Genomic DNA, 56793 nt, shown 5'->3' on the forward strand with positions numbered 1-56793 from the left:
TCTTAACCACCTCGCCAAAACCTACCAAAATATGGTGTTGGTTTATTAGCGCTGATTTAGTGGGGATCCCTCAGCGCCGAGGCGGGATTTTTTTTATGCCAACGTGCGGCGGGCAAAATCTTTGGGTCGGAAGCCGAGCAAGCCCAACATCACAAAGTAGGCGCCGCCACCGATGGCGCACACCGCCGCCAGACGCAGTAAACGCCACCACATCTGCCCCTCTTCCCACGCCGGCATCACATACAGAATGCCGAGCAGTGCAGCGGCCATCACCACCACCGCAATAAACAACCGCACAAGGAAGCTGAGCCAGCCAGGCTGCGGCTGGAAAATATCTTGCTTGCGTAATTGCCAGTAAAGCAGCGCGGCGTTAAGACAGGCCGCCAGACCAATCGATAATGACAGCCCAGCATGCTTAAGCGGGCCAATAAAGGCCAGGTTCATCAGCTGTGTCATGATCAGTGTGACGATAGCAATTTTAACCGGCGTTTTGATGTCCTGACGGGAATAGAAACCGGGTGCCAGTACTTTCACCACAATCAGCCCCATCAAGCCCACCGAATAAGCGACCAACGCGCGTTGCGTCATGGCGGCATCAAACGCCGTGAATTTACCGTACTGGAACAAAGCCACCGTCAACGGCCCGGAAAGAATGCCCAATGCCACCGCGCTGGGCAGCGCCAGCAGGAAGCACAAACGCAAACCCCAATCCATTAAACGGGAATATTCGTCATGATTACCGCTGGCAAAACTCTTCGCCAGTGACGGCAACAAAATGGTGCCTAATGCCACACCCAGCACGCCGGAAGGGAACTCCATCAGTCGGTCAGCATAGTACATCCAGGATACCGAACCGGAGACAAGGAAGGAGGCAAAAATGGTGTTGATGATCAACGAAATCTGACTCACCGACACACCGAGAATGGCTGGCCCCATCTGACGCATCACGCGCCATACGCCCGCATCACGCAGATTAACGCGTGGCAGCACCAGCATGCCAATTTTCTTCAGATGCGGCAGCTGGTAGAAGAGCTGCAGAACGCCCCCCACCACCACGGCCCATGCCAGTGCCATCACCGGCGGATGGAAGTGTGGCGCGGCAAACACGGCAAAACCAATCATGCTGATATTCAGCAGCGTGGGGGCAAACGCGGGTACCGAAAAGCGATTCCAGGTGTTGAGAATCGCCCCTGCCAGGGACGCGAGGGAGATCAGCAGAATATAAGGAAAGGTCACGCGCAACAGCGAACTGGTCAGGGCAAATTTATCCGCTGTATCGGCAAATCCTGGCGCCGTCACGATAATCACCCAAGGTGCGGCAATCATGCCCAGCACCGTCACCACTGCCAACACCAGCGTCAGCAAACCCGAGACATAAGCGACAAACACACGCGTGGCGTCTTCACCCTGTTTACTTTTGTACTCGGCGAGAATGGGCACGAACGCCTGTGAAAATGCACCTTCGGCAAAAATACGGCGCAACAGATTAGGCAGCTTGAAGGCAACGAAGAAAGCATCGGTGGCCATCCCGGCACCGAAAACGCGGGCCACAATGGCATCACGGGCAAAACCCAGCACGCGGGAAAACAGCGTCATCGAACTGACCGCAGCCAGCGATTTCAACAAATTCATAGTGTGTGGCGCATCCTGAAAAGTTTCGGATAAATGAGCAACTTAGCGCGGACATCCTGTGATGTCCGGCGATAGTCTACTGCCACAGCGGGAAATGACCAGCATTGAGTGTTACAAGGGGTTATTCCTGTTCAGCATCTCGCCACAGTTTTTCTATCCAACGCTGCGCTGCCAGCGCCTGTTCACCACTGGTTTCAGGCATCGTCTGATTTTCTACGCATTGAATAAAATGGCGTGCTGCGCCGCTAAAACCACGCTGCGTCAGGTGGTCTTGCCAGGCTGGCGGCGCGCTGCGATACAAACCACTGCTGTTCTCTTGTTGCCAGTCACGCATTTCGTTGATTTCGATATAGTCGCCGTCACAGATAGCACTGACCACTTCACGCTGTGTGCCGGCACGCCGATGCATGCTGGTGGTGATTTGCAGCGCACCTGCCGAGAAGTGATGCTCCGCGTACAGCATCGCACCCTCGTCATTAGTCTCAATGTGGCCTTGCTCGCGCGTCAGTTTGCCTCCCGCCAGCCACAGTGCGGTATCAACCACATGCAGATAATCATCCAGCAAGGTAAAACGCAGATCATGAGGGCCGACGCTATCCGCGCGATGTTTCTCAATGCGTAAAGAGGCTGCACGCGGCATTTCAATTTTCAACTGCTGATAGCGTGGCGCAAAACGGCGATTGAACGCCACCATCAATTTACGTTTCCGCTTCTCGGCCAACGCCACCAGGGTTTCAGCTTGCTGCAAGGTTTCGGCTAAGGGTTTATCGACACAGACATCTTTACCCGCCAGCAGCAGTGCTTGCACCACCTCAAAATGGCTGGCGGTACTGCTGTGCACAAATACCGCGTCACTGGCCGCGGCCAGTGCATCGAGCCGGCTAAAATAAGGCAGACGATAGCTGTCGCAGATCGGCTGCGCTTTTGCCTGATTGGGCGAAAAAGCCCCGGCTAACTGCCAGCCTGTCGCCTGAGACAACACCGGCAACCAGGCTTTCTGCGCGATGCCGCCTAATCCCACCATGCCAATACGCAGCGTCATCTTAATGCTCCTGTTGCAGCAATTGTTCCAGCTGCGCCACCCGGGCTTCTAACTGTGCAACGCGTGTAGCAAGGTCATCGTGGTTAACTGCACTGACGTTTTCGGATGCTTCTTCCAGCACATCACCACCGAAAAGGTGCATGTAGCGGCTTTCGCGTTTGCCCGGCTCACGTGCAAGGCGCACCACCATCGGGCCATCATCCCGCGTAATTAATCCGTTGAGCGTCTGCTCCACTTCGCTCATGTCGCTGAATTCATGCAGGCGGCCACTGCGGGTACGCAGTTCGCCTGGCGTCTGAGCACCGCGCAAAAACAGCAAGGTCAATACCGCCACTTCAGCACTGCTGAGTTGCAGGTTGCCAAACGCCGAGTTGCAGAAGCGCTGCTCATATTTGCTCACGCGCTGACCAAAACCGCTATTGGAGGTCACCAGATGCTTCTTCACCAGCTCATCAAGTTGTGACTGCACCTCCATTTCGCTGAGGGTCATCACCGGTTCGCGGTTCGATTTTTGATTGCAGGCGGTGACCACGCCATTGAGGGAAAGTGGATACTGTTCGGGCGTAGTGACCTGCTTTTCCAGCAGGCAGCCAATAACGCGCAGCGCCTGAGCAGAGAGTGCCATCTTCATTTTCAATTCCTTATTATTGTCCACGACGATCCGGGGTCCAGTCGCGCCAGGTGAGCGCCGTGAGGACATGATCCTGCCAGCGTCCATCAATCAGCAAATAGTCTTTCGCATAACCCTCTTTCTCAAAACCGAGTCGTGCCAGCAGATCGCCACTGCGCTGATTATGCGGCATATAGTTGGCCATGATGCGATGAATACGTTGCTGGCGCTGCATATAGCGAATCGCCGACTGCAACGCTTCAAACATCATGCCCTGCCCTTGCCACTTTTCGCCCAGCGAATAGCCGAGATAACAGGCGTGAAAGGAACCGCGCAGCACATTACTGAAATTCGCGACACCGCGTATTTCATGCTCTTCCTGGTCCATCAACACAAAATAGTAGGCAGATCCCTGTTTGTGCATATCAGCGATCAATCCTAAACGCGCCTGCCAGCCGGAGGGATAGCAGTGGCTTTCATCACGCACCGGCTCCCAGGGTTTGAGAAAAACGCGATTTTCGGCGTAATAATCCGCCAGTCGCCAGGCATCGCGTTCGTGCACTAAACGAACCACCAAACGGTCGGTAGTGAGGCGCACGCGTGGGCCAGCAGAACGATAGCCAAACATCATGACTCCTGAAATCCATAACTTTAAGAAAGATGTACGCCAGCGGCGATACTTCTCACTATAACCGTCACCTTGGCTGCGGTAAAACCCTTGCCATAGGGCAAAGTAATTCTTCCCGATCCAGGATTAATATTCCTGCTCATGCGATTAAAAAATATCATCCTGATAACCCTGTTTTTCCCCTGTTGGCAGGCGGAAAATAGACCAACTGGTCTCTTTCTCTTCTCTCCTGCTCAGGATAAAGCATGTCTCGGGTAGCGCGGGCACGACGCCTCGGTAAAACATTTTTGTTAGTAGATAACATGCTGGTGGTTTTAGGGTTTTTCGTGGTATTCCCCCTGATTTCCATTCACTTTGTTGAGCAGCTCGGCTGGGCGGCATTAATGGTCGGCATCGCGCTGGGTCTGCGTCAATTTGTGCAGCAAGGATTGGGCATTTTTGGCGGTGCTATTGCTGACCGCTTTGGTGCGCGTCCCTTGATTGTGACGGGCATGTTGATGCGCGCCGCCGGGTTTGCCTGCATGGCGCTGGCACACCAACCTTGGCTGCTATGGCTGGCCTGCTTGCTCTCGGGGCTGGGCGGCACGTTGTTTGATCCGCCCCGCAGTGCCATGGTGGTTAAGCTGGTACGTGCTCGTGAGCGCGGGCGCTTTTTCTCCCTTCTGATGATGCAAGACAGCGCCGGTGCGGTATTGGGGGCGCTGGTCGGCAGTTGGCTGCTGGCGTGGGATTTCCGTCTGGTGTGCTGGGTGGGTGCAGCGGTATTTGTCGCGGCGGCCATCTTTAACGCCGTGTGGCTACCGGCATGGCGCATTTCGACCGAACGGATTGCCATGCGCGAAGGCATGCAGCGGGTCTGGCAAGATAAGCGTTTTCGCCTCTATGTGCTGACGCTGACCGGCTATTACATCCTGGCGGTGCAAGTGATGCTGATGCTGCCCGTGATGGTCAACCAGGTGGCGGGCGCGCCTGCGGCGGTGAAATGGATGTATGCCATCGAAGCCATGTTGTCATTGAGCCTGCTCTATCCGCTGGCACGCTGGAGCGAAAAACGTTTTCGTTTGGAAACGCGCCTGATGGCCGGTTTGTTCCTGATGACCTTCAGCCTGCTGCCAGTAGGCATGACCGAGTCATTGCCCTCTCTGTTTATGCTCATTGGCGTGTTTTATCTCGGTTCCATCATTGCCGAACCGGCGCGAGAAACGCTTAGCGCTTCGCTGGCCAGTTCACGCGCTCGCGGAAGTTACATGGGCTTCAGCCGATTAGGGCTCGCCATTGGAGGGTTAATTGGCTACTCCGGCGGCGGCTGGATGTTTGATGTTGGGCAGCAGATGGCACTGCCTGAACTGCCATGGATGTTATTGAGCAGCGTTGGCATGGTCACGCTTATGGCCTTGTGGTGGCAGTTCCAACCACGCCCGGTGGCACCGGCCATCTTCAGCAGCTAGTTTGCCCCTGTTGATAATCTCTTCCATACTTCCCGCACGTCCGGAAAAAGGGTGACGCTTGTCACCCTTATCATCACAGGAGAAGCGGGATGAAACTTTACATCTACGATCACTGCCCTTTCTGCGTCAAAGCGCGCATGATTTTTGGTTTAAAAAATCTGCCTGTCGAGCTGATCGTCATGCTCAATGACGACGAGCAGATGCCAAAGAAACTGATTGGTCAGAAGATGGCCCCGATACTGCAAAAGGCCGATGGCAGTGCGATGCCGGAAAGCATGGATATTGTGCGACTGGTGGATAAGCAAGACCGCGAACCGCTGCTGAACGGCAAAAATAACCCGGCGATCAGTGACTGGCTGCGCCGCGTCAATGGCTACATTAATAAGCTGCTGATCCCTCGTATTGCTGACGCCGCCTTTGCTGAGTTTGCCACGCCTGAAGCGCGCAACTATTTCCGCGATAAAAAGCAGGCCAGCCTCGGTGACTTTGGCGAACTGCGCAAACACGCGCCGGGACTGATTAAAAATATCAGTGATGATTTGCGCCAGCTCGATAAGTTGATCGTCAAACCCAATGCGGTCAATGGCGAACTGTCTGAAGACGACATCAATCTCTTCCCGCTGTTACGCTCCCTGACGCTGGTTGCCGGTATCGACTGGCCCAGCCGCGTCGCCGATTATCGTGACAACATGGCGAAGCAAACGCAGATTAACCTGCTCTCTTCTATCGCTGCATAATCTGTGCTTTACGAGAAACGCATCGGCGTTTCTCGTCCCTCTCCTGGTGACTCCTGGCCCGCTTTCAGGCAGGCTATGCCGGGTTTGCCATATCATTCAGGAAGAGGAACGATGAAAAAGGCGATGTACGGGCTACTGGCCCTGTTTTTAGCCGTGCTATTGAGCGGCTGTAACCAATTGACGCAATACACCATCAGCGAACAAGAAGTGAATCAGGCGCTGCAAAAGCGCAATAACTTCGAGAAAGACGTCGGCGTTTCTGGGCTGGTGAATGCGCATATTGTCCTAAGCGATCTGAATAGCCAGATTGGCCGCGAAGAACCGGGAAAGATCACCCTTTCCGGTAAAGCCAACATCAATGTCAGCTCACTGTTTGGCCCGCAGCAGGCCGAAATGCAGCTGAAAATGAAGGCACAGCCAGTGTTCAATGCTCAGGAAGGGGCGATTTACCTGCATGACATGGAGATCGTCGATGCCCAGGTGCAGCCGGAAAAAATGGCCTCCATTATGAAGACCCTGACGCCCTACCTGAATGAGTCGCTAAAGCGCTATTTCAATGAAAAACCGGCCTATGTGCTGAGTGAAGATCGCAGTAAAGGTGAAGCTTTGGCGAAGAAATTTGCCAAAGGCATTGAGGTAAAACCTGGACAACTGGTGATTCCGTTTACGGATTAACCGACACAACCGCACCATCAGGTGCGGTTTTTCATGACAGCAACAAAATCCCGTGCAAACGGTTGCTCACACCCTTATGATTACTCCCCGGCCTAAACGTGCCCTTTCGTTTTTTTCTTAGCCGGAGCCTTTTGAATGACAGCCCAACCCCAGCAAATCACGATTCGCCGCCCTGACGACTGGCACATCCATCTGCGCGATGGCGCGATGCTCAATGCAGTACTGCCTTATACCAGTGCGGTGAACGGTCGTGCGATTGTCATGCCAAACCTGGTTCCGCCAGTCACCAGCGTTGAAGCCGCTGTTGCTTATCGCGAACGCATTCTTGCCGCGCTGCCAGCAGAACATGCTTTCACCCCACTGATGACCTGCTACCTCACGGATTCATTAGATCCGGATGAAATTGAACGCGGCTTCCGCAACGGCACTTTCACCGCCGCTAAGCTATACCCCGCTCATGCCACCACGAACTCCAGCCATGGCGTTACCAATATTGATTCCATTGCCAAGGTGTTAGAGCGTATGCAGCAGCTCGGTATGCCGATGTTGGTTCATGGCGAAGTCACGGATTCACACATCGATATTTTTGACCGCGAAGCGCGCTTTATTGAAACCGTGCTGGAGCCGCTGCGTCAGCGCTTCCCGGCATTAAAAGTCGTCATGGAACACATTACGACTAAAGAAGCTGCGGAGTACCTCGCGGCAGGTAACGAATTCCTTGGCGCCACCATCACGCCTCAACACCTGATGTTCAACCGTAACCACATGCTGGTGGGCGGCGTGCGCCCGCATCTTTATTGCCTGCCGATTCTAAAACGCAATATCCATCAGGAAGCGTTGCGTAAATTGGTCGCCAGTGGCAACCGTCGCGTGTTCCTTGGCACGGATACCGCACCCCATTTGCGCCATCTGAAAGAAGCCAGCTGCGGCTGCGCGGGTGTATTTAACGCACCGACCTCTCTGCCGGCCTACGCCACGGTGTTTGAAGATTTGAATGCGCTGGAACACTTTGAAGCGTTCTGTTCAGAGAATGGTCCCAACTTCTATGGCTTGCCACTCAACGAAGGCACCTTAACCCTGGTACGTGAAACCTGGACAGTGCAGGAAAGCGTTCAGGTCGCCGACGATACACTGGTCCCCTTCCTGGCCGGTGAGACCCTCAACTGGCGCATAAAAGAATAACGTTGCATCTGTTGCCTTCGGCATAATTATACTGTACAAATAAACAGTATATTATCCCGGAGGCTTTTATGCGTGTTGAAATTACCGTTGCGAAAACTCAGCCCCTTCCCCCAGGCGCACTGGATGCACTCAGTGCAGAACTGACCCGCCGTATTTCTCGTGATTTCCCCGATGACGATCACCATGTCAAAGTCCGCTATGCCGGCGGCAACCAGCTCAGCGTATTCGGCGGCGGCAAAGACACGCGGGAGCGTATTAGCGATATTTTACAAGAAACGTGGGAAAGTGCAGACGACTGGTTTATTACTGATTAACTGCCGCAGTGCCGTTTTACCGGGTTTCGCCACCCGGTTTTTTTGTTTTTATTTCCCCCTCGCCAGATAAACTCGCTGCATCTAGACTCTGATCAAACGATCCCCTATTCTTGCCTCGTCATGCTTACAGGAGGTGTTTTACATGACTACTGAAAAACCAGAAGAGGCGATGACCTTTGGTGAGTTACTGGCTTTAATTGCCGAACAACAGCGCCGATTAACCGTGCTGGAAAACGCATTTGCCAGTTTAACGTTCTGTCTCGACGATCGTGCCAGTCAGTTACTGGTGCACAATCTGTCGCTCGAAGCACAAAACCAGAACCATGACGCACAGTTACAGCAGCATTTTACCCGGTTAGCGGAAGAGATTCAGAAACGCAATGGCCAGTCGCCCACAGAACCTCAGGCCTGAGACCAACACTTTCTCTGGTGTCGAGAGTGCCTAAAGTTTCTGGTTTGGTAAGCCGATAATGCTGTTACTGATACGCGTTAGTTTATCGAATAAATGCCCGTCTCACTGGGCATGCTATTATTCGACGAAAGTCGCATTCTAAACGCAATTATTTTAGTTCAGATTTAGAACACCCCACTTTTTAACTATTGTACCGCCTGTTTCATGTTATAATTGTCCCGCTAGTGCAAGAAAAGCCGCATTGAACCTCAAGAAGCACTTCGTTTAACGAGTAATATGGAGGTTATAATGGACAGAAATAAAGACGTCATTCAGACTCATCCGCTGGTAGGATGGGACATCAGTACTGTAGACAGTTATGACGCCATGATGATCCGCCTGCACTCGCTATCATCGCAGGATCAGAAAGAAGAAGAAGCTGACGTGGGGCCCACCTACTGGCTGACTACCGATGTAGCCAGACAGTTCATCTCGATACTCGAAGCTGGCATTGCAAAGATAGAGTCCACAGAGCAATACCTTCGCGATAATCAAAAGCACTAATTTCTTATCTTCGCGTGAAAGGGCACCCAACAGGGTGCCTTTTTCATGGGCGCTCTCTTTTGGTATGCTGTTGAAAATTTTCGCCGTTTTGCAGGAGTGATGGGGTTATGGTTTATGATCTGATTGTGGTGGGCAGTGGATCGGTCGGGGCAGCCGCCGGTTTTTATGCCACTCAGGCTGGCTTATCCGTACTGATGATTGATAGTGCCCACCCGCCACACAATCAAGGCACGCACCATGGTGAAACTCGCTTGATCCGTCATGCGTATGGTGAAGGTGAACGTTATGTCCCTTTGGTGTTACGTGCGCAAACTCTGTGGGACGAGCTGGAACAGCAGAGCGGTGAACGCATTATGCATCGCAGCGGTATTCTTAACCTTGCGCCCATCACTTCTTCGTTTATCCAGAACGTCATCGACAGCGCGAAAGCGTTTCAACTGGACGTAAAAGTGCTGCAGGCTGATGAGGTGCGCAAGCGCTGGCCGCAGGTTAGCGTACCAGACGGATACATTGGCGTATTTGAACCTCATTCCGGCTTCCTCAAATGTGAACAGGCCGTGCGCAGTTGGGTGCAATTGGCCGAGCAAGCGGGCTGTGCCCAGCTGTTTAACTGTCCAGTTAGTGAAATTGGCCGCGATGGTGATCTTCAGCAGGTCACAACGCGTGACGGCGTGTTTCGCGCACGTAAACTGCTTATCAGCGCCGGAACCTGGGTCAGCCAGTTAGTGAAAGATTTGCCGGTCACGCCGGTGCGTAAAGTCTTCGCCTGGTATCAGGCTGACGGTCGTTACAGTGAGAATAACCAATTCCCTGGTTTCACCGTAGAGATGCCAGACGGTACTCATTTTTATGGCTTCCCAGCAGATAACAACGCCTTAAAAGTGGGCCGCCATGATGGTGGACAGCCGATGCAGAAACCTGAGGATCGCAAGCCCTTTGGTAGCATCGCCGCGGATGGTAATGAAGCCTTTAGTTTCCTGCGCCAGTTCCTGCCCGGTGTGGGAGTTTGTTTACATGGTGAAGCGTGCAGCTATGACAACACGCCAGATGAAGACTTCATTATTGATACGCTGCCGGGCGAACCCAATCGTTTGATCATCACCGGGTTGAGTGGACACGGTTTTAAATTTGCCAGCGTGCTGGGTGAACTGGCTAGCGAGTTTGCGCAGGATAAACCGTTCTCCTTCGATCTTGCTCCGTTTTCATTGGATCGATTCGCATAAAATGTCCTGGTGCTGGCGCACTGACGCGCCAGGCTGATTGACATAAATTGACGTTAATTGTTATTTCATGAAACTTTGCCGTAAGCGATGACGCATTTGGTGTAGTAATTGCCCCTTTATTCATTTTTATCCTCATCGATAACACCCTGCCTTCAATAATCCTGGTTAACTTTTAAATAATCACTCATTTATTCCGAATATCATTTCGGAAGTTATAGAAAAGTAAGCCTGATTGCTTTCACATTTCAAAATGTGGATGCTCATTGCTACTTATTTCAATCGCTGGTTCACGAACATGTGGCGTAATTCACCCCAACACTTCGGGCTCGTCTCCATTTTATTACACTGGTTGATGGCGCTGGCTATTTACGGCATGTTTGCATTGGGTTTATGGATGGTCGGCTTGGGGTATTACGATAGCTGGTACCACAACGCTCCGGAAATCCATAAAGGCATCGGCATCCTGTTGTTTGCCGCACTGCTACTGCGCCTGTGCTGGCGTGTGATTTCCCCTACTCCTGTGCCGCTCAAACAGTACTCACCGCAGGTTCGCCGTGCCGCCAGCGCCGCGCACTGGCTGCTGTATGGGCTGTTGCTGGTTCTCTTATTGAGCGGCTATCTCATCTCTACTGCCGATGGCAAACCTATTTCTGTTTTTGGCTGGTTCAATGTACCCGCCCTGTTCAGTGGAGCCGGCGTCCAAGCTGACCTGGCGGGGGATGTGCATTTATGGCTGGCATGGAGTTTGGTGCTGCTTTCCGCGCTGCATGTGCTGGCCGCGTTGAAACACCATTTTATCGATCGAGATGTGACCCTAAAAAGGATGCTGGGTTACCGCATCCCCTTAACCTCTGAAAAGGAAAAGTAACATGTTGAAGAAAACGATATTGGCGTTGAGCGCCGCCGGTTTACTGAGCACCGGTTTTATGGCTAACGCTGCGGAGTATAAGTTTGATAAAGAAGGCCAGCATGCCTTTGTGCAGTTCCGCATTCAGCATCTGGGTTACAGTTGGTTGTACGGCACCTTTAAAGACTTTGACGGTACTTTTACCTTTGACGAAGCGAATCCGGCCGCAGATAAAGTTAACGTCACCCTCAATACTGCCAGCCTTGATACCAATCATGCTGAGCGTGACAAACATATCCGCAGTGCCGACTTCCTGAATACCGCAAAATTCCCGCAGGCCACTTTTACCTCCACAGCGGTGAAAAAAGAGGGGCAGGATTATAAGGTCACCGGCGATCTCACGCTGAATGGCGTGACGAAACCGATCACGCTGGATGCCAAATTAATCGGCGAAGGCAAAGATCCTTGGGGCGGTTATCGCGCAGGGTTTGAAGCCAGCGGCAATATCGTCCTGAAAGAGTTTAATATCAGCAAAGATCTCGGACCCGCATCGCAAACGGCAGAACTGATCATTTCGGTAGAGGGTGTACGTCAATAGCATATATATACCCTAAATACTTCGAGTCCCCTCATGGGGCCTACTCTTGGTGCAGGAAGGCGGCAACTGAACGAATCCCCGGGAGCATACACCAGTATGTGACTGGGGTGAGTGAAGGCAGCCAACGCACCAGCGGCTTGAAGTATGACGGGTATATAGCCTGAAGCCGGGTGACTTCAGGCTATTAAACGATTACTTCTTCTCGGGTACAGGAATAGCCATGGTCATGTTCAGTAATCCGCGAGATTTATTGAACACTTTATTGCCATTTTCCCGACCAGCACGGCGTGCGCGCTGCTCTTCAGGTTCCAGCTTGGACTCTTCCATGCAGATAGGGCTGCAGCAGTTATGGTACTTCTCTGCACAGCTTGGGCACTGAATAAACAGCAGATGGCAGCCGTCATTGACGCAGTTAGTATGGCTATCGCAAGGCGCGCCACACTGGTGGCAACTGGAAAGAATATCGTCGGAAATACGCTCCCCCATACGTTCATCAAAGACAAAGTTTTTGCCTTTGAAACGCACCGGTAAACCCTGCTCACGGGCGCGACGGGTATATTCAATTATGCCGCCCTCAATGTGGGACACATCGTTGAAGCCGTTGTGTTTCATCCACGCGCTGGCTTTTTCACAGCGAATGCCGCCGGTGCAATACATGACAATTTTTTTGTCTTTCTGGTCCTGCAGCATATCCACTGCCATCGGCAGTTGATCGCGGAACGTATCAGCCGGGACTTCAATGGCATTATCGAAATGCCCCACTTCGAATTCGTAGTGATTACGCATATCGACAAAAACCACTTCCGGGTCGTCGAGCAAGGCATTCACGTCCGCGGCTTTTAAATAGGCGCCGACATCACTGGCATCAAAGCTCGTGTCTTCTATCCCGTCCGCGACAATGCGTTCGCGCACTTTAAGACGTAACACCCAGAATGATTTACCGTCATCGTCTAACGCAATGTTCATACGCAGATTGTTGAACGCCGGGTCAAACGCATAGAGCGCAGCCTTCATGGCTTCATACTGGCTGGCGGGCACACTGATTTGCGCGTTAATCCCTTCATGAGCAACGTACACGCGGCCAAACACCTTGAGCCTGGTCATCTCAACATAGAGGGCGTCACGGAATGCTTTAGGGTCGGCAATCTGGAAGTATTTATAAAAAGAGACTGTGGTACGTGGTTCGGTTTCCGCCAACATACGTTCTTTCAGCTCTTTATTGGAAACGAGGTTGTGTAACACTGGCATGGTGTTCTTCCTGTTAGCAATCAGAGAAATTTAGCGCGCACATGATACCTGAATTCCCCCTGAAGCAAAGCCCCTGGACGGATTATCCTGCCAGCCGTGATTATGGGCGCAGTTCTGCGCTGCCATTGCATTTTAATGCGCAAAGCTGCTGCCTTTAGCCAACGTGCAAGCTATGCTTGATTTCAGTCAGCAAGAAAAAATGGCATAATCGCGGCAAATAACAGAAACCGGACTCTCTGGCACAAGACGCAGGATACTGACATTTCAATGACTCAACTTCCCCAATTTACTCGTGAGCTTCTTCATCCACGTTACTGGTTTACCTGGATTGGCATTGGTTTCCTTTACCTGTTGGTATTACTCCCCTACCCGGTTCTGCACGCGTTTGGCTGTGGTCTGGGCCGTGTAGCGATGCGCTTTATGAAGCGTCGTGTTGAAGTAGCGCAACGTAACCTTGAACTGTGTTTCCCTGACATGCCCACCAGCGAACGTGAGGCGATGGTAAAGCATAATTTTGAATCAGTCGGAATGGGGCTGATTGAAACCGGTATGGCGTGGTTCTGGCCTGACTGGCGCATCCAGAAATGGGTAAAAACCACTGGGCTTGAGCATGTGGCTAATGCCTTGGCCGAGAAACGCGGGATTTTACTGATTGGCATGCATTTTCTCACCCTTGAACTGGGCGCGCGCGTATTCGGTATGCACAATCCGGGCATTGGTGTTTACCGCCCCAACGACAACAAGTTGATTGACTGGCTGCAGACGTGGGGAAGAATGCGCTCCAATAAAAGCATGCTTGATCGTAAGGATCTCAAAGGCATGATTCGCGCCATGAAGAACAATGACATCATCTGGTATGCTCCCGACCATGATTATGGTCCACGCAGCAGCGTCTTTGCGCCGTTCTTCGCCGTGCAGGATGCCGCAACTACCACTGGCACGCATATGCTGATTCGTTTGGGCAATCCCAGCGTGGTGCCTTTTCTGGCGCGCCGCCTGCCTAATGGACGCGGCTATGAATTAAAGATGATGCCCGACATTCGTGCGAAGTTCTCACTGGAAAGCGAACTTGATACAGCAACCGTGATGAATAAAGTGGTTGAAGAGTCCGTTCTACTCGCACCAGAACAATACATGTGGTTGCACCGTCGTTTTAAAACTCGCCCCGAAGGTCAACCATCCCTGTATTAATGTGATGTGGAGCACACTCTGTGTTCCACTGTTTTCTGTATGAATTTGGCTTATATCACAATGATATCCGGCTAATTTTGGTAAAACTGGACCAGTCGGAACTCAGGATGATTGTTTCATTGGTACCATCTTTAACTTTATTCAATGTGATAAAACATCAGTGGCGATGCAGAATCTTAATCTTTGTTAACAAAATGTGAACATCATCCCGTGTAACTTATTGAAATTCCCTCTAACAGCATCAACGCCATTTACTGATTGAAATATGGGCGCACGGATCTGATTTTCATCCATTCCAGGCCTATTCCTATTTAATATTGCTGAATGCTTTGGCTCCGCTTATCAATGCAGTAAAATTAACTTACTTAACAAGGTATTGTCTTAGTGCCTGACCACTATATGCCACTTTCATGTTTTTAAAACTATCCTTATTCCATTCTGGAATTTGTCCGCGAAATCGATTCCAGTTAGTTTCAACCGTGACAGTTAGTTCAATAACTGCCCTTCTAAAAATATAAAAAGATTACACACAGCAAATATATCGCAGGTACTTATAATATGAATAAAGGCATCTATTACTACGTAACGATCAGTACCGATCAAGAGGGCTATCACCTTCTGCATCGGAAAGAGTGTAAACGTCTACCCGTAAAGGAGGATATGGTTTTTATCGGTACGCTCTATAATTTAAATCAGGCTTTATCGACTGCGAGAATTAATTTTAAAAAGGTGAAACCCTGTATTAAATGCTGCATCCGTTATTCTGCCCCAATTATTCGCGAGTCTGTACGTCCTGTACTGCATTTCCCGCAAAAGATGATATAAACGGTATGGGTGGTTGAATTTCCCTCAACCACCCACCGTTATTTTCTCGCCGCTCTGCACACTGCCATTTTTTTGTCTATTCTTCTGTGAAATCCTCTTTCTAGCGACAAGGAGTTCACCATGAACCTGTTTAGCACCCTCGAAGAAGCCATTGAAGCTGCACGTGAAGAGTTTCTTGCCAGCCAATCTGATATCACCGCAGACGATGCCAGTGTGAGTCAGTTCGCGCTGCAAAAGTATGTCATGCAAGATGGCGACACTATGTGGCAGGCCGAGTTTTTCGCCGACGAAGATGATCAAGGAGAATGCCTGCCTATCTGCAGCGGCGAAGCCGCACAGGCGGTGTTTGACGGTGATTTTGATGAAGTCGAACTGCGTCAGGAGTGGCAGTCAGAAAATACCCTGCACGAGTGGGATGAAGGTGAATTCCAGCTTGAACCTCCGCGTGACCTCGAAGAAGGCGAGGCTGCAGCGGAAGAGTGGGAAGATGACGATAGCCCCTCAGACAACTGGGCGTAACATTTACTCGTACGGACCGTGATGGGCATCAACCGGTAATAGCAGGGTGTCCATCACCAGCGAGAGCGGCAAATCTAAAATGGTCAGGACGCGCCACGGCCCGTCACGGACATCCCACTGTACGCCAGGATAATATTGGCTACCGTGCCCTTGGCCGGGAATGGTACGACTTATGATACTGCCACAACCGCTCAATAGCAGAATCGCGGCGCTGAGTACGGTTAATTTCAGGAAATCTTTCACAACATTTACTCACAATGAACTGGCGTCAGTTTAACCGCCCGCGTAGTGAAATAACCACACCTCAATACGTAAAGATTACGTTAGTCAGAATCATGGCAAAAAAAAGCGGCATTTCTGCCGCTTTTCGATTTTCCATCTTAACGCTGAGGCAATGCCTCAGGATTGAGTTTCAGCTTTTGATAGCTCTCCACCCATTGATGATATTTATCCGCACTTTCCCACAAACGTGAATGCACACGTGCCAGTACCACCGGGTCACTGATTAACTGCAAGCGTTGCTCGCGGTTCAGTTTTTCCGGTGCATCGCTCAAGGCCTGATCGACGCGACGATCACGCGCATGATCCAGCAAGGTACTTTGCTTGTGACGTGAGGTCGCCATGGCTGTCGCCAGCGCGTTAAACGCCGGGTTGAACAGTGCGTGCATAAAGCCATTCTTCAGCGCGCGCTGGCGGTTCACTTGTAAGTAGTGATCGGTATCGACCAGCTCTTTCGGCGGCTCATACTCTTCCGGAATCAGGAACAGTTTGGCGTTCTTACTTTTCTGCCCCACAGTTGCACGGCTCGACATCACCGAGACAAAAGGTGACAGAATCAGTGAGAACACAATCGGCGCCAACCACCACAGGAAGTTGAGATCCAGCACGCCCATACCCACTGCCCAGACAATACCTAACAGCATTTGCGAACCATGGCGGCGGAAAGCTTCACCCCATGGCGTGGCATCGTCGTCACGCTGCGGTGAGTTCCAGACCACTTCCCAACCAAGGAAGGCGCTGACCACAAACACCGTGTGGAACAGCATACGCACCGGCGCTAACAGCACCGAGAACAGCATTTCCAGTATCAGTGAGCAGAACAAGCGGATGGCGCCACCATAAGGTTTTGCTCCTTTACACCAGATCAGCACGACACTGAGCAGTTTCGGCAGGAACAGCAGCACCAGGGTGGTAGAGAACAGCGCAATCGCCAGATCAGGACGCCACTGCGGCCACACCGGGAACAGCTGGCGCGGTTGCAGGAAGTAGGTCGGCTCCATGAGCGTATGCACCACCTGCAAAGCGGTGGACAAGGCGAGGAACATAAACCACAACGGCGCTGACAGGTAAGACATCACCCCGGTCAGGAACACCGCACGGTGCACCGGGTGCATACCTTTTACCAGGAACAGGCGGAAGTTCATCAGGTTACCGTGACACCAGCGACGGTCACGCTTCAGTTCATCCAGCAAGTTCGGCGGCAGCTCTTCATAAGAGCCAGGCAGATCATAGGCGATCCACACCCCCCAACCGGCACGGCGCATTAAGGCCGCTTCAACGAAGTCATGCGACAGGATCGAGCCCGCGAAGGAACCTTCACCCGGTAGCGGTGCCAGCGCACAGTGTTCGATAAACGGCTGAACACGGATGATGGCGTTATGGCCCCAGTAGTGCGACTCCCCTAACTGCCAGAAGTGCAGACCGGCCGTAAACAGCGGACCATATACGCGCGTGGCAAACTGCTGGCAGCGAGCATACAGGGTATCCATACCGGACGCTTTAGGTGACGACTGGATGATACCAGCGTTCGGGTTCGCTTCCATCATGCGCACCAGACCGCACAAGCACTCACCGCTCATCACGCTATCGGCATCCAGCACCACCATGTAGCTGTAGTTGCTCCCCCAGCGACGGCAGAAGTCATCGATGTTGCCACTTTTACGCTTCACACGGCGACGGCGACGGCGGTAGAAAATCTTCCCTGCCCCACCGACATCACGAACCAGCTCCATCCACGCTTTCTGCTCGGCGATGGCAATATCGGCATCGTAGCTGTCGCTCAGGATATAAACATCGAAGTGCTCGGCATTACCGGTACGCTGCACCGATTCCCAGGTGGCACGCAGTCCGGCGAACACACGCTCAACATCCTCATTACAGATAGGCATGATCAACGCAGTACGGTGTTCAGGATTGAGTGGTTCATCACCGGTGGTGGAATAGGAGATGCTGTACTTATCGCGGCCAATCAGCAGTTGCAGGAACCCCATTAAAGCAGTCCAGAAACCGGCGGAGACCCAGCAGAACAAAATGGCAAACAGGAACAAAATTCCGGTTTGTAATATGTACGGCAGGATCAGCTCAACCGACTGCAACCAGTTCTGGTTAAACAACTCGATCGGATCGAGCAGTGTCCAGCCCTGATAAGGCAGAATGGTCTTCATGTACCAGGTGGCAACCACAGTCTGCAACAGCGTCAGGATCAGCAGCACGTAACGACGCATAGAGCCCACATGGCGCCATTTGTCTTCCGTCTTCTGTTCTTCTGCCGTGGCATAGCGCGGGGTGGATTTCTGACCACGCAGTGAATCCCAGGCGCGGGCAATCGGGTTAGTCCGCCAGATTTCCGGGAACATCAGCGATCGCTTCACTTTTGGCATCGCCTTCAGTGTGGTGCGGTCAAGATAATCCTTGCTGAGCTGTTGGCCATCTGCCAGCGAATCTGGCCACGCCATTTGCACGCGGGATGACACCGATTTGAGCGGCGCATCGTCCGGGCGCTCGCTGGCGGCGTTATCCTGCCCTAGCGACGTATGAATAGCGTGGAACGCCTGAGCATGCTGAAGCGAATCGCTCAGACGAGCCCGCCCTGCCGCATCTAGCGGCAGAGCTTCCACGTAAGATTGAGGTAGAAATATCGATTTATTCATTGGCAGGTAACTGATAGCTCCAGGTTTCCGTCAATGTCTTGTCGCCGCTCACCAGCGCCGCACGCATTTCGGTCGGCTGCTTGTTATCTTTCACGCGCAGACGCAACACTAAACGCCAGCCTTTGGTTACCGGGTTGTAGCGTACGCTTTGCTCAACCACATCGGCGTTATTGCCCACGCTGACCTGCGGCGCGACTTGCGTATTGTCAGGCAGCTTGCTCATCGCTTTACCGACGAAATCGATGGTAAAGGCGATGGAGCCATCTGGCTGACGCACCAGATTAGACTGTTTAACATCACCTGCTGAACGCAGCGTGTTTTTCACCCATGCCACATCATCTTGATGCAACAGGTTTTCATCACGCGTGAAGTGCAGGCGATACTGGAAGTTCATCTCTTTGCCTGGATCAGGCAGTTTTTCCGGCGTCCAGAACGCAACGATGTTGTCGTTGGTTTCATCGGCGGTCGGGATTTCAACCAGCTCAACACGGCCTTTACCCCAGTCACCCATTGGTTCAACCCAGCCACTTGGGCGCAGGTCGTAGCGATCGTCGAGATCCTGATAGTGGCTGAAGTCACGACCACGTTGCAGCAGACCGAAACCTTTCGGGTTTTCGATGGTGAAGGTACTCACCGCCAGATGTTTCGGGTTATTCAGCGGACGCCAAATCCACTCACCGTTGCCCGCGTGAATCGACAGACCATTGGAGTCATGCAATTCATTACGGAAATTGGTGACTGGCGATGGCTGATTAGCGCCAAACAGGAACATACTGGTGAGCGGAGCCACACCCAGTTTGCCGACGTTGTCACGCAGGTAGACTTTCGACTGCACATCAACCGTCGACTCTTTGCCCGGCTTGATGATAAAGCGATAGGCTCCGGCGGCACGCGGTGAATCCAGCAGTGCATAGATCACCAGCTGTTTGTCCTGCGGTTTTGGACGTTCAATCCAGAACTCTTTAAAGCGCGGGAACTCTTCACCTGACGGCAACGCCGTATCAATGGCTAAACCACGCGCTGAAAGACCGTAAACCTGACCTTCACCAATCACGCGGAAGTAGCTGGCGCCGAGGAAACTGGCAATCTCGTCGTCTTTACCCTTTTTGTTCAGCGGGTACAGCACCTTGAAACCGGCAAAGCCGAGATTTTTAACCGAATCAGCATCGTGTTTGACGTTGCCGAAGTTGAAATAGTCGGGGTTGTATTTGATTTCGCGAACTGAAGACGCCGTGACCTCATTAATTTTCACTGGCGTATCGAAATACATGCCCTGATGGTAGAACTCGAGCTTAAACGGCGTGCGCAGTTTGCCCCAGTATGCTTTGTCGTGGTTAAACTGGATTTGCTGATAATCCGCAAATTTCATATCACGAAACTGAGAGGGTAAGTTGCTCTTCGGCGCTTCGTAACCTTTCCCTGCCAACGCCTTAGCTTGTTTTGCCACATCATCAATGTTGAACGCCCAGCTATTGTTGGCGTACAACGCCAGCAGAACTGCCGCGCCTACCCAGCGCATTTTTACCAGTCCTACTTTATTATTCACTTTATTTAGCACATCCCCCCCTTTCGTGCGCTTAAATCAAACCTGTTTATCTTAAAGGATTATTCGGTTTTCCGACAGCATATGCACAAGATTGTTCCGCTGATTTGTAAGCTAAAAGAGTGCTTTTCGGATAATTAAACCCTTCAGGTTAAGATACAGAATCACCTGATAGTATACGCTGTTTACAGGCGGTAGAATTTTCATCCAGCATAATCTGGTTTCAGGGCGAAACCGGCAAGTAAACTGACAAATTGGAAGCTTATGAGTTCAGCAAAACCCGAACGCGAATATTTTCTCGACTCCATCCGAGCATATTTGATGTTATTAGGCGTACCCTTTCACGTCTCTCTGATTTACTCCACTCAGCGCTGGGCAGTTAACAGCCAGGATGCCTCTATGTGGCTAACGGTGTTGAATGATTTTATTCACGCGTTCCGTATGCAGGTCTTCTTCGTTATATCCGGTTATTTTTCCTACATGCTCTATCTGCGCTATAAGCCTCAACGCTGGTTGAAGGTGCGCATGGAGCGTGTTGGCATCCCCCTTTTGACCGCCATTCCGCTGATTACGTTGCCGCAGTTTTTTATGCTAAAAAACCTCACGGATAAGGTAGGGAATTGGGATAGCTTTTCGCTGTATGACAAGTACAACACTCTGGCCTGGGAACTGATTTCTCACCTGTGGTTTTTGCTGGTACTGGTGATCCTGACAGCACTGGGAATGTTGACGTTCCGTTGGTTACGTACCCAGCAACGCCGCATTGATTATCAGCAGATTGGCTGGGGGAAATTGACGCTGGCCTTTTTGGCTTATGCGCTGCTGTGGTGCCTGTTACGCCGCGCCCTGTTTTACACCGTACCCGCGGTTTTCGCCGACGGTTTGTTTAGCGTAGCCGTGATGCAAACTCTGACCTTCCTGCCGTTCTTTATGCTGGGTGCCTTGGCCTGGAAGCATCAGGCATTGAAAGCGCTGTTCGTGCGTTTCAACCCGGTGATGTGCTTTGGTGCCATCGCCGTGTTTATTGCTTACAGCTTGAACCAGCGCTATAGCAGCGGCGACGGTTGGTTATATGAAATTGATGCCATTGTCTCGACCCTGATGGGGTTGTGTATGTTGAATGTCTGTTTTAGCTTTGGTCACAAACTGCTGAACAGCCATTCACCGCGCATTATGTATCTGGTGAATGCCTCGCTGTTTATCTACCTGGTGCACCATCCACTGACCATTCTGTACGGTATTTACGTGGTGCCACACATCAGTAGCAACACACTGGGCTTCTTTGTCGGTTTAGCGATGGTGTTTGGTATCGCCTTTACTCTGTACGAAATCCATCTACGTATCCCGCTACTGCGCTTCCTGTTCTCGGGTAAACCGCAACGGAAATAGTGGCATGGTTTCAGGCAATTTGCCCTTTTTGACAACACGCTCTGAAGCTGATGAGCAGGCTGGGGCTGCTCCGGGGCAGGCATCCGCAGCGCTGAGCTGAGTGAGTATGCCAGGAGAGCCCGCAGGACGCGGGCGAAAGGTGGCGCTGGAACATGGATGTTCCATCGGCACCGGTCCGTTAAGGCAGACGAGTGAAGTGAAGGCACCGCGACAGCGGCGCGAGGACCGCCAGCCCCGGAGCGGCCCCAGACGGCGTTATCGTCAGTCGTTTAAAGGACAAGCTTATGGCGACCGAATGCGCCAGAGCGGCTGGTATTAGCCCGAGAGTCGCTACAGCAACCACTCCACCGGTAAGCGCCACACTAGTCGCACCAACAGTCGTTGCATCAAGGTGCACTGCGGTTCGTGTTTATGCACCACTTCGCCCGACTCCCCTTCGTACTCCACCCAGTTCACGCGCCCCCAGTTATCCAGCCTTAATGTCCAGGCACGATCGCGCATCCCGGCAATAAAGCGTTGATGGGTTTGCTGCGCTAAGGTTTCACTTTCAATCACCAAGCCCATCTCGGTATTTAACACCGCCGATCGCGGATCAAAATTAAACGAGCCGATAAACACCTTGCGGTTATCCACGGTGAAGGTCTTGGCGTGCAAACTCGATCCTGAGTTACCGGTCAAACCGCGGTCGTGTGGCGCTTCGCTGGCATTGTCCTGCGGCTTCATCTCATACAGCGCAATGCCATGGCGCAGTAATTTTTTACGCCAGCGTGCATAACCGGCGTGAACAACTGAGACATCGTTTGCCGCCAGCGAGTTGGTCAGTACCGCGATCTTCACACCGCGGCGCTTAAGCGCCACCAGTTGCGCCACACCCGCGCGCGTCGGCACAAAATAAGCTGAAATAATGTCGAATTGCTGCTGTGGGGTGCCGATCACCTCCAGCATACGCTGCGGTAGCAGGCTTGAGCGCTTGGCCTTGCCTAACCCTTTGCGCGGGTCGTCGCTTAACAACCGCGATTCCGCCCAAGTCATCTGCATAGAGCCCTGCTCCATCTGACTCACAAACGATGAGTGTTCCAGCCTGGCAAGATAGCGCTGCACCGCCTCGCTCTGCCGCCATTCCGCCGGTAAGCGCACGGCTTGATGCGCATCGCCGGAGACATCGACCACACTGCGCAATGGCGAAACCGCTTTACTGTTCCAGTACCGCTCAAAATCGTGCGCTACCTGTTGCACCACAGGTCCAATCGCCAGAACGTCCAGGTCAGTGAACAGCGGCTCATCGCCGGTACCAAAATATTCATCGCCGATATTACGGCCCCCCACCAGCGTCACCGCGCCATCTACCGTCAGACTCTTGTTGTGCATACGGCGATTAAGGCGAGCGAAATCGGTTAAATAACCCAGCGCACGCAAAGTTCGAAAGGAAAAGGGATTGAACAGCCGCACGGCAATATTGGGATGGCGATCAAGCTCGGCCAACGTGTCATCGAGGCCTGGCGTGTTGTTGTCATCCAGCAGTAAACGCACCTGAACGCCGCGTTCGGCGGCATCCAGTAAGGCGCTAAACAGCAATCGGCCTGACATATCGTTGTGCCAGATGTAGTACTGCACATCGATAGTGTGCTGCGCCATGCCCATCACCTGGTATCGCGCAGCAAATGCATCTAACCCATCGTTGAGCGGATGAATACCGCTCATATCCGGATGCAGCGCACAGCGCGCATCAATAATCTCTCGCAACCCCTCACCTGACGGCGATGGATATTGCACCGGTGCTGGTTCACTCATATCGAATCCCTGAATTCGCTGGATCTATTATTGTTGGTATGACCGCGCCTCACGGCAATCAGAGGCTTCTGCATCCACCCGCTAACGCGACATGCATTTAAAGTCTAGACTTAGGTCTGCGTTCTGCATCCGGCGTTTACCGTGAGGAGAGGATTATGACTCAGCAATCCCCGCGCCATCACCCGCAACTTTTCCGCAGTTTCTTCCAGGGCAGCTTCCCCTGCTCCACCGCCCGTCGTAGCGGAGGTCGCCGCATGGATATGGTGATCAGCAGCGGGCATGACATGCTACTGGAAAAAGATTACGCCTCGCTGGCACAGGAAGGTTTGCTCACTGCCCGTGACGGCGCACGCTGGCATCTCATCGAAGCCACGCCCAATGAGTACGACTGGCGCAGCTTCTTGCCCATGCTACATGCTGCAGCGCGCAATGATATACAGGTTATCTGGGAACTGGCCCATTTTGGCTATCCCGAGCATCTGGATATCTGGCGCGCCTCTTTCATCGACCACTTTGAGCGATTTGCGCGGGCGATGGCACAGCTGATGCGCGATGAAGGCGTGCAACAACCCTTCTTCACCCCCATCAATCAGATTTCATTTTGGTCTTGGGCGGGCGCGGATGTCTCCTGGCTCGATCCTTACGCCAGCGAACGCGGGCGTGAACTAAAACGGCAACTGGTGCGCGCCTCGTTAGCGGCCATGCACGCCATTCGAGATGTCTATCCCGATGCACGCTTTGTGTTGACCGATCCGCTGGTACAGATCGCGACCGATCCTGACAACCCTGACAGCAAGCCTTACGCCGATGCACAGCATCAGGCGCAATTTGAAGCCTGGGATTGGATCGCCGGACGGGATGCGCCGGAACTGGGCGGACGCGAGGATTTTCTCGATATCCTTGGACTGAACTACTATCCCGACAATCACTGGTTCTTCTCAGGAGACACCATCCCGGCCGATCACAGCGCGTATCAGCCGCTGCATCGTTTGATGTTGCAATGCTGGCAACGCTACCAGCGCCCGCTGCTGCTGGCAGAAACCGGAGCGGAGGGCGATGCACGCGCATCCTGGCTGCGGCATGTCACAGAGGAGGCACGGTTAGCACTGGATGAAGGGGTCGCGCTGGAAGGGATATCGCTCTATCCGGTGGTGGAGTATCCAGCATGGGCCGACGACCGTCGTTCACCGGGCGCATTGTTTGGCTTGGGGGATCCGAACGGCAATCGCACCCTGCATGAAGCGCTGGCGCTGGAGTTACGCAGTCAGCAGATTAAGTTGCAAAATCGGGAAAAGCAGCCTTAAGAGTGTTGCGTTGGCACGGTTTTGGGCGGGCAGGTTTGCACATCGAGTGTGGGATCGGCGGGATGGCGCACATCGGTCAGCCAGGTCATGGTGAACAGGAATACCACGCCGATTAAACAGGCGGACAGCAGGCCAATTATGGCGATCAGTTTGTCATCTCGGGCTTCCATCGACATCTCCTTGCAGGCTTCCATGAACCGTTGCTGACCTTAGCTCATCCATAACGTCACCATCAGGACGAAGATTATAAGGGTAACAGAGGTCACTGCAAGTACCACAATGGCGAAGTGTGCGTCGTCGAGCGACTGTCTTAACGGTTCATCGTGATCGTCAGGTGGCGCGGGTGAACTCATGTTGACTCAATAACAAGAAGACGTTTTAAGCGCAGGATTGCCGCACTGAGTGTAATGAAATGCAGGATAAGGTACAGGATTATTTCAGCATGAAATGACAACGGGGCGCGATTGCGCCCCGTAAACAGCAGATTAGAAATCGTAGCTCATAGAGACTTTCAGGGTGCGTGGGTCGCCCTGCACCAGATAAGTGCCGGTACCATCGACGTTGGCCCAGTATTTCTCATTCGTCACGTTATCCACACCGACACGCCATACCAAATCGTTCTGGCTCACCTTCATGCGATAGCGTACACCCAAATCCAGGGTAGTGTAGCTGTCCAGCTTCAGCGTATTGGCAGAGTTGGCATACTGTGAACCGGAGTGATTCAACATCGCCGTTGCAGTCAGACCCTCAACAGGTTTGATGTCGTATTCCGCACCCAGCACATAGTTGTAACGCGGCACACCAATAGCCTGTTTGCCATCGTAAGTTCCACCCGAGGTTTTCACCATGACTGGATCGATCCAGGTGGCACTGGCGTTCAAACGCAGGCCCAGTACAGGTTCACCAAAGACGTTCGCTTCCAGACCGCGATGGCGTTGTTCTCCGTCCATCACATACGCGCCGTCGCTATTCAGCAAACCGGATGGTTTCTTGATTTCAAACAGCCCCAGTGAACCGCCAACACGACCAAAGTCGGTCTTCACGCCAATTTCGTTCTGTTTGGAGTGCGCAACGCCCGTCACGCTGCCGTAGTTGGTGGCAGTATTTGGTGCTACATCGCCGGGTTGCAACGCTTCGGTATGGTTTGCGTAGAAGGAAACCTCTTTCCACGGCTTATACACCACGCCGTAGGTTGGCATCCAACGGTCATTGGTGTAACGAGAGCTGACGTCCTCTGCACCTGTGCCATAAGCATAGTTACGTACCACCACTTTCTGATGACGGGCACCTACGGTAAACAGCAGCGTATCGTCAAATACGCCCAGGGTATCACTGAGCAAATAACCCTGAGTACGGGTGCGTGCCGTGGTCAGAGGGTCTGAGAACTTACCGCCTGCGAAGGTCGCAGCGGGTTCAGCAACGTCACCACTGTTGTAAATATTGAACGGCGTGCCCACCAGCGACATGTTATAGGCGTTCTTCGCATTAGTGGTTAATGCTGAATAGCCCACATTCACTTTATGGCTGACAAAGCCCGTATGGAAGTCACCACGCAGCCCCACCATGCCGCTCATGTTGTCCTGAATACGGTTGGAGTAGAAGCTACTGATGGTGCCATCACCGTTGGTGTCAGTGACCGTTGGTGAACCATAGTTACCGGTTTCATGCGCGTGCTGCGCACCCAAACCCGCATAGGCGGTCCAGCTATCGGTGATGTCATATTCGGCTTTCGCCATACCGAATTCCGACTCCATATCGCTGTACACCCATTTCTGGCTGTAATTGTGCGAATTGGAAGGGACTTCTGGAATGAAGCTACCGAATTTCACGCCTTGCAGCGCATCGTGGTAGGTCTTTTTCTGGTAGCCAACATCCAGCGAGGTGCGCAGACGATCGCCGCGATAATCGAGGCCCAGCGAAGCGGCCGTGGTACGTTTTTTCTCACCATCGACACCGGTTTCACCTTCACGATGCACGGCATTAAAACGTACGCCAAATTGATTGTTATCACCGAAACGACGTCCGACATCCAGCGTGCCGCCCACCTGAGAAGAGGACGTATAATCTACACCGACACGCGTAATCGGCGTATCTTCCGCATGTTTAGGTTCAAGGTTAATCATCCCACCGACGCCCGATGATGCCGCGCCGTTCACCAGGCTGTTCGCGCCTTTAAAGATCTCAACACGATCAATCAGTGATGCATCCATGACCTGACGAGGCACCACACCTGGCAAACCGCCAAATGTCATATCGTCGCCATCCAGTTCAAACCCGCGAATGCGATAGGCTTCCGCGAAGTTACCGTAACCCTTCACGTTCTGCACGCCAGCGTCATTCTTCACCACATCAGCAATGGTTTTAGCCTGCTGATCCTGAATCATCTTCGAGGTGAAACCGATGACGTTAAACGGCACGTCCATGGCATTTTGTTCACCCAGCATGCCTAAGCGACCACCGTGGGCAATCTGCCCATCAAGATAGGCAGGCACTAAATCATTGCCGCCCGGCTTGAAATCCGCTTGTGGTGTCGCCGTAACGGTGAGGGTCGGCTGATCTTTTTTCACATCAGCCGTTGAGGTTGTGGTGTTGGTGGTGGCAGCCATCACTGGCAAACAACCGACACTGACCATAACAGCGAGTAGCGTCGGTTTCAGTCCGGGATTGAAAGGCGTCATGCGCATGGAAAACCCCTGATAAGAAGTAAAGTGATAATCATTATTATTGCGGTTTGCGATTATGCGTTCTGCTAAAAGGAAAGCAAGAAAAATCGCTGAACTTTCTTAGTCAGGAGTGGTCTGGCAGGGAGAAGCGTTAAGAAAGGGTAAAGATTGCGGAGATAGCGTATCAATTCAGCCATTTTCACGCATTTTAAGTAGGGATTTAAGGCCGGATAAAAATGAAATAGTCACGGCTTCGGTGAATGAAGCCGTGACGCAAAGACGTGTCAGGCATCGCGCCAGCGTTTAAACACCAATGAGGTATTGATGCCGCCAAACGCGAAATTATTGGACTGGATATAATCGGTTTCAAGATGACGCGGTTCGCCGATGATGTAATCCAGATCGCCGCACTCTGCCGCGGGCTGGGTCAAATTTAGCGTGGGTGCGAACCAGCCTTCACGCATCATCTCGATGCTCATCCAGGCTTCCAGCGCACCACAGGCGCCCAGGGTATGTCCAAAGTAGCTTTTCAATGAAGAAATCGGCGTGCTGTTGCCGAAAATCGCTGCCGTCGCCAGGCTCTCAGCGATATCGCCGCGATCGGTAGCGGTACCGTGCGCGTTAATATAACCAATCTGATCCGCCGTCACGCCGGCGCTCTTTAGTGCCCGCTCGATGCAGATCTGCATGGTTTCACGCTGTGGTTGGGTGATATGTGCCGCATCGCAGTTGGTGTGGAAACCCACCAGCTCGGCATAAATCGTCGCTCCGCGCGCTTGTGCATGCTCCAGCGATTCGAGAATCAAAGTGCCCGCACCTTCACCAATCACTAAACCGTCGCGCTGCTGGTCAAACGGCGCAGGAGAGGTTTGGGGAGCATCGTTGCGTTGGCTGGTAGCAAACAGCGTATCAAACACCGCCGCTTCGGATGGACACAGCTCTTCGGCTCCGCCCGCCACCATCACCGTCTGATAACCGTGACGAATCGCTTCCCATGCATAGCCAATTGCTTGGCTACCGGACGTACAAGCGCTTGATGTGGGGATGACGCGGCCGCGCAGGCCAAAAAACAGTCCGGCATTGACGGCGGTGGTGTGTGGCATCATCTGCACATAGGTGGTGCCGGTAATGTTGTTGGTATGCTTTTCGGTCAACATGGTGGCGAATTCGCTCACGGGTCCGGTACTGCCGGTTGACGAACCATAAGCAATGCCGGTTTCGCCGTTGGTCAGCACTGGATGATCTATCAATCCCGCGTGTTCTAACGCCAGTTCAGTGGCACGTGTGGCCATCAGTGACACACGGCCCATGGCGCGAATGCGTTTTCGCGTGTAGTGCGCAGGCAGCTCGAAGTTATCCACTGGTGCGCCGAGCAGTGTATGTAGCCCGTCATAAATCTGCCATTCAGGCATTTTACGCACTGCATTTTGCCCCTGTTTCAAACGAGCCGCCACGGCTGGCCAGTTTTCGCCAAAGGCGGTCACGCCCCCCATGCCGGTTACCACTACACGCTGAATCACAGCATACCTCCGTTGATTGAAATCACCTGGCGTGTCACGTAGCCCGCGATATCTGACATCAGGTAGCTGGCGAGCCCGGCCACCTCTTCCGCTGCCCCCATCCGCTTCATCGGGATCATTTTCAGCGCTTCATCGATCACCAGCGGTTCAAGATCGGTCATGCCGGTGTCGATCAGACCCGGCGCGATGCAGTTCACGGTGATTTTACGTTTTGCCAACTCGATGGCCAGCGCTTTGGTCGCGCCAATGATGCCCGCTTTCGCCGCACTGTAATTAACCTGACCCCGGTTACCCATCAGGCCAGACACCGATGACAAGGTAATGATGCGGCCGCCTTTGCGCAGGCCAATCATCGGCATCACGCACGGATGAATCACGTTATAGAAGCTGTCGAGGTTGGTGTGAATCACGCTGTCCCACTCATCTTCTGTTAACGCCGGGAAGGCGCCGTCACGCGTGATTCCCGCGTTATTGACCACGCCGTAATACGCACCGTGAGCCTCGATATCCTGTTCGATGGCGGTTCGTGTGGTATCGCGTTGTGCGACATCGAACTGCAGTTTACGCCCGCTGCCGCCTGCTGCGGCCATCGACGCCAGTGTCTGCTCTGCGCCCTGCTCATCACGATGATAATGAACCACCACCTCAAATCCATCCTGCGCCAGACGCAGTGCGATGGCGCGGCCAATCCCTTTACTGGCACCGGTCACTAATACGCTGCGTGTCATGGCTGAGTTCCTTGTTGTGCTAATTGGGTTAATTCTTGTTCATCCGGCTGATAGGTATTCAGACGGCCACTGGCGATCACTACGTCATTACAACGGATTTCGCCTTCAAAACTGCCGAGCTTGTCATCGCGCATCAACAGGTGCATCTCAACACGTAAGGTGCTGTTCGCTGCAAAGCTCGGCGTCGTTGCACGATAACCGCGTCCACCCAGCAGCATGCCTGGACGAATTTCCGTGTCGCCGCGCTGGTGCGCATGAAATCCTGACCAGACGCCTACCGTTTGCGCCATGATTTCAACGCCAAACCACGCGGCTAATTCGCCTTGAGGGTTGAGAAACGGAGCCAGCACACCTGAGTGATTGAGGGTGACTTCACACACTACGCTGTCTTCGCAGACCTCAATCACGCGGTCCAGCAACAGCATCGGTGATCGGTGCGGCAGATAATGGCTCACCGGCAAAAAATCAGTCATGGGGCTTTCCTACAATCAGGCAGGTATTGTTCCCACCAAAAGCAAACGAGTTTGAGGCAATTATCGGACGCACCAGCGGTTGTGGCGAGGTCAGTAATCCACACGCGGGCAAGCTACTATCCAGCGTGGTCGCGCTAAAATCCTGCGCCGGTAACGGCAAGTTGTACTGCAAAATTAGCGCCGCCAGCGCCGCTTCTGTAGCACCCGCTGCGCCCAGAGTATGACCGGTAAGATGTTTGGTCGAACTGCAGGGCACGCGATCGCCAAACAATCGATGTATCACCCCGGCCTCTACCTGATCGTTCAGCGGTGTCGCGGTGCCATGCAGATTAATGTAACCAATATCCTGCGGCTGCAATCCGGCCTGCTGCAACGCCATCTGCATCGCGCGCTCAGCGCCCACCCCTTCCGGATGAGGTGCCGACATATGCCAGGCATCCGATGACTCTCCCGCACCGAGCAGCGCTAGCGGCTGAGGTTCGCGCGTCAGCAACAGCAGCGCAGCGGCTTCGCCAATCGAGATACCGTCACGCTCGGCGCTGAACGGTGCACAGTGATGTTCCGATAACGAATCCAGACTGGCAAAGCCATTGATGGGCATACGGCTCAGTGAATCCGCGCCGCCGACCAGCGCCACATCGGCCAGGCCGGCATCGATCAAACGTTGACCGCTGATCAGCGCACGCGCGCTGGAGGAGCAGGCAGTTGAAATCGTGTAAGCCGGGCCATCCAGGTTGAGATAGTGCGCGAGGAAGCGTGAAGGATCACCCAACTCCTGCATGCGATAGTCGTAACCGGGTAAACCCGCATCTCGCTGGCGATCGCCCTCATCCACACCGGAGGTGCTGGTGCCGAGCACAATGGCAACCCGCTCACGGCCGAATTGCGCAATCGCAACCTCCACCGCCGGGCGCATCTGTTCTAGCGCCGCCAGCAGCAGTTGGTTATTGCGGGTGTTATGCGCCGCCAGTTCAACGGGGATTGCTGGCAACGTGCCCTGCACTTCCCCCAGCCAGCAGCCTTTGCCGTGCTGCAACCACCCTTCTCGCGGCTGCATGCCTGGCGCGCACCCTAAGGTGAGCTGGGTAGCAATTTCCGCGAGGCTGTTGCCCAGCGCATTCACCATGCCGAACGCTGAAATGTACATCATGAAGAAGCATCCAGATGCTGGATTTGGATTTGATAACCGAAGGCGCGTTGATCGATGCTAATCGGCTCGCGCACGTTCCCGCGTTGCAGATAACGAATCAGTGTCACTATCTGACCAGTAGGATCGCGTAGTTCGCGACGATCGCCGCTGTCCACCAGTTGCCAACCCGGCGGCAACTGCGGCTGCCAGGCACTGATCGGCCAGTGGCTTAGCATCACATCCGCCAATACCTGGCTGGCGGGAGGCATTTCTGGCAGCGCCATCATCTGTTGCGTATGAATGCCGGTTTTATCATAGGTCACGCGGAACAGGCGAATACCCAGCGATGACAAACCCGCCAGGCTAATCTGCTGTGCATCCGCATTCAGCAACACCAGCAGAGACTGGGTTTTCCCTTTCGCGTGACCGGTCAACAATTGTTGCTGCTGAAAAGCCGGCGAAATCCCCGGAGCAGGCAAAGTGACACGCACCCCCGGTTTCAACCATGCCGTAGGCCGGTTCGATTGGCTATCCTGCTGGGCACAGCCACTCAACAGCAGGCTAAACACCAGCAATAAGGCACCCGTTTTCATCGTTGCTTCCTTTTCCCCGGAGCCAACGCCATGGGCGCCAGCAAAAATGCACAAAAAATCCCGCTGCACAGCACAGTCCCAAAGCCACTGATCGCCGCCGTGCTACTGAACACCAGCATGCCCAACGTCAGCAGTGTGGTCATCATCGCCAGCGTCACGGCCAGCATCGATGTCAGCGGCGTACCGCGTGGATTACTGAAGAACAGCGTGTAATTAATCCCAATCCCGAGCACCAGGATCAGTGCCAGCAGTGCAAACAAGTTCAGGCTGGCACCGATCCAGCCCAGCGTGGCCAGTGCCGCCGCCAGTGATAACCATGACGGCAAGGCACTGCGCAAACCCGCCTGCAAACCGAGACGCACGGTGTAACTGACCGTGATCAGTAACAGCGCCAGTGCCAGTAACCCACTCAACAACGTGCGCCAGAAACGGAACAGTTCATCGTAGCTGGCCTTACGATCGACCCAACTGACACCGGGCTGCTGTGTTGCCAACTCTTGCAGCGCCAGACTGTTTTTCACCCCGTTCACCGGGACCAGGACGCTGCTGCGACCATCGGGCAACGACAACCACAGTAAACGCCAGCCTTCACTCAGCGGGCTCGCCAGCCAGTCGCTGGCATTTACGGGCATAGCATTAAGATCAGCACTGGCTGCGGTGATCCCTGCCTGCTTTAATCGTTCAAGAATAGTGGGGGCCGCCTGCTGCAACAGTTGCACATCTTGTTTTTGCTGCTTCAGGGAGTTCAGTGGCAAAACACGGTAGCCTGCTAACCAGCCCTGCTGCTGCGCCTGTTGTAATTTGGGCGCCAGCGCACTTAGGCGCTGCAGCGCTTGCTGCTCATTCTCCCCCCAGACGACAAACCAGGTTTGGTCCGCCTGCTGGCCGGTCAGTTGCGCCAGTTGGCGGTCCTGGGCCAGTAAACGCGCGGGCGCACTCTGTAAATGGGCAATATCATCATCGATGCGTAGCTGGACCATGCCACTAATGGCATAAACGGCCACCAGCAGCGGCAAACCAAATTTCAGTAAATTGTTACGACGCCAGGCGGCTAACCAGCGCGCCATCCAAACCATGGCCGGGATCGGACGCACCGGTAGCCCTCGCACCAGCCAAGGGTAGAAACAGATCACCGTCAGGCACGATGCACTCAATCCGCTGGCGGCGAACACCGCCAGTTGGCGCAGACCAGGGAACGGCGCTAACAGCATCAACAACCACGCGATGGCGGTGGTACCTAGCGCCAGTAACAGCGTCGCGCGGACTTTGTGCAAACTTTGCCACGGCGAGGACTGCTCGCCATGCACCATCCGCTCCGTCAGGTAGTACAGCGTATAATCGGCAGAGATACCGACAATACTGAGGCTCATCACCAGCGTAGTGAGATGCAGCTCACCAAAACAGATTAAGGTCAGTACCGTTCCCGCCATGGCACCTATCGCCACCGACAGCGCACACAGCGCCAGCGGTCGCAGCGATCGAAACACCAGCCAAACCAGCACCAGTAAACCGCCCAGCGTGACGCTGCCAAGGGTTTCCACATCGTGCTGGGCGCGTTGGCTGGCGTCATCACTGAACAACACCGTGCCGCGTGTTAACACTTGCGCATCCGGCCAGCGGGCTTTCAACTGCTGCGCTAACTGATTCAACGCCGTCACCAACTGATGACTCTGCTGGATGCTAAATGCGTTGCTGGCCAGCTCACCGTGCAGGAAATACCAGCGGCGTGGCTCGGCGTCATTGACCGTTAACCAGCCGTTATGCAGCACCATCTTGCTGGCGTTCTGTTGCAATGCCAGTTGCGCACCGCGTACCAGCAGCAACGGATCGTTGTGGATCTCTTTGCTGCCAACCCCCGCAAAGGCCGAAAACAGCTGCGCCAGAATCCAGTCAGCTTGCGCACCACCGCCGTTTTGCAAGCGCGCGCGGGTCAGGGGATCAATTAACCCATTGCGATGCTGAAACGCATACGCGCCCCAACGCTGCATCTGGTCATCATCCAGCGCACCACTCACCTGCCTGAGCATCGGCAAAGCCTGCAGCTGGCTTTGCCACCATGCCGCCACTGCATCACCGTCTTGTTCTTTAGTACTGACCAGCCACACCAGCTGGCGGTCGAGGCGCTGCATAAATCCCTGCTGAATCTCAGCCGGAGCCTGCCCGAGATTTTGCTGAGGCAGTAAGGCCAGTACGCTGCTGTTCAACTGGCTACGCGGTAACAGCACCGCCAGTGCCACAGCGAGTGCCAGGCACACGCTCAGCCACAGTAGCGCGGAAATTTTTTCACTGCGCTGGGGCAAAACGCGCTCGCTCTTCATCAGTCAGTTGTTGCGGTTCGGTGCGGGTATCGCTCAGGGTGATGACGGTTTTGTCGCCCTGCTTATCATCCAGCGTGATGCCATTGAGAAACGCCGCGCCCTGCAAATCGATACGGTTGAAGATTTTATTCAGCGGCGCCGCTTTTGGTGTCAGGCTGAGCTGCCAGCTGTTGTTGCCACGGTCATGAAAATCGAGGTCAAAGTTTTCACGCAGCACTTTTTCATCCGCCTGGAACAGCGCGCGTAACAGGTGATTGAACTGGAACATTTGTGGATTGCTGTCCGCCGTAATCACCTGTGGCGGCTGGCCACTCATGCTCTGCACCATACGTTTGTCATCCAGGATCAACGTCATGGCAAAGGGCGTGGCCTGATGCCACCACAATCCCTGTTGCTGGGCAATGATCAACTGACCACGCGATACCAACGGCTGGGACATGCCGGCAATGGTGCGCACCTGCTCAAAGTTGGCGCGGATCACCGGTTGGCTGGCAAACCGCTGCTGTAGCTGATCGAGCGTCACCGCATGGGCACTGGCAGCGGTAAGGAGCAATAACAGGCAAAAGGCTCTGATCACGGCTTCACCCCCAGACGCTCAAACAAAATATCCGGTGAGATAAAACTCATCTCCTGGCTCGCAGCATCCACCGCCACCTGTAAGGTGTGTGCTTTGGTGGTGACCTGCCCTGCGGCATTGCGGATCACATAATCGATGCGCAGGCGATTTTCATATTCCGTGATGCTGGCTTCGACGCGGATAACCTCTTCACAGCGCAGCGGCTGGCGATATTTCACCCGCGTATCCACTACCGGCCAGACGAAACCGCTGGCGGTCATCTCGCCATAGCTGTAGTTGATGCTGCGCAGCAAGGCTTCCCTCGCCACTTCGAAGAAACGAAAATAGTTGCCGTGCCACACCACGCCCATTGGGTCGCAGTCGTGGAACGACACGGTTAATGCCACTTCAGCGCGCCAGGTGTGTTCACTCATCGCGGCTCTCCTCATCTGGTAAGGTCCAGAAATCGTAAAAGTTAAACCAGTCCAGCGGCGCCATCAGCGCATGCTGTTGTAATCGTTCGGCGTAGCGATCCACCGCGGTCTGCAGTGCCTGCTGGCGCTGGGCGCGTGGCAGCGCTAACGGATTGGCAAAGGGTTCACAGTGCACGCGCAAAGTTCCTTGCTCACGCAAGGCGAACATCAGCAATACCGGGCAACGCAGGGCAGCGGCAAGCACAAACGGGCCTTGTGGAAACGGCGCCGGACGGCCCATAAACTCACTCCACACCACACGACGTTCCCCGCCACGCTGGCGATGCACGGCCGTGCGGTCACCAACAATCGCTACCCACTCACCGGCATCCAACTTCTGTTGCAACAGGATCGCCGTGTCCGGGCCAATATCCGTCACCGGCATCAAATTCACCCCCGCCTGAGGGGCAATGCTCTCCAGCACCTCGCGAAAACGCTGGGCGTTGTCGGTAAACACCAGCGCGTTAATCACCAGGCCACTGACTTGCTTCGCCATGGCGCGGCAGGCTTCGATATCACCAAGATGCGAGGCCAGAATCAAATGCCCCTGGCCGTCGGCTGCACGGATCACCGCTTCAGCACCCGGCGCAAAATCAATATCACGTCCCCACTGCACATCACCACGCCAGCTGGCGACTTTATCCAGCATGCTGTAACCAAAGCGCAGAAAGTGATGATAGCTGGTGAGCGGCCCTGGCAAGGCGGTTTGCTGCCTGCTGGCTTCTGCTTGCACCTGTTTCAGCCATTGCTGGGATGCGGCGCGTGCTTTGCGACCGCTCAGCCAGTAAACCGCCACCACCGGCCACAGCAGCAGCACAAAGGGCAGACGCCCGGCACGGCGATACAACCACAGCATAAAGCGCAGCCCATGTTGACCGCGACGTTCCGGCGTGGCAGACCAGTGTTGCGTTTGCTGACGGCGGCGCAGCAGCTGCGGGATGCGCGGTAACATGCCGAAGAACAGGCGAGTGTGCATCCACGAGATGCGCAGATTGTCATGCAACGCGTCAAAGTGAGACAGGCCGCTTTCAGGATAGGTCACGCGCGTGCTGATAAACCGACTTGGCGTGCCTTGCCAGTACAATCGCACCATGATTTCTGTATCAAAATCCATGCGCTGCCCAATTGGATGGCTATCGCACAATTGCAGCGAAGGCTGCAGCGGGTACACGCGAAAGCCACACATGCTGTCCTTTAACGAAAACGACAGTGTCTCGACCCACACCCAAAAATGGGTGATATAGCGGCCATACAAGCGCGATTTGGGGATTGAGGCATCGTAAATCGGCTGACCCGAAATCAGGCTGTCAGGATATTGCTGCGCTTCCGCCAGCATGCGAGGCGTGTCTTCAACCTGATGCTGACCATCCGCATCGAGTTGCAGCGCATGGCTGTATCCTGCCGCTGCCGCTTTGCGCAGGCCGGCAATCACCGCCGCCCCTTTGCCCTGATTGGTCGGCAATGTGAGGATATCCAGTTGCGGTGCATTCAGGGCGGCGATCTGCTGTTTGGTCTGCACATCGCTGCCATCATCCACAATGATCACCGGCAGATTAAAAGGTGCGAGACGAGCCAATACCGATGCCAGCATGGCACCGTGGTTGTAGCAGGGAATCAGCACGCAGGGCATGAACGCAGCACTCAACACAGGCGAATCTTCCCACTGCTGGCGATGTCGGCACCATCCTGGCGAATCAGGCTGTAGCTGAAGCTGAGCAGCGATTTCTCTTCCTGCCAGTTGAGTTGCAATTCCAGTTCGGCATCCGGCGGCACCGGCTGTTGGAACTTGATGTTGTCAATTGAGGCAAAGGCTTTGCCAGGCGCCAATCGGGTTAAACCGTAGTGCAAAACCCAGTCGAGTTGAGCCACACCGGGGAAAATGGGTAACGTGGGAAAGTGGCCACGGAACCAAAACAGATCCGCTTTAGCATGCAGGCGCAACGTCAGCATCGCACCCTGCTGCTGGGCGTTGAGTTCAACCGGCAACATCAAACAACTCCTCAATTTGTGGCCACGCACGTTTGCTTTGTGCCGTCACCGGAATGGTAGTGACGACGCGCCAGTAGCGCGGCATGGCAACCGGCTCCAGCCAGGGTTGCAATTCGCTTCGCCACTGTTTTTTTCGCAGCGATAATGCCGTGGCATCCAGCGTTTCTGACAGTGCCAACACCACGCCAATCGCGTGGCGACCATGGCGATGAATCGCTAGCGCCGCTGCATCAGTGACCCCGGGCAACGCCAGCAAGCGGCGTTCAATTTCGCTCAGTGACACACGCTTATCTTCAATCTTCACCACGCGATCCTGACGTCCCGCCAGCTGAAATTCACCCGATGGCTGCTGCACAATGCGGTCATCCAGCGGCCAGCCTTCATCGGTTTCCAGTAAAGGAGAAAACACTCGCCATTGCCCGGCCTGTTGCTCGCTCAGGGTGACGAGGGGGAAACACTGCCACGCCGCGTGTTCAATATTGGCAGAGCGCCAGCCAATCACACCGGTTTCGGTGCTGCCGTAGATTTCATCCACAGCGCAGTGCAGTGCGGTTTGAGCTTGCTGGGCATCAGGCCAGGGCAACGCCCCACCGGCTGACACCACCAATGCACAATGCGGGGCAGTGAGCGAAGGATCGAGACGGCGCAGAAAAGCCGGGCTGCTGATAAACGCATAGCGGCGATCGCTGCGCTGATCGGCCAACTGCTCACCGTAGAAGATTTGCTGCGCCGCAAGCGGCAAACTTAGCGCCATCGGCAGGACAATACGAAATGTCAGACCATACAGGTGTTGATGGCTGACTGATGCGATCACGTGGCACTGCTGTAAACGCTCGCCCCACAGGTGAGCAAGCCAGTGCGCCTCCAGATCCAACGCACGCAGTGATTTCACTACGCGGCGCGGTGTGCCCGTCGACCCCGACGTGAACAGGACTAAGGTTGCGTCATCCGCTATCGCAGGCAACTCACCCAGCGCCAGCGCACCGTCCCAGCGGAGATGCGGCATTGACAGGGTCAGTGGCATATCGCTGATCACACCGTCAAGGTGCTCGGCCATCTCTTCGAGTTGCGCCGCGCGGCAGTGTCCGGGGATCACCGGCGTCTTACCGGCGTACCACACGGCTAACAGCGCAGCCGTGAAATGGTAGCTATTGTCGAAGCACAACGCCCAGTGTTGGCCGGGTTGGCTGCGTAATTTTTCCGCGAGCGCCTGCACCTGCTGGCGCATCTCTGATAACCAATGCTGTTGCTGGCCTTGCCAGGCCACCACGCGATCAGTCGCAGCCAGCCAGTCGCGGCTACTCAGAACCTTCATGCTTTGTTCCTCAAACGCTGACGCAGCAGCCATTCGCCGCCCATCAACGACCCCATCAGCAGATAACTGATGCACCCATTCCAGAGTGTCCATAGCGTGACATTATTGAGCAGGCAGGGGATCAGCGCCACGCTGCCATTGAAGATAAAAAAAACGCACCACACCTGCGTCACCTGGCGGGTATAACGCACCGCGCGCGGTGGCAATTCGGGTTCGCGTAGCCGCGCTAAGCGCTCTACCAGCGGCATCGGGCTCCACAAGGAGCCCCCGAACAGCAGCAGCATCAAGCCATTCACCACCACCGGATACCAGAGCAGCAAGTGCTGGCTGCGCAGCAGCAGGCTGGCCAGGCACAACAGCGATCCCACCAGCGCCATCAGCAGCATAATCCGGCCCATCGCCCCTTGCGCACGGCGCAAACTCCAGATGCGCCAGCCAAACACCAGCGCCAGCACCACTATCACCCCACGCCATTGTGGATGCGTGATCGCGAGCCATACCAGAAATGGCCAGGCCAGCAGCGCCATTGCATTGAGCAGGCGCAGGAGTACAGGCATCAGGCTTCGTTGTGCATCAGTTGGTCAACCGCGTCCACCACATCCTGCACGGTACGCACGGCGCGAAACGCTTCAGGTTTGATTTTGCGCCCCGTGCGTTTTTGCAGATGAACCACCATGTCGACCGCATCGATGCTATCAAGCTCCAGATCTTCATACAGACGCGCGTCCGGGCGAATATCATCGGCATCAATTTCAAACAGCGAGGTCAGCAGCGAAGCCACTTCCTGGTAAATTTCGTCTTTGTTCATCATTTTGACTGTTCTCAGGCTTGCTGTTGTTCAACAAACGCGGCCAGCGTGGCCACGGAAAAAAAGTGCGCACGTAGCGTTTCGCTCTCGGCTGAAAGCTGTACGCCGAAGCGATTTTTCACCGCCAGTCCTAGCTCCAGCGCATCAATCGAATCGAGGCCCAGCCCTTCACCAAACAGTGGCGCATCGGTTTCTATATCGTCCGGGCTGATATCTTCCAGATTCAGCGTGTCGATAATCATCAGTTTGATATCGTCAATCAGTGCTTGCATAACTTACGTCGTCTCTTCAGGGACCAGCGCCTGTTGCAGGTGACGCGTCAGGCGACGTGCAGCCAGCGGCTGCGCATCTTCATCGGCTTCACAAAAGGCATGGCTATCAATACGCGATTGTACGCGTACAGTAAAAAGGGGTTTAACCAGCGGAATCTGATACCAGCGGCTCTGTTTATCGAGCATACGCTGTGTGCAGCTAATATGTACCACGCGCAGATCGCATCCCGCTCGCACCGCAATATTGGCGGCACCGCGTTGCAACTTCAGCGGCTCGCCGTAGCGCGTGCGCGTGCCTTCAGGGAAAATCAGGATAGTGTCACCCCGCGCCAGGCGCAGTTGGCTGTCTGGCAGTAGCGTGTCGGCTTCGCTATTAATTAAGTAATCTGCGGACTTGATGACGCCGCGAAAAAAGACATTGCGCTGTAACTCAGCTTTGACCAGACAATCCATTTCTGGCAGTACCGAGGCAATCATCACGTAATCGATCAATGAGGGATGATTAGCCACAATCAGGCATCCCTGATCCTTGCGCAGCAACTCCGCCCCAATAATCTGGTAATCGTAAACCCCGACAAAGCGGCAAAAGCGCAGGAAACAGCGGAAACTCCAGGCGATGCTGCTACGGGCAATTTGCCTGCGACGTAAGCCATCACGCTGGAGTAGCAGCAGTAGATTGAACCAGGTGACAGAGAGCAATAAGCCGCCCACACTGAACAGCGTGAAACTGACGGCGGTCATCACCAGCCGCCAATAGTAATTGAAGCCAGCACGACGATGCTGAGACAGAGCGTTATCCGCCATTATCGCGCTCCCAATGCCAGTGATGGCGTTCGCCTGGGATAGTGACGCGATCGCTACCCTGCATCATGGCGTGCAGAAACTGTAAACTTTGCGGTAATGAGAAGGCTGCAGGCTTCGACGCCTGGCTTTCGCAGCGCCAGCCGGTTCCGGCACTCAGCAGCAGCGCCACTGCATAGGGCGCATTGAACGGGTCGATTTCCGGCAGCCAGGGACGATAGTAGTCCGGCACCACACCTTCGAAATCCACCAGCAATACTTGCTGATAACCGGCCTGGTGTAACGCAGTCACTTCGACTAATCCCTGCTGGAAACTGTCGATACCGGCGGAAATTGAGGTCGACACCAGTGGCTGACGAGCAGCAATGGTGAGGCTGCCCACCGCCGAGTTATGCACTGACATGGCGAAATCTGTCGGTGACAGCGCCTGTTGCTCAGCCAGCGCGGTGAGAATCCGCAGATTGCGCTCTAACTCACCGTGGCGGCTGGTGAAGACAATGGCATCAACCGATTGACGTGCCAGCAGTGCCAGGCCGCACTCCACTGCCGCACGGCTGCCCGCGCTGAGGCGGCGCGCCGTCATCATCGGTAAAAATTGCGATTTCGCGATGGGTTGTGTGGCGTCCAGCATCGGTGCATGCCCGGCCCAACGCTGCCAGTCGTCAGCAGTGCTATGTCCCGGCGCTATCGCGTGCCAGTCAACCAAGGTGTAAGCGAGTTTCATACCTGTATTCTTTCTTCAGCCTCGGGGATGTTCAGATTTCGCTGTGCGGCATCCCTTCCCTGCTTGCTTTCTATTCCCGTCATCCGTCTCATGCGGATGTCGCCGATTAACAAGGCGGGCACCTGGCCCGCCTGTTTTCTATTTCGGCAGCATAGCAGCTAACTTTACAACAATGTGTCAGCCGTGATGCATGGTGCTTATTTTACTGCCTGAACGGCGAGACGTGTCTGAATACCCTGGTTCAGGTTTTGAATCCAGCGGTTGTAATTGCGATGAATCTGGCCGCTGCCTGCTTTCAGATTGGTACTGCTGACATAATCAATACGATAGCTGTTGGCGGTGTAGGTGATACGAATATCAGCAGTATGACCACGCTCTGCCAGCTGGCCGTTCATCACGCCAGGTCCCGCTGGGGAAATCACCCAGTGGTTGGCCGCTCCTGCTTCCACAATTGCACGCTGCATCTGGCTATCGGAGTAGCTCTGACCCACGGTCTGGCTCACGTTTTGAATCGGCGCAGTGCGTGGTGCGCAACCGCTCATCAGCGCGGCGGTAATGACTAATGCGAAAACAGCTTTTTTATTCATCATTTCCTTTTTTTCCCTTGTCATAGCAAGTCGCACATGGCGGCGACCGTGCAAGTAAACCTACATGCACAATTCCGTTCAGACTTTGTAAAGCGCGCAAATAATACCACTATATGTAAAGACAAGTAAAAAAAAGCACGAATAACTTAAGAACGGTCTCATACCACGGGAAAAGCTGAATTTGGTCGCTGTACAGCGAAAAAAATGCCGCAAAATGGGGTTGCGGCATGAAATTTAACCTCGCCAACCGCCGCCCAAGGCACGATAAAGATCGATTTGCGCCAGCAGCAGCGTATTTTTCACTGAGACGATGTTCAACTGAGTGCTGAACAGCGTGCGTTGCGCATCCAGTTCATCCAGGTAAGAGGCGTAACCGTTCTGATAACGGTTACGCGCAATACGATACGCTTCTGATACATAGCCTTCCTGCTTCTGCAACTCAACCAGCTGCTCCTGGCTGCGACGAATGGCATCAATGGCGGTATCCACTTCGGAGAAGGCACTTCGCACCACCTTTTCGTAGCCGTAAAGTGCCTGATTACGCGCGGCCATCGCCACATCGACCTGCGCCGTCAGCGCTTCACGGTTGAGCAGCGGCGCCAGAATACTGCCGCCAATGCTCCACAGGCGGAACGGGTTATCCAGTAGCTCATGAAGTTGATAGCTTTGCAGCGTGCCGCTGGCCGTGAGATTCAGCGACGGTAACAAATCGGCCTGTGCTGCGGCCAGAGAGGCATCGGCGGCGATCAGCTGGCGCTTTGCCTGTACGATATCCGGGCGGCGATTAAGGAGCTGAGACGGCAGTAACGACGGCAGCGTCTGTGGTTTGATATGGTCAAACTGGCTGTTACGGGCAATTTCACGTGGGTTCATGCCCACCAGCACGCTCAGCGCATTCTCCTGTTGCTCAATTTGATGCTGTAACTGGGGGATTTGCGCTTTGGCGGTCTGATATTCCGATGCTGCCTGCATCCACTCCAGGCGCGAGGTGTAGCCGGTTTCAAACTGACGCTGCGCCAAATTGAGTGAGTTTTCACGAGTTGCCAGGGTCGCGATGGTTACCCGCAACTGCTCATCCAGCGCACACAGACTCAGATACCCCGATGCCACCGAACTGGCAACAGTGAGTTCCGCGGCTGAGGCTGCGGCACGCTGCGCCTCCAGCGAGGCCTGCGCGGCACGAATGCTGTTGCTGCGGCTGCCCCACAGATCGACCTCATAGTTCGCCTGCAGCAGCCCCTGGAATACGGCGTTTTCATATGGCTGCCCTGTCACCGCTGACAAGGCGCGTTGATGGGTGGCTGCCACACCCGCCGACAGCGTGGGGAAGTTGTCGCCCTGTGCTGCCCTTAGCTGGGCGCGATATTGATCTACTCGCGATCGCGCAGTGAGGATATCGCTATTGTGCTGCAACGCCTGATTGACCAGCCGATTAAGATTCTCGTCCCCAAAGCTTTGCCACCACTGTGCTTCTGGCGCGGCTGACGGCCCCACCTGCTGCCGCCAGCTATCAGGGATCGGTAATGACGTCGGCGCTTTTTCGACTTCAGTGGCACAACCGCTCAGGATCAACGCAATAAATGCCCCCAGCAAGACCTGCTTCATGGGGCGTCCTTATGCGGCTCGGCAGCGGTATCAATATTCACTTCCACCGACATCCCCGGACGCAGTTCATGGGTGTCACCGAGAATGCGGATACGTACCGGAATACGCTGCGCGATTTTGACGAAGTTACCGGTGGCATTATCGGGTGAAATGGCACTGAATTCGGAGCCCGCAGCCGGAGAAATATACTCAACCCGGCCCTCGTAACGCTTGCCTTCTAGCGCATCGACACGCAATGTCACCGGCAAACCAGGGCGCACCCGCGCCAGCTGCGTCTCTTTAAGGTTGGCAATCACCCATTTGTTATCCGGCACCACTGAGGTCAACCGCGTACCGGCCGTCACGTAGGTGCCTTTGCGCACGGATAACTGCCCGAGCTGACCACTGTCTGGGGCAATAATGCGCGTATTGGCAAGATCGATATTGGCTAACTCCAGCGCAGCTTGGGCGCTTGCCACATCCGCCTCCAGCGAGCCTCGGTTCACTACCACGGTCTGCAAACTTTGCTGCGATACCGCCACCTGGGCATCGGCCTGACGCAACTGCGCCTGTGCCTGCGCATTTGCCGCACGTGCTGCATCGCGTTCGCGTACCGACAATGACCCATCCGCCGCCAGATTTTCAACGCGTTTAAGATCGAGACTGCTTTTCAACGCCTGCGCTTTTGCATTTTCCAGAGCGGCTTTATTACTGAGGATGGTGGCTTCGGCGCTGCGACGCTGCTGTTGGTTGTTGTTTTGCGCCGCAATTTTCATATCCAGCTGCGCCTGTGCCTGATGCACCCGCTGGCGATAGATACGATCGTCGATGGTCATCAACAGTTGTCCCTTGGTGACAGGTTGCAAATCCACCACCTGAACATCGGTGAGATAACCGCTGACCTGCGGGCTGATAAAGGTGACCTGGCCGCGTACGTAGGCGTTTTCCGTTGATTGAACGGTACTGGTAAACGGCCACAGCTGCCAGGCATACAAAATCACCAGCACGCCAACAATGACGATGCCGCTGCCGAAAGCGATGGAAAGGATACGTCGGCGGTTGGCGCGTTCGCGTTCCGCAGCCTGAAGATCATCCTGTTGGCTCATGAATTCTCCGTATGATGTAAAGCTTGCTGATTTTGCTCGGTCAAATCACGGCGTGCCTGACGCCAGTTGATAAAGCGCAGCCGTGAGAGTCGCCATAACACCCATATCAGCGTGATCAGCGCCAGGGCGGCGGTCAGTAAATAGGTATCGTTGTACGCCAGTACGTTGGCCTGCAGCGTGGCGACCGTTTGTAACTGGCTGGTGCTTTGCGCGCTGAGCAAAACATTATCTGAGAGTTGGCTGCTGAACAGCGCGCTGTATTGGCTTAGCCGCTCGGTGACATTCGGGGCAAGCTGTGACAGCTGATCGCCCAACAGACTGGAATGATATTTCTCGCGCCACGTCTGGAAGGTGCCCAGAATCGCTGCACCAATCAGCCCGCCTAAGTTTTGGCTCATACCAAACAGCACAACAAAACTCACCAGGTTCTTCGGCTGCGTCACCACGCCACCTATCCCTAACAACATGGCCGGGGCAAGGAAGAATGCGCTACTGAAACCGAGTAAGAACTGACTGATATACAAATTATTGGCGCGCGTCAGCGGGCTGGATTGTGCATCCATGTACGAGGCGATAATCATCACCACCAGCGAAGTGACAATCGGCCAGCTAAGGTGGGTGGGTTTGATTGTCAGCGCACTGGCCACCATGCCACAAATCACCCCGGCAATAATGGCCAGCGCCAGACCGCGCATCTGATCATTCAGCAGACCAAGCTGTTGCAGAAAGCCCACGGCCCCGGTGTTCTGTTCGGCCAGCACAATACGCATCATGATCATGACAATGCCGAGTCGGACGATCATGCCGTTGCTCAACCAGCGGGTATTAATCAGCGGATTGGCGCGGTTGTGCTCGACCACCACGGCGGCGACGATCAACACCAGAGAGATGGCGAGTGAGATGCCTAACCAGGGGGTGGTAAACCACCATTCAATGCGTCCGAGCGACAGCACGCCGCAGAGCAGCGCCATACCGGGAGCCAGCAGGATAAAGGTGACAAAATCCATCTTCTCGAAGGCTTTGATGCGATCGCCCGGCGGCAGTTTAACCACCAGCACGCAGCCCAGCGCAATCAACGCCAGCCCAAGTTCAAACAGATACAGACCGCGCCACTCCTCCAGCTGCAGTAATTCAGTCGAAAACAGGCGAGCCAAAGGGATGGCCAACTGTGAGGCAGTGATACCAATCACCAATGCTTTCAGCCGGTGTTTCGCTGGCCATGCCTGAATTTGGTAATAAATGCCGAGCGAGCTGAGTGCCGCGCCGACCATACCATGTGCGGTTCTAACAATAATCGCCGAGCTAAGATCGTTCGCAAGAATATGGAAGAACGCCACAATGACGTACAGCACCAGAAAAGCTTCGGTGAACAAGCGCAACCCGAATTGCTGGCGGAATTTCACTAACAGCAAGTTGATGGAGATATTACCCATCACATAAACCGCAGGCAGCCAGGCGATTTCATTGGTGTAAGCACCAAATGTGCCCTGCAAATTGGTGAGGTTGGCGGTGACCAGCGCATTACTGAGTGCACCAGTAATGGAAATCAGCAGTCCAATGATGCCAAATGCCACCCGCTTCGAGGGTGAATGGAGTGGCGTGGAAGGCGAGCCGGGCAGCATCGGTTTTTCATGCGGCAGCCACTCTCGCTGGGCATAGGGATTGCGTTTGGCCACGACTAGCTGCTTCCCAATTTAGCCAGCAGCTGTTGCAACACTTTTTCAGTCACGGCCAGTGCTTCAGGGTCGATGTCCGCCAGCAGTTGCGCACGCAGGGCATCCGCCTGTGTTTTGACCTCGGCAAAGGCCACGTTTCCTTGCTCTGTCAGCACCAGCAGACGTTTACGCCGGTCCTCTTTCGGCTGCACGCGCGCCAGCAATTGCTGCTTGACCAATCGATCGACCAAAGGCACCACACTCGCTTCTTCCAGGCCCAGCAGTTGTGCCAGTGCTTTTTGTGTTGGCGGTTCATTGGCGGTGGCGACGGTGGCGATCGCCATCCAGCTGCTCATACTCAGACCGCTCTCTTTCAGGCGGCGATCCACTGCCAAACGCCATGCGTGGGCTGTGAGATGCAATAAACGAGAAAAAGGTTGTGGATAGTCGCTCAAAACGTAGTAGCCTAATGGTTAGGTTTCTAACTAAACGGGTGCGTTATTATAAGCAAAGCCGAGTGCCATTGAAAAGTTTGCTTACATTGCCACCGTCAATGACGCACATCCCCTACGCTCTATTCTTCCTTTTTATTGTACAACATGATGATGATATCGATGCTGTACAATCATTTTGTATAAGTTTTCAGTCTCAGATATCCAGTTAACTTACTGTATTGTAATGATTAGCACGTTATGCACAAAAAATCACTTGTACAAGTTGCATCAAATTGTATAACTTTACCTCCCGTGAGCCAGCTAATGGCTCCGTAACGAATGATGCATATTGCGTCGCCTCTGAAGGTGTATTGGATTTCCACCTTCAGAGGTGTCTTTTTTGCGTTGGTTGATGAGTTTGGGTCATACGTGCCTGTCCGCACGTATTTTTTCATCATGGAGCTGAAGGCATCTCTGCCAACAGACCGATCATAAGGGCTTCACACATGCAAAATACTGCAACCAGCAGCGAAGCCATCGCTGACTACTTTAAACTTGCAGGTAACAGCGACAGCGTTGAGATGGAAGTGTTTGGTCAAATTATTGCGGAAATCCTGCAGGGTGGCATGCAGGTGACGAATAAGACGATTATCGCTTCGTTAATCCAGCGTCTGGAAATGGAAAGTGATGTCATCACCTTAGATGTTTATCGTCATTTACTGGAACTGGTGGTGAATAAAACGCCAGACGATATTCAGGTTTAATATCGATTCCAGGGACGGAATCACGCTTATTTGCCTACCCTTTTTACTAGCACCCTTCAGCTTTGCCAGTTAACATCTTCCTCGTCTGATTTCCATCTGGTTACTGCCATGCCGTGACAGCATGCGCAAAATAATAAAAGAGCCTGCAAAATTTATGAGCCAACCCACTGAACACGCCCCAGCGGTGAACGATATCACGGTGGGCAGCGTGCTACGCTCGCCTGCTTTACTGACACGAGAGTGCCTGGCGGGTGTCATCACCGCGCTGGCACTGATTCCTGAAGTCATCTCATTTTCTGTTATAGCCGGCGTCGACCCCAAAGTGAGTCTGGTCGCTTCGGTCGTACTTTGCCTGACGCTCTCCATTCTTGGCGGACGTCCGGCGATGGTCACCGCAGCAGCCGGTTCGGTAGCGCTGGTCATTGGCCCGATGGTGCACGTTCACGGCGTGGAGTACATCTTACCGGCTGTGATCCTGGGGGGCATTATCCAGATCATCTTCGGCCTGGCAGGATTATCCCGCATGATGCGCTATATTCCGCGCTCAGTGATGATCGGCTTTGTGAATGCGCTAGGAATATTAATTTTCTTTGCACAAGTCCCGCACGTTTGGGGGCAGTCAGGATTGGTTTGGGTGCTGTTTGCTGCCACCCTGGCAATAGTTCTGTTACTGCCAAAAATCCTGAAAAGCGTTCCATCCCCGCTGGTGGCGATTGTGGTGGTCACCGGTGTGGCGCTCCTGATGGGTTATCGGGTACCCAACGTCGGCGATGAGGGGCCAATGAGTGCGGGCCTTCCAGGTTTTACCACGTTGTTAGTCCCTTTTAATCTGCAAACGCTACAAATCGTCTGGCCTACAGCGCTAAGTATTGCCTTTGTTGGTCTGATGGAGTCGCTACTCACGGCGAAACTGGTTGACGATATTACGGATACCCCTTCAGGTAAACGCCGTGAATCCTGGGCTCTTGGCGTGGGCAATATCCTTGCTGGATTCTATGGCGGCATTGCCGGCTGTGCGATGATCGGTCAGACCATCGTCAACGTGGAATTGGGCAAAGCGCGTACCCGAGTATCTACTATTGCAGCGGGTATCGTGCTGCTGTTGCTGGTCACGGGTTTGAGCCACATTATGGCGCAGATCCCGATGGTGGTTCTGGCAGGTATCATGATGGTGGTCGCTGTCAAAACAGTGAACTGGCATAGTCTGCAACCGGCAACGCTCAAACGTATGCCGTGGTCCGAAACCTCAGTTATGGTACTCACCGTGGCCGTCACCGTATGGACAGGCAATCTGGCACTGGGCGTTCTGATTGGTGTCATTCTCGCCATGATGCTGTTTGCACGCCGCATCGCGCACGTTATCCACGCTGAACGTAAGTTGAGTGAAGACGGTGAACAGGTGCATTACGCCGTACGCGGACCGCTGTTCTTCGGCAGCAGTAACGATCTGTTTGAACACTTCGACTACGGTCACGACCCTAAAATCGTCACCATTGACCTGACGCATGCGCAAATCTGGGATGCGTCGAGCGTCGCGGCACTCGATGCGATTGAGCATCGCTATCAGCGTCACGGCGCAGCGGTACAGTTTATTGGATTAGATAACCGCAGCAGCGATTTCCGCGATCGATTGAGTGGCAATCTGGGATAAGTTTTTTAGGGAGGCCTGAGGGCCTCCCCTATTGATATATTGAACACGACAAAAACAAAAAAACCGCCCTTAGGCGGTCACGACATTACTGCATATTGCTTTGATTTTATTTGGTTTTAGGTCTTGCTAAATATGGTGCCCGGGGCGGGACTTGAACCCGCACAGCCATAAGCCGAGGGATTTTAAATCCCTTGTGTCTACCGATTTCACCACCCGGGCAGGGTGTAAATTGGAGGCGCGTCCCGGAGTCGAACCGAGGTAGACGGATTTGCAATCCGTTGCATGGCCACTCTGCCAACGCGCCTTTATTCTGATATGTCACCCGTTAGAAACAGGTCACTAAATTTGGAGCGGGAAACGAGACTCGAACTCGCGACCCCGACCTTGGCAAGGTCGTGCTCTACCAACTGAGCTATTCCCGCATAATCTTCGTCTTTCACTTTGCTGCTGCGTTGGCTGCTTTCGCTCAACCACGTCACTTACTGATGTAAGCTCCATGGTACTCGCTCAATTGCCGCCTTGCTGCAAACTGAAATACTCGATTCTGTACTTCATCTTTCAATTTGCTGCTGCGTTGGCTGCTTTCGCTCAACCACGTCACTTACTGATGTAAGCTCCATGGTACTCGCTCAGTTGCCGCCTTGCTGCAAACTGAAATACTCGATTCTGTACTTCGTGCCTTACCGAACTTACTGATTTCACTCAGCTTCTTGCAGACTCGCTGCCGTTCGATGCGATGCATTCTACTTATCTGACGCAATGAGTCAACAGAATTATCCACGCAGTGCGTCCGTTTGCTGCTTTTTGAATCGTATCGATCAGCTATCGAGCAAATCGCCACGTGCTGCGCTCAAATACTGGAACATTGACCAGAAGGTCAGCACCGCCGCGATGTATAACGCAACCACACCGACGCCGACGACAGTGGCATCTGGGCGCCACAACAGGACAAACAGTGAGAACATCTGCGCAGTGGTTTTGACTTTGCCAATCCACGACACGGCAACGCTGCTGCGTTTGCCGATCTCCGCCATCCACTCACGCAAGGCAGAGATAATGATTTCACGCGCAATCATGGTGGCAGCAGGTAAAGTAATCCACCAGGCGTGAAAATGTTCCGCCACCAGCACCAGCGCAATCGCCACCATCACTTTATCAGCGACCGGGTCCAGGAACGCGCCAAAACGCGTGGTCTGCTTCCAGCGACGGGCAAGGAAGCCATCAAACCAGTCAGTTATCGCAGCAATCACAAATATCAGCGCGGTGACAAAGGGGGCCCAGTGAAATGGCAGATAGAATGCCAGCACGAAGAAAGGAATCAGTACAACTCGAAACAGGGTAAGACACGTCGGAATGTTAAATTGCATATGCCAGTAACTGTCTGGTATGGGTAGGATTTAACGTATGTTCCTACATTGCCCCCCCTGTTTCAACGTTAGTGTTTCAGCGAGTGGTATATTTTTTCCGCCAGTGCAAAGGAAATCCCCGGTACTTTGGCTATCTCATCAACGCTGGCATTCATCAGCGGTTGCAGGCCACCCATGTACTTAAGCAGCTGTTGACGCCGTTTTGGCCCTACGCCTTCTATGCTTTCCAGTGCACTGGTGTTCTTCACTTTTGCGCGTTTTTTCCGGTGCCCTGAAATTGCATGATTGTGAGAGTCATCACGAATGTGCTGAATGACATGCAGTGCTGGCGAGTCCGGCGGCAGGGAGACGCCCTCTCCTTCCGCTTCGAAAAACAGAGTTTCCAGCCCGGCTTTGCGATCGCTACCTTTTGCCACGCCCAGCAAAATGGGTCGATCTTTATCCCATGGCACATCCAGTTCGGCAAACACTTGCTTCGCTTGCGCCAGCTGACCTTTTCCCCCGTCAATGATAATCACATCCGGGATCTTGTCTTGTTCCAGCGCTTTGCCGTAGCGACGGCGTAACACCTGATTCATCGCCGCGTAATCATCCCCCGGCGTGATGCCTTCAATGTTATAGCGGCGATAGTCTGAACGCAGTGGGCCATCACGGTTAAACACCACACAGGAGGCAATAGTCTGCTCACCCATGGTGTGACTGATGTCGAAGCACTCCATGCGTTTGATGCTATCAAGCTCAAGAAATGCCGCCAGCGCCGCGAGCCGTTGTTGAATAGTCGAGTGCTGGGAAAGTTTAGTGGTTAATGCTGTCGCGGCATTGGTGCGTGCCAGCTTGAGATAGCGTGCGCGATCGCCACGCGGTTTACTCTGGATGTTCACTTTACGCCCGGCTAACTCACTCAACGACTCAGCCAGCAATTCACGTTCGGGTAAATTGAAGTCGAGCAAAATATCGGCGGGCAATGTGCGTGCTTCACTCCCCTGCAGATAAAACTGGCCGACAAAGGTTTGCACCACTTCGGTTAATTCGGTATCAGCAGGCACTTTCGGGAAGTAACTGCGGCTGCCCAACACTTTACCCTGGCGAATAAACAGCACGTGCAAGCACGCCATGCCAGCATCGAATGACACGCCCATCACATCCAGATCGTCGCCTTGATTCGAGACAAACTGTTTTTCCGTCACACGGCGTACCGCCTGAATCTGATCGCGCAGACGTGCGGCTTCTTCGAAGCGTAATCCTTGGCTGGCCTCTTCCATGCGTTTGACCAGTTGGTTAATCACCTGATCATCTTTACCCGCAAGAAAAAGACGGACGTAATCGGTCTGCTGTCGATACTCCTCTTCTGTCACCAGACCGGCGACACAGGGGCCAAGGCAGCGTCCAATCTGATATTGCAGACAGGGGCGAGAGCGGTTGCGATACACGCTGTTCTCACACTGACGAATGGGAAAAACTTTTTGCAGCAAGGCCAGGGTTTCGCGCACCGCGTAACCATTGGGGAAGGGTCCAAAGTATTCACCTTTGGCATGCTTAGCACCGCGATGCATGGCCAAGCGTGGATGCGCGTCAGCACTCAGGAAAATATAAGGATAGGATTTATCATCACGCAACAACACGTTGTACCGCGGCTGATAGAGCTTGATGTAATTATGCTCAAGCAGCAACGCCTCGGTTTCGGTGTGGGTGACGGTGACATCAATATTATGAATGTTATTGACCAGTACCTCAGTCTTGCGACTGCCCACTTGGGTACGAAAATAGCTGGTCAGACGCTTTTTGAGGTCTTTGGCTTTGCCAACATAGATCACCGTGCCTGTCGCGTCATACATACGGTAGACGCCGGGCTGACTGGTCACGGTGCTGAGAAAGGCTTTGGAGTTGAAAACGTCACTCACTACTGATTAATGGCTCCGCATTGAACAGGCCATGACGAATGGCCAAATGCGTTAACTCTACGTCGCCACTGATATTCAGTTTGCTGAACATGCGATAACGATAGCTGTTAACGGTTTTCGGGCTAAGATTGAGCTGCTCGGAAATGTCAGTCACCTTCTGCCCTCGGGTGATCATCAGCATAATCTGCAATTCACGTTCCGACAAACAGCTGAACGGAGATTCTGCTTTTTGCGGCTCGATCTGGCTGAGTGCCATTTGCTGAGCGATATCGGACGCGATATAGCGCTGCCCGGAATGCACAGAGCGAATCGCACTCACCACTTCCTGCGGCGCAGCACCTTTACTCAAATACCCCGAAGCACCGGCCTGCATCACTTTCGCGGGCAGCGGATTTTCAGTGTGAATGGTGAGCATGATAATGCGGATGTCAGGATTAAAACGCACGATCTTCCGCGTGGCCTCGAGGCCACCAATACCGGGCATATTCATGTCCATCAACACCACGTCAACCGGGTTACTGCGACACCACTTAACCGCATCTTCGCCACAGGCCACTTCCCCGGCAATCACGAGTCCCTTCATATCTTCAAGAATACGGCGAATACCGGCGCGTACCAGTTCATGGTCATCAACAAGAAGCAGGCTGATCAACGGGACGTACTCCGCAGGTTAGTGAAGGGAAAATATATTACTGGGAGGCCATCTTACCGGGTTTGCGGGGGAAATAACATCTGGTAACGCAGATAAATCCCAATTGAAATGATGTAAATCAATTAGGCCCACTCGGCCCTTGTCATTTGTGAATAACGCATTAACATGCAAGAATTAAAATTCAAAATTGTGATTAATATCATTATGTTATAATTTATAACATTTTCTCACGCCTGTGATATCACGACGAAATAAATAGGGGCTTTTTTTCATTCTTCTCTGGTGATAAATAGCGCGAACAGCAATTAATCACCCGCATGACATTTACCGCTTCGCCTGGCCTAAATTCCTCAAACAACCTTATGATATACTCTGTTTTTTACGCACAGGTAATGTGTCAACATCGAGTAACACCACCAAGGAGTCAATTATGAGTGATGAAGACTTTTCAACTTCGCAGGAAACCCAGGCGCTGGCAGATGAAGTGGCCTGTCTGAAAATGATGGTGACGCTGATCCTGAAAGGTATGGGTCAAGCCGATGCGGGCAAAGTGATTATCAATATGGAGCGCTATGTGCAGAGCGCATTAGTTGATAAACCGCAGGCGGAAGTGTTTAGCAACACCATTCGCCAAATCAAAACCGCTTATCGTCAGTAAGCGGCCAGCCCCGCACATGGTGCGGGGTGATTAGCTATGAGCCTGCCAGTTGACCGACACACCCAGTGTCGGTAACACTTCTTCAGGTCCAAAACGCCGTGTGCCGCGATACTTCTCTGCCAGTGCCGGTTGCTGAACCGGAATCTTGATGGCAAACAAATTATCTTCAGATTGGATCAAACCGGGTGACAGCGGTTCGTACACCACCTGATGCCGTTCAAACATTTTCTCCAGCATCGGCGTGGCTGAACTAATCAGAAAATCCATGCCATTCAATTCTGCCATCTGCACTGAATGCCATAAAATATTGAGTGGCAACTCTGCGTCTACTTCAAGACGGGCCGAAAAGCGCGACATTTCCCACACTTTGTTTTGATCAAACGGCAGCACGATGCCTTCGGGCACTTCAGGCTCATGCCAGGGCAGCAGACGCGCGCACCCGCAGATACCCTGGCGTGCGTTCCAGGCTATCAGCCAGGTGACATCGGAACGATCGAATCGATCGTATTCCTGTCCAGGCGTGCTCAGCCTCGGAGGAATAGACCATCCTTCTCCACGCGCAAAAACGCTATACCGGTAAGTTCCCAATTCGGCCAACAAAGAGGACGGCATATCCTTAAGCTGTGTTTGAATTATTTTCATCATGCGCCTCTGACATCCCCATGTTTGCAATGATTTCTTTGCGCCAGCCTGGCAAAGTTCCGGCGCAGGGTAGACAACTGACCTTTGGCTGGGAACTACTAAAATTAGTAGTTGCCTTTTTGCTATATCAAGCCAATCGCTGCTGCATAACAGGCAATCTGCGTTTTATTGGAAACATTAAAACGCTTTTGCATATTCTTTTGGTGAAAGTTCACCGTATGTTCAGATATCGCTAAAATAAGTGAAATTTCCGCAGAGGTTTTCCCTTCTGCCGTCCATTTCAGGATTTCCAGTTCGCGTTGACTAAAATCATTAGATAAAACTGCCATAGAGCTATCGTTCAACCGCTCCAGCACGCGCAAACTCAGTTCCGCCAGGAAATGAAGTTTCACTTCTAGCTGAACGCGTAAGTGTTGAGTCTGACTATGAATCGATGATGCAATAGATAATATACCAATGGCACGATTTGACGCCATTGCTGAACAGGAAAAGCCGCTATTGAGCCCTGCTGCGTTAGCCTCAGCCCACAAATTGCCTGCGCCAGTAAATAAATCACGCGTCCATTCCACGCCACGTCCCGGCCGCTGGCAAAGTAGCAGCACCGGATCCACGGTATAATAATTTTCGCTTTCATAGCGCTTTACCCAGCTTTCAGGGTAAGTACTAAACAAAAACACACGAGGTCGGGTAAAAGGCACCGGGTGCTGAACCAAAAAAGCGAATGAATCAAAACCCAACGCTTCTATGTGCTTTTGTAATAGCGCTTTCAATTGCAACACTTCCGTCAGCGCCTGAAATTCATTTTCAGTTTCGCCTCGCCAGACGAAATAATTATCGGTAGTCATTATTGCCTCAGCGTTGTTTCACGCTTTTACCTTGTTATTCGTTCTGATTAACATAAAAATTAATTAACATGAGAAAAAATATTGATTGAAATGAAAGCAGCACTTGCGGTAACAATCATAACTATCCAGATGTCAATGCGTTACCGTAATGAGAGTGTGCGAGCAGGTATTTTTTGCCAATAGCTTCACAATTTTAATCGTCTTGGCTGATTAGAATAGGATTTTTCTGAAGATGTTTCAATCACCCGATTCATCGAAAATTATCATTAGATTGATAAATTTTTAGCATCGTCATTAACCGAAATCACTCACTATCAAGGCGGATACTTAAGGTGCGGGGATATTTAAAGAGAGGCGGTGATAAGGTTCATTCTTAATCTTTGTGGCTTCTGCGGTGAACAGTACAGCGTGATTTCCGTCACCCTCTTTTCCAGCTACTCTTAGAGGATAGCGGTGCATCATGCCACGGGATTTAGCAAAGGGGAGACAATGCCGCAGCAAGACTCAGCCGCATTGTCGCGCGTTTTTGGGATAAGAGCGGAACTGACTATGTTGAACCAGTTGGCATTACCTTTCCTTGTATTGGGCGGCTGCACAGCCCTGATGATCTTAAAAGACCTTTTCCGTCATCCGCATCCCGTGGCGGTGATGAATATCATCTGGCCACTCACGGGCTTGTATATGCCCTTCATTGGCTGGCTTGCATGGTGGTATCTGGGTCGTAAACCTTCGCGACAGGTTAAACTTGCGCTGCTGGTTCCGCAAAAAATACAGGGTTACGCTAGCTGGCAAACCATATTTATTTCCACTTCATTATCTGCCGCTGCCTGTATATTCGGCGATATAATGACAATCCCGATAGTCACTTTGCTAAACCAGTTCGCTATTAACCCCACGCTTTGGCTTCAGGGGGTTATTTGCGTGATAGTTTCCTTGCTGGTCGGTTTATTTTTGCAGTTTCTCGCCATTCGCCAACGTGAAAAACGTTCATTTGGCCGGGCCTTATTATTAGCATTAAAAACAGAAACTTTTCCGCTGCTGATTTATCAATTAGGCATTTTTATCTTTATGGCGCTGGCCCTAAAGTTCGTGCTTAACCAGCAGATCAATCCATTCCTGGTAGGATTCTGGTTTATGTTGCAATTAGCGATGATGATTGGCTTCCTGTTCTCCTGGCCTGCTAATCATTTCCTGATAAAACGTGGGCTTAATCCCGCCGTTTAGTCAACGACAGTAACCTGCCCCGCGCATACCAAGGTGGAAATGTGCGGCATGAGCGGCGTTGTAGTCCGGCCCTAGCGCATTACCAAAGGTGGCGCAACCCGTGCGCCACAGTGCATGCAAGGCCGTTGCCGCATCAGCGGGTTGTTGCCAGTTCTTCCCCACCTGTAACCAGCGGCCATTGGCCAGTTGAAATCCGCTGATATCCCAAGCATCCGCCGTCGCATGTTCACTTAAGCGCCCTTGCTGGCGATGATAAATATTGCGGCACGCATAGCTCCCCACATGCGCAATACGGCTAAGTGGGCTGTTGATTCCTGCCTGCTTTAAGGCCAGTTGACTGTTCACCACAAACAGAGTGCTGCTCACGGCCATCGGACAGCTGGCAAGGAAAGTGCTGCTCAACCCCACCTCACCAAACCCACTTACGCGCAGCGGCTGCTCCAGGGGGCAATCGCCCTGGAGAGTAGGCACAATACGGTATTGAATGAAGCCCTGCTGTTTCGCTCTTTCCAGCACCGCAAGGCAGGCCACAGGGTCGCGACTGAGTCGTTGTAGTTTATAGCGCATCATCCAACCCGGTGGGTCGGTCATGGCCAATGGCGTGAAGGGATTCCATTGCGCGGGCAAATGCGTTTTCAGCCAGGGAATGCTCCACCAGCCGCACAACGCCAGAATGGCTATGGCAATGATTGCTCGCACAATACCTCACCCTTTCTTTTTAAACGAACTC

Annotated in this window: 58 protein-coding genes and 3 tRNA genes; 19 read left to right on the top strand and 42 right to left on the bottom strand. The window is 53.4% G+C overall.

Annotation, left to right across the window (positions count from 1 at the left end; translation table 11 throughout):
* Window positions 1–93: 93 nt before the first annotated feature.
* From murJ to rimJ, 4 genes are all read right to left on the bottom strand, one after another.
* Entirely contained in the window at window positions 94–1632 is a 1539-nt protein-coding gene (gene murJ, locus QMZ30_RS24600) for a murein biosynthesis integral membrane protein MurJ (RefSeq protein ID WP_039333626.1), read from the bottom strand.
* Window positions 1633–1753: 121 nt separating this feature from the next.
* Window positions 1754–2674 carry a Gfo/Idh/MocA family protein gene (locus QMZ30_RS24605; protein WP_283229259.1) on the bottom strand — a complete coding sequence of 307 codons (921 nt, stop codon included), beginning with the start codon at window positions 2672–2674 and terminating at the stop codon, window positions 1754–1756.
* 1 nt (window position 2675) lies between these two features.
* Window positions 2676–3305, bottom strand: a complete 630-nt coding sequence (locus QMZ30_RS24610; protein ID WP_283229260.1) for a DUF480 domain-containing protein — start codon at window positions 3303–3305, stop codon at window positions 2676–2678.
* A 13-nt stretch (window positions 3306–3318) separates the two neighbouring features.
* Window positions 3319–3912 carry a ribosomal protein S5-alanine N-acetyltransferase gene (gene rimJ / locus QMZ30_RS24615; RefSeq protein ID WP_039333620.1) on the bottom strand — a complete coding sequence of 198 codons (594 nt, stop codon included), beginning with the start codon at window positions 3910–3912 and terminating at the stop codon, window positions 3319–3321.
* Between the two features lie 245 nt (window positions 3913–4157).
* On the opposite strand from rimJ, the gene mdtH reads away from it, so the two are divergent.
* The 10 genes from mdtH (at window position 4158) to QMZ30_RS24665 (ending at window position 11891) form a co-directional block, all read left to right on the top strand.
* Window positions 4158–5360, top strand: coding sequence for a multidrug efflux MFS transporter MdtH (mdtH, locus tag QMZ30_RS24620; protein ID WP_283229261.1), 1203 nt, complete (start codon window positions 4158–4160; stop codon window positions 5358–5360).
* Between the two features lie 89 nt (window positions 5361–5449).
* Window positions 5450–6097: a glutaredoxin 2 gene (gene grxB, locus QMZ30_RS24625; RefSeq protein WP_039333616.1), complete on the top strand. Its 648-nt coding sequence runs from the start codon at window positions 5450–5452 to the stop codon at window positions 6095–6097.
* Window positions 6098–6208: 111 nt separating this feature from the next.
* Window positions 6209–6772 carry a lipoprotein gene (locus tag QMZ30_RS24630; protein WP_039333614.1) on the top strand — a complete coding sequence of 188 codons (564 nt, stop codon included), beginning with the start codon at window positions 6209–6211 and terminating at the stop codon, window positions 6770–6772.
* Window positions 6773–6907: 135 nt separating this feature from the next.
* The gene (gene pyrC, locus QMZ30_RS24635) at window positions 6908–7954 is read left to right on the top strand and encodes a dihydroorotase (RefSeq protein ID WP_283229262.1); all 1047 of its coding nucleotides are present in this window, start codon (window positions 6908–6910) and stop codon (window positions 7952–7954) included.
* A 68-nt stretch (window positions 7955–8022) separates the two neighbouring features.
* Entirely contained in the window at window positions 8023–8268 is a 246-nt protein-coding gene (dinI, locus tag QMZ30_RS24640; protein ID WP_039337104.1) for a DNA damage-inducible protein I, read from the top strand.
* A gap of 142 nt (window positions 8269–8410) precedes the next feature.
* The gene (locus QMZ30_RS24645) at window positions 8411–8680 is read left to right on the top strand and encodes a hypothetical protein (protein ID WP_282997089.1); all 270 of its coding nucleotides are present in this window, start codon (window positions 8411–8413) and stop codon (window positions 8678–8680) included.
* A 288-nt stretch (window positions 8681–8968) separates the two neighbouring features.
* Window positions 8969–9223, top strand: coding sequence for a biofilm formation regulator BssS (gene bssS, locus QMZ30_RS24650; RefSeq protein WP_013508627.1), 255 nt, complete (start codon window positions 8969–8971; stop codon window positions 9221–9223).
* Between the two features lie 107 nt (window positions 9224–9330).
* A complete protein-coding gene (solA, locus tag QMZ30_RS24655) occupies window positions 9331–10446 on the top strand; it encodes an N-methyl-L-tryptophan oxidase (protein ID WP_282995813.1) in 1116 nt (371 codons plus the stop codon).
* Between the two features lie 295 nt (window positions 10447–10741).
* A complete protein-coding gene (locus QMZ30_RS24660) occupies window positions 10742–11314 on the top strand; it encodes a cytochrome b (RefSeq protein WP_282995812.1) in 573 nt (190 codons plus the stop codon).
* 1 nt (window position 11315) lies between these two features.
* Window positions 11316–11891 (top strand): YceI family protein, encoded by a 576-nt coding sequence (locus QMZ30_RS24665; RefSeq protein WP_502921499.1) that lies wholly within the window; start codon window positions 11316–11318, stop codon window positions 11889–11891.
* Window positions 11892–12083: 192 nt separating this feature from the next.
* Here QMZ30_RS24665 and trhO read toward each other — a convergent pair whose 3' ends face one another.
* Window positions 12084–13139 (bottom strand): oxygen-dependent tRNA uridine(34) hydroxylase TrhO, encoded by a 1056-nt coding sequence (gene trhO, locus QMZ30_RS24670; RefSeq protein WP_039337098.1) that lies wholly within the window; start codon window positions 13137–13139, stop codon window positions 12084–12086.
* A 267-nt stretch (window positions 13140–13406) separates the two neighbouring features.
* Here trhO and QMZ30_RS24675 point away from each other — a divergent pair, with 267 nt between their 5' ends.
* The 3 genes from QMZ30_RS24675 (at window position 13407) to QMZ30_RS24685 (ending at window position 15674) form a co-directional block, all read left to right on the top strand.
* Window positions 13407–14330: a Kdo(2)-lipid IV(A) acyltransferase gene (locus tag QMZ30_RS24675; protein WP_282995811.1), complete on the top strand. Its 924-nt coding sequence runs from the start codon at window positions 13407–13409 to the stop codon at window positions 14328–14330.
* A gap of 558 nt (window positions 14331–14888) precedes the next feature.
* Entirely contained in the window at window positions 14889–15155 is a 267-nt protein-coding gene (locus QMZ30_RS24680) for a hypothetical protein (RefSeq protein ID WP_034820172.1), read from the top strand.
* Between the two features lie 120 nt (window positions 15156–15275).
* Window positions 15276–15674, top strand: coding sequence for a MysB family protein (locus QMZ30_RS24685; RefSeq protein ID WP_283229263.1), 399 nt, complete (start codon window positions 15276–15278; stop codon window positions 15672–15674).
* Window positions 15675–15677: 3 nt separating this feature from the next.
* Here QMZ30_RS24685 and QMZ30_RS24690 read toward each other — a convergent pair whose 3' ends face one another.
* The 3 genes from QMZ30_RS24690 to QMZ30_RS24700 form a co-directional block, all read right to left on the bottom strand.
* Window positions 15678–15917 carry a YceK/YidQ family lipoprotein gene (locus tag QMZ30_RS24690; RefSeq protein WP_283229264.1) on the bottom strand — a complete coding sequence of 80 codons (240 nt, stop codon included), beginning with the start codon at window positions 15915–15917 and terminating at the stop codon, window positions 15678–15680.
* A 137-nt stretch (window positions 15918–16054) separates the two neighbouring features.
* The gene (gene mdoH, locus QMZ30_RS24695; RefSeq protein WP_039337092.1) at window positions 16055–18604 is read right to left on the bottom strand and encodes a glucans biosynthesis glucosyltransferase MdoH; all 2550 of its coding nucleotides are present in this window, start codon (window positions 18602–18604) and stop codon (window positions 16055–16057) included.
* Window positions 18597–20132 carry a glucan biosynthesis protein G gene (locus QMZ30_RS24700; protein ID WP_201023826.1) on the bottom strand — a complete coding sequence of 512 codons (1536 nt, stop codon included), beginning with the start codon at window positions 20130–20132 and terminating at the stop codon, window positions 18597–18599. Before QMZ30_RS24700 ends, mdoH begins: the two co-directional genes overlap by 8 nt.
* Before the next feature lie 279 nt (window positions 20133–20411).
* Here QMZ30_RS24700 and mdoC point away from each other — a divergent pair, with 279 nt between their 5' ends.
* Entirely contained in the window at window positions 20412–21536 is a 1125-nt protein-coding gene (gene mdoC, locus QMZ30_RS24705; protein ID WP_283229265.1) for a glucans biosynthesis protein MdoC, read from the top strand.
* 330 nt (window positions 21537–21866) lie between these two features.
* Here the strand turns inward: mdoC and QMZ30_RS24710 are convergent, their stop codons facing one another.
* A complete protein-coding gene (locus QMZ30_RS24710) occupies window positions 21867–23327 on the bottom strand; it encodes a phospholipase D-like domain-containing protein (protein WP_283229266.1) in 1461 nt (486 codons plus the stop codon).
* Window positions 23328–23482: 155 nt separating this feature from the next.
* Between QMZ30_RS24710 and QMZ30_RS24715 the strand changes: the two genes are divergently transcribed.
* Window positions 23483–24631, top strand: a complete 1149-nt coding sequence (locus tag QMZ30_RS24715; RefSeq protein ID WP_283229267.1) for a glycoside hydrolase family protein — start codon at window positions 23483–23485, stop codon at window positions 24629–24631.
* Here the strand turns inward: QMZ30_RS24715 and QMZ30_RS24720 are convergent.
* The 24 genes from QMZ30_RS24720 to QMZ30_RS24835 form a co-directional block, all read right to left on the bottom strand.
* The gene (locus tag QMZ30_RS24720) at window positions 24628–24801 is read right to left on the bottom strand and encodes a hypothetical protein (RefSeq protein WP_167347682.1); all 174 of its coding nucleotides are present in this window, start codon (window positions 24799–24801) and stop codon (window positions 24628–24630) included. The two genes, QMZ30_RS24715 and QMZ30_RS24720, sit on opposite strands and share 4 nt — an antisense overlap.
* 39 nt (window positions 24802–24840) lie before the next feature.
* Window positions 24841–24984 (bottom strand): hypothetical protein, encoded by a 144-nt coding sequence (locus tag QMZ30_RS24725; RefSeq protein ID WP_166931877.1) that lies wholly within the window; start codon window positions 24982–24984, stop codon window positions 24841–24843.
* A 132-nt stretch (window positions 24985–25116) separates the two neighbouring features.
* Complete coding sequence (locus QMZ30_RS24730; protein WP_283229268.1) at window positions 25117–27315, bottom strand: TonB-dependent receptor; 2199 nt, start codon at window positions 27313–27315, stop codon at window positions 25117–25119.
* 263 nt (window positions 27316–27578) lie between these two features.
* On the bottom strand, window positions 27579–28814 hold the full coding sequence (locus QMZ30_RS24735; RefSeq protein WP_283229269.1) for a beta-ketoacyl-ACP synthase: 1236 nt from the start codon (window positions 28812–28814) through the stop codon (window positions 27579–27581).
* Entirely contained in the window at window positions 28811–29542 is a 732-nt protein-coding gene (locus tag QMZ30_RS24740; RefSeq protein ID WP_283229270.1) for a 3-ketoacyl-ACP reductase FabG2, read from the bottom strand. Before QMZ30_RS24740 ends, QMZ30_RS24735 begins: the two co-directional genes overlap by 4 nt.
* On the bottom strand, window positions 29539–30015 hold the full coding sequence (locus QMZ30_RS24745; protein ID WP_283229271.1) for a hotdog family protein: 477 nt from the start codon (window positions 30013–30015) through the stop codon (window positions 29539–29541). Before QMZ30_RS24745 ends, QMZ30_RS24740 begins: the two co-directional genes overlap by 4 nt.
* Window positions 30008–31165, bottom strand: coding sequence for a beta-ketoacyl-[acyl-carrier-protein] synthase family protein (locus tag QMZ30_RS24750; protein WP_283229272.1), 1158 nt, complete (start codon window positions 31163–31165; stop codon window positions 30008–30010). The genes QMZ30_RS24745 and QMZ30_RS24750 overlap by 8 nt, the downstream gene beginning before the upstream one ends.
* Window positions 31162–31737 (bottom strand): DUF3261 domain-containing protein, encoded by a 576-nt coding sequence (locus QMZ30_RS24755; protein WP_283229273.1) that lies wholly within the window; start codon window positions 31735–31737, stop codon window positions 31162–31164. Before QMZ30_RS24755 ends, QMZ30_RS24750 begins: the two co-directional genes overlap by 4 nt.
* Window positions 31734–34055: an MMPL family transporter gene (locus tag QMZ30_RS24760; RefSeq protein WP_283229274.1), complete on the bottom strand. Its 2322-nt coding sequence runs from the start codon at window positions 34053–34055 to the stop codon at window positions 31734–31736. The genes QMZ30_RS24755 and QMZ30_RS24760 overlap by 4 nt, the downstream gene beginning before the upstream one ends.
* Window positions 34021–34632 (bottom strand): outer membrane lipoprotein carrier protein LolA, encoded by a 612-nt coding sequence (locus tag QMZ30_RS24765; RefSeq protein WP_283229275.1) that lies wholly within the window; start codon window positions 34630–34632, stop codon window positions 34021–34023. Before QMZ30_RS24765 ends, QMZ30_RS24760 begins: the two co-directional genes overlap by 35 nt.
* Window positions 34629–35045, bottom strand: a complete 417-nt coding sequence (locus QMZ30_RS24770; protein ID WP_283229276.1) for an acyl-CoA thioesterase — start codon at window positions 35043–35045, stop codon at window positions 34629–34631. Before QMZ30_RS24770 ends, QMZ30_RS24765 begins: the two co-directional genes overlap by 4 nt.
* Window positions 35038–36732, bottom strand: a complete 1695-nt coding sequence (locus tag QMZ30_RS24775; protein ID WP_283229277.1) for a glycosyltransferase family 2 protein — start codon at window positions 36730–36732, stop codon at window positions 35038–35040. Before QMZ30_RS24775 ends, QMZ30_RS24770 begins: the two co-directional genes overlap by 8 nt.
* Entirely contained in the window at window positions 36726–37073 is a 348-nt protein-coding gene (locus tag QMZ30_RS24780) for a 3-hydroxyacyl-ACP dehydratase FabZ family protein (RefSeq protein ID WP_283229278.1), read from the bottom strand. Before QMZ30_RS24780 ends, QMZ30_RS24775 begins: the two co-directional genes overlap by 7 nt.
* Window positions 37060–38388, bottom strand: a complete 1329-nt coding sequence (locus QMZ30_RS24785) for an AMP-binding protein (protein WP_283229279.1) — start codon at window positions 38386–38388, stop codon at window positions 37060–37062. Before QMZ30_RS24785 ends, QMZ30_RS24780 begins: the two co-directional genes overlap by 14 nt.
* Window positions 38385–38945, bottom strand: a complete 561-nt coding sequence (locus tag QMZ30_RS24790) for a COG4648 family protein (RefSeq protein WP_283229280.1) — start codon at window positions 38943–38945, stop codon at window positions 38385–38387. The genes QMZ30_RS24785 and QMZ30_RS24790 overlap by 4 nt, the downstream gene beginning before the upstream one ends.
* Window positions 38945–39199, bottom strand: a complete 255-nt coding sequence (locus QMZ30_RS24795) for an acyl carrier protein (protein WP_058974197.1) — start codon at window positions 39197–39199, stop codon at window positions 38945–38947. The genes QMZ30_RS24790 and QMZ30_RS24795 overlap by 1 nt, the downstream gene beginning before the upstream one ends.
* 11 nt (window positions 39200–39210) lie before the next feature.
* Window positions 39211–39468 carry a phosphopantetheine-binding protein gene (locus QMZ30_RS24800; protein WP_034820252.1) on the bottom strand — a complete coding sequence of 86 codons (258 nt, stop codon included), beginning with the start codon at window positions 39466–39468 and terminating at the stop codon, window positions 39211–39213.
* A 3-nt stretch (window positions 39469–39471) separates the two neighbouring features.
* Window positions 39472–40272 (bottom strand): lysophospholipid acyltransferase family protein, encoded by an 801-nt coding sequence (locus QMZ30_RS24805; protein WP_283229281.1) that lies wholly within the window; start codon window positions 40270–40272, stop codon window positions 39472–39474.
* A complete protein-coding gene (locus tag QMZ30_RS24810) occupies window positions 40262–40993 on the bottom strand; it encodes a beta-ketoacyl synthase chain length factor (protein WP_283229282.1) in 732 nt (243 codons plus the stop codon). The genes QMZ30_RS24805 and QMZ30_RS24810 overlap by 11 nt, the downstream gene beginning before the upstream one ends.
* A gap of 197 nt (window positions 40994–41190) precedes the next feature.
* A complete protein-coding gene (locus QMZ30_RS24815) occupies window positions 41191–41583 on the bottom strand; it encodes a hypothetical protein (protein ID WP_418903602.1) in 393 nt (130 codons plus the stop codon).
* A 231-nt stretch (window positions 41584–41814) separates the two neighbouring features.
* On the bottom strand, window positions 41815–43185 hold the full coding sequence (locus QMZ30_RS24820) for an efflux transporter outer membrane subunit (RefSeq protein ID WP_283229283.1): 1371 nt from the start codon (window positions 43183–43185) through the stop codon (window positions 41815–41817).
* Complete coding sequence (locus tag QMZ30_RS24825; RefSeq protein ID WP_283229284.1) at window positions 43182–44270, bottom strand: HlyD family secretion protein; 1089 nt, start codon at window positions 44268–44270, stop codon at window positions 43182–43184. The genes QMZ30_RS24820 and QMZ30_RS24825 overlap by 4 nt, the downstream gene beginning before the upstream one ends.
* Complete coding sequence (locus QMZ30_RS24830) at window positions 44267–45946, bottom strand: MFS transporter (RefSeq protein WP_283229285.1); 1680 nt, start codon at window positions 45944–45946, stop codon at window positions 44267–44269. Before QMZ30_RS24830 ends, QMZ30_RS24825 begins: the two co-directional genes overlap by 4 nt.
* A 2-nt stretch (window positions 45947–45948) precedes the next feature.
* Entirely contained in the window at window positions 45949–46380 is a 432-nt protein-coding gene (locus QMZ30_RS24835; protein ID WP_283229286.1) for a MarR family winged helix-turn-helix transcriptional regulator, read from the bottom strand.
* A 485-nt stretch (window positions 46381–46865) separates the two neighbouring features.
* Between QMZ30_RS24835 and QMZ30_RS24840 the strand changes: the two genes are divergently transcribed.
* Together QMZ30_RS24840 and QMZ30_RS24845 are read left to right on the top strand one after the other, a co-directional pair.
* Window positions 46866–47123 carry a biofilm/acid-resistance regulator YmgB/AriR gene (locus tag QMZ30_RS24840; RefSeq protein ID WP_283229287.1) on the top strand — a complete coding sequence of 86 codons (258 nt, stop codon included), beginning with the start codon at window positions 46866–46868 and terminating at the stop codon, window positions 47121–47123.
* Window positions 47124–47277: 154 nt separating this feature from the next.
* Window positions 47278–48774 carry a SulP family inorganic anion transporter gene (locus tag QMZ30_RS24845; protein ID WP_283229288.1) on the top strand — a complete coding sequence of 499 codons (1497 nt, stop codon included), beginning with the start codon at window positions 47278–47280 and terminating at the stop codon, window positions 48772–48774.
* A 133-nt stretch (window positions 48775–48907) separates the two neighbouring features.
* Here the strand turns inward: QMZ30_RS24845 and QMZ30_RS24850 are convergent.
* From QMZ30_RS24850 to uvrY, 6 genes are all read right to left on the bottom strand, one after another.
* Window positions 48908–48993: transfer RNA gene (locus QMZ30_RS24850), tRNA-Leu, on the bottom strand.
* A gap of 11 nt (window positions 48994–49004) precedes the next feature.
* Window positions 49005–49078: transfer RNA gene (locus QMZ30_RS24855), tRNA-Cys, on the bottom strand.
* A gap of 42 nt (window positions 49079–49120) precedes the next feature.
* Window positions 49121–49196 (bottom strand) — tRNA-Gly (locus tag QMZ30_RS24860).
* A gap of 396 nt (window positions 49197–49592) precedes the next feature.
* On the bottom strand, window positions 49593–50141 hold the full coding sequence (pgsA, locus tag QMZ30_RS24865) for a CDP-diacylglycerol--glycerol-3-phosphate 3-phosphatidyltransferase (RefSeq protein ID WP_039328924.1): 549 nt from the start codon (window positions 50139–50141) through the stop codon (window positions 49593–49595).
* 68 nt (window positions 50142–50209) lie between these two features.
* Window positions 50210–52042: an excinuclease ABC subunit UvrC gene (gene uvrC / locus QMZ30_RS24870; RefSeq protein ID WP_283229289.1), complete on the bottom strand. Its 1833-nt coding sequence runs from the start codon at window positions 52040–52042 to the stop codon at window positions 50210–50212.
* Window positions 52035–52694 carry a UvrY/SirA/GacA family response regulator transcription factor gene (gene uvrY / locus QMZ30_RS24875; protein WP_039328927.1) on the bottom strand — a complete coding sequence of 220 codons (660 nt, stop codon included), beginning with the start codon at window positions 52692–52694 and terminating at the stop codon, window positions 52035–52037. Before uvrY ends, uvrC begins: the two co-directional genes overlap by 8 nt.
* Before the next feature lie 430 nt (window positions 52695–53124).
* On the opposite strand from uvrY, the gene QMZ30_RS24880 reads away from it, so the two are divergent.
* Window positions 53125–53352 (top strand): DUF2594 family protein, encoded by a 228-nt coding sequence (locus tag QMZ30_RS24880; RefSeq protein ID WP_039328928.1) that lies wholly within the window; start codon window positions 53125–53127, stop codon window positions 53350–53352.
* A 30-nt stretch (window positions 53353–53382) separates the two neighbouring features.
* Here the strand turns inward: QMZ30_RS24880 and QMZ30_RS24885 are convergent, their stop codons facing one another.
* Both QMZ30_RS24885 and QMZ30_RS24890 read right to left on the bottom strand, forming a co-directional pair.
* Window positions 53383–53994, bottom strand: coding sequence for an acyl-homoserine-lactone synthase (locus tag QMZ30_RS24885; RefSeq protein WP_283229304.1), 612 nt, complete (start codon window positions 53992–53994; stop codon window positions 53383–53385).
* Between the two features lie 122 nt (window positions 53995–54116).
* A complete protein-coding gene (locus QMZ30_RS24890; protein WP_283229290.1) occupies window positions 54117–54839 on the bottom strand; it encodes an autoinducer binding domain-containing protein in 723 nt (240 codons plus the stop codon).
* A gap of 489 nt (window positions 54840–55328) precedes the next feature.
* Here QMZ30_RS24890 and QMZ30_RS24895 point away from each other — a divergent pair, with 489 nt between their 5' ends.
* On the top strand, window positions 55329–56063 hold the full coding sequence (locus QMZ30_RS24895) for a DUF4396 domain-containing protein (protein WP_283229291.1): 735 nt from the start codon (window positions 55329–55331) through the stop codon (window positions 56061–56063).
* On the opposite strand, the gene QMZ30_RS24900 is transcribed toward QMZ30_RS24895, so the two are convergent.
* Entirely contained in the window at window positions 56064–56762 is a 699-nt protein-coding gene (locus QMZ30_RS24900) for an extensin-like domain-containing protein (RefSeq protein WP_283229292.1), read from the bottom strand.
* Window positions 56763–56793 lie beyond the last annotated feature (31 nt).

Origin of the sequence: Pantoea sp. EA-12 (genome assembly GCF_030053355.1) — a bacterium.
In the GTDB taxonomy this organism is placed as follows: Bacteria; Pseudomonadota; Gammaproteobacteria; order Enterobacterales; family Enterobacteriaceae; genus Pantoea; species Pantoea vagans_C.

What these genes read in the sequence shown, in the direction of transcription:
- QMZ30_RS24755 (WP_283229273.1), bottom strand. Translation starts at nt 31,737, where the DNA reads ATGAAAACGGGTGCCTTATTGCTGGTGTTTAGCCTGCTGTTGAGTGGC.
- QMZ30_RS24815 (WP_418903602.1), bottom strand. Translation starts at nt 41,583, where the DNA reads ATGATGAATAAAAAAGCTGTTTTCGCATTAGTCATTACCGCCGCGCTG.
- QMZ30_RS24750 (WP_283229272.1), bottom strand. Translation starts at nt 31,165, where the DNA reads ATGATGTACATTTCAGCGTTCGGCATGGTGAATGCGCTGGGCAACAGC.
- QMZ30_RS24795 (WP_058974197.1), bottom strand. Translation starts at nt 39,199, where the DNA reads ATGATGAACAAAGACGAAATTTACCAGGAAGTGGCTTCGCTGCTGACC.
- QMZ30_RS24845 (WP_283229288.1), top strand. Translation starts at nt 47,278, where the DNA reads ATGAGCCAACCCACTGAACACGCCCCAGCGGTGAACGATATCACGGTG.
- QMZ30_RS24770 (WP_283229276.1), bottom strand. Translation starts at nt 35,045, where the DNA reads ATGAGTGAACACACCTGGCGCGCTGAAGTGGCATTAACCGTGTCGTTC.
- mdoH (WP_039337092.1), bottom strand. Translation starts at nt 18,604, where the DNA reads ATGAATAAATCGATATTTCTACCTCAATCTTACGTGGAAGCTCTGCCG.
- QMZ30_RS24785 (WP_283229279.1), bottom strand. Translation starts at nt 38,388, where the DNA reads ATGAAGGTTCTGAGTAGCCGCGACTGGCTGGCTGCGACTGATCGCGTG.
- QMZ30_RS24890 (WP_283229290.1), bottom strand. Translation starts at nt 54,839, where the DNA reads ATGACTACCGATAATTATTTCGTCTGGCGAGGCGAAACTGAAAATGAA.
- QMZ30_RS24740 (WP_283229270.1), bottom strand. Translation starts at nt 29,542, where the DNA reads ATGACACGCAGCGTATTAGTGACCGGTGCCAGTAAAGGGATTGGCCGC.
- QMZ30_RS24685 (WP_283229263.1), top strand. Translation starts at nt 15,276, where the DNA reads ATGAACCTGTTTAGCACCCTCGAAGAAGCCATTGAAGCTGCACGTGAA.
- QMZ30_RS24825 (WP_283229284.1), bottom strand. Translation starts at nt 44,270, where the DNA reads ATGAGCCAACAGGATGATCTTCAGGCTGCGGAACGCGAACGCGCCAAC.
- dinI (WP_039337104.1), top strand. Translation starts at nt 8,023, where the DNA reads ATGCGTGTTGAAATTACCGTTGCGAAAACTCAGCCCCTTCCCCCAGGC.
- grxB (WP_039333616.1), top strand. Translation starts at nt 5,450, where the DNA reads ATGAAACTTTACATCTACGATCACTGCCCTTTCTGCGTCAAAGCGCGC.
- QMZ30_RS24610 (WP_283229260.1), bottom strand. Translation starts at nt 3,305, where the DNA reads ATGAAGATGGCACTCTCTGCTCAGGCGCTGCGCGTTATTGGCTGCCTG.
- QMZ30_RS24720 (WP_167347682.1), bottom strand. Translation starts at nt 24,801, where the DNA reads ATGGAAGCCCGAGATGACAAACTGATCGCCATAATTGGCCTGCTGTCC.
- QMZ30_RS24715 (WP_283229267.1), top strand. Translation starts at nt 23,483, where the DNA reads ATGACTCAGCAATCCCCGCGCCATCACCCGCAACTTTTCCGCAGTTTC.
- QMZ30_RS24810 (WP_283229282.1), bottom strand. Translation starts at nt 40,993, where the DNA reads ATGAAACTCGCTTACACCTTGGTTGACTGGCACGCGATAGCGCCGGGA.
- QMZ30_RS24665 (WP_502921499.1), top strand. Translation starts at nt 11,316, where the DNA reads ATGTTGAAGAAAACGATATTGGCGTTGAGCGCCGCCGGTTTACTGAGC.
- QMZ30_RS24880 (WP_039328928.1), top strand. Translation starts at nt 53,125, where the DNA reads ATGAGTGATGAAGACTTTTCAACTTCGCAGGAAACCCAGGCGCTGGCA.
- murJ (WP_039333626.1), bottom strand. Translation starts at nt 1,632, where the DNA reads ATGAATTTGTTGAAATCGCTGGCTGCGGTCAGTTCGATGACGCTGTTT.
- QMZ30_RS24780 (WP_283229278.1), bottom strand. Translation starts at nt 37,073, where the DNA reads ATGTTGCCGGTTGAACTCAACGCCCAGCAGCAGGGTGCGATGCTGACG.
- QMZ30_RS24645 (WP_282997089.1), top strand. Translation starts at nt 8,411, where the DNA reads ATGACTACTGAAAAACCAGAAGAGGCGATGACCTTTGGTGAGTTACTG.
- QMZ30_RS24805 (WP_283229281.1), bottom strand. Translation starts at nt 40,272, where the DNA reads ATGGCGGATAACGCTCTGTCTCAGCATCGTCGTGCTGGCTTCAATTAC.
- QMZ30_RS24840 (WP_283229287.1), top strand. Translation starts at nt 46,866, where the DNA reads ATGCAAAATACTGCAACCAGCAGCGAAGCCATCGCTGACTACTTTAAA.
- pyrC (WP_283229262.1), top strand. Translation starts at nt 6,908, where the DNA reads ATGACAGCCCAACCCCAGCAAATCACGATTCGCCGCCCTGACGACTGG.
- QMZ30_RS24730 (WP_283229268.1), bottom strand. Translation starts at nt 27,315, where the DNA reads ATGCGCATGACGCCTTTCAATCCCGGACTGAAACCGACGCTACTCGCT.
- QMZ30_RS24745 (WP_283229271.1), bottom strand. Translation starts at nt 30,015, where the DNA reads ATGACTGATTTTTTGCCGGTGAGCCATTATCTGCCGCACCGATCACCG.
- QMZ30_RS24885 (WP_283229304.1), bottom strand. Translation starts at nt 53,994, where the DNA reads ATGAAAATAATTCAAACACAGCTTAAGGATATGCCGTCCTCTTTGTTG.
- QMZ30_RS24725 (WP_166931877.1), bottom strand. Translation starts at nt 24,984, where the DNA reads ATGAGTTCACCCGCGCCACCTGACGATCACGATGAACCGTTAAGACAG.
- QMZ30_RS24680 (WP_034820172.1), top strand. Translation starts at nt 14,889, where the DNA reads ATGAATAAAGGCATCTATTACTACGTAACGATCAGTACCGATCAAGAG.
- QMZ30_RS24660 (WP_282995812.1), top strand. Translation starts at nt 10,742, where the DNA reads ATGTGGCGTAATTCACCCCAACACTTCGGGCTCGTCTCCATTTTATTA.
- QMZ30_RS24790 (WP_283229280.1), bottom strand. Translation starts at nt 38,945, where the DNA reads ATGCCTGTACTCCTGCGCCTGCTCAATGCAATGGCGCTGCTGGCCTGG.
- trhO (WP_039337098.1), bottom strand. Translation starts at nt 13,139, where the DNA reads ATGCCAGTGTTACACAACCTCGTTTCCAATAAAGAGCTGAAAGAACGT.
- QMZ30_RS24760 (WP_283229274.1), bottom strand. Translation starts at nt 34,055, where the DNA reads ATGAAGAGCGAGCGCGTTTTGCCCCAGCGCAGTGAAAAAATTTCCGCG.
- solA (WP_282995813.1), top strand. Translation starts at nt 9,331, where the DNA reads ATGGTTTATGATCTGATTGTGGTGGGCAGTGGATCGGTCGGGGCAGCC.
- QMZ30_RS24630 (WP_039333614.1), top strand. Translation starts at nt 6,209, where the DNA reads ATGAAAAAGGCGATGTACGGGCTACTGGCCCTGTTTTTAGCCGTGCTA.
- mdoC (WP_283229265.1), top strand. Translation starts at nt 20,412, where the DNA reads ATGAGTTCAGCAAAACCCGAACGCGAATATTTTCTCGACTCCATCCGA.
- QMZ30_RS24675 (WP_282995811.1), top strand. Translation starts at nt 13,407, where the DNA reads ATGACTCAACTTCCCCAATTTACTCGTGAGCTTCTTCATCCACGTTAC.
- QMZ30_RS24895 (WP_283229291.1), top strand. Translation starts at nt 55,329, where the DNA reads ATGCCGCAGCAAGACTCAGCCGCATTGTCGCGCGTTTTTGGGATAAGA.
- QMZ30_RS24605 (WP_283229259.1), bottom strand. Translation starts at nt 2,674, where the DNA reads ATGACGCTGCGTATTGGCATGGTGGGATTAGGCGGCATCGCGCAGAAA.
- bssS (WP_013508627.1), top strand. Translation starts at nt 8,969, where the DNA reads ATGGACAGAAATAAAGACGTCATTCAGACTCATCCGCTGGTAGGATGG.
- QMZ30_RS24800 (WP_034820252.1), bottom strand. Translation starts at nt 39,468, where the DNA reads ATGCAAGCACTGATTGACGATATCAAACTGATGATTATCGACACGCTG.
- mdtH (WP_283229261.1), top strand. Translation starts at nt 4,158, where the DNA reads ATGTCTCGGGTAGCGCGGGCACGACGCCTCGGTAAAACATTTTTGTTA.
- QMZ30_RS24820 (WP_283229283.1), bottom strand. Translation starts at nt 43,185, where the DNA reads ATGAAGCAGGTCTTGCTGGGGGCATTTATTGCGTTGATCCTGAGCGGT.
- pgsA (WP_039328924.1), bottom strand. Translation starts at nt 50,141, where the DNA reads ATGCAATTTAACATTCCGACGTGTCTTACCCTGTTTCGAGTTGTACTG.
- QMZ30_RS24710 (WP_283229266.1), bottom strand. Translation starts at nt 23,327, where the DNA reads ATGAGTGAACCAGCACCGGTGCAATATCCATCGCCGTCAGGTGAGGGG.
- rimJ (WP_039333620.1), bottom strand. Translation starts at nt 3,912, where the DNA reads ATGTTTGGCTATCGTTCTGCTGGCCCACGCGTGCGCCTCACTACCGAC.